A 56541-nucleotide genomic window follows, 5' to 3' on the forward strand; every position below is an offset into this window, starting at 1 on the left:
ATGGAGGAAACGAGCGGAAACAAACGCAAATTAACGTAATTCTAAGGTTACTGTTTCTTACACTGGTAACTCTCCGGAATTAGGGGGTCAAACCGCTCTCTCACGCAAAGGGATCTTTTTGGCAAAATAGCGCCCTGTAGTTCCCCTACAAACATAGAAATTCTGTCAAAAAAAAGAACCCGCGAAATCACGGGTTCAATTATTTGCTCCTGGCGATGATCGATTGGAAGTGGGGCTGCATATCCCCCATAGGAATGACATTGAAATGTTCAATGTCAAAAACGCTACACACCCGCTGCTGGATATGCTCATCCTCATAAAAAGCGAAAAAACGTTGAGGTCTGTACGAGTCATTCTCCCAAATGCCTTCGCTCTCGTACCCGCCATACAGTCCTAGATAAAAGAACCCATCAGGTTTAAGCACTCGCTTAATGTTCTTAAGCACTTGCTTAAGATTGCTTTTAGGCACATGCAGCAGCGTATTCATGGACCAAACAGCATCAAACGACGCTGGCTGCAGATCCAATGCAAAGAAATCCATGACAAAAGCTTCAAGTCCTTTTTCACGACAAATGGCGACCATCTCGTCCGATAGATCGATGCACACGACATCACAGCCTTGCGCTCTTAAATAGTCAGCCTGATGTCCCGGGCCGCTGCCGAGGTCCAACACCCGCTTACCGCTGCCGTTCTCCTGACTGCTCCTATTTAATCTAGCAAGGAACAGGTTGAGCTCGTCTATTTTCCACGACTGCATGGTCTCTCCGTTTCGCAATCTTGCCTGTTGATCGTAACTCGCCTTCAACACTTGTTTCACTTGGGAATCGTTCGGTGAATCCAAGCTCATCATCCCCCTTCGGAGTCTCCCGCCCAGCTCCCGACTATTTTTCTAGCGCCTGCAGTCCCGCATTTACAAGCAGATCGAACCACTCGTCTTCTTCCAAAAGCTCTTCCACCGCTTCGATCTCCTCTTCCTTCCCCGATTCACTCAAAAAGTTCAGTGCATAGCTCCAATCGTTCTTACCCCGCAAGCTTTGAAGCGTAATTTCGTAGGGATGCTCATGTCCTTCTACACGAAATTGAACATGGCCGAGATAGCCGTCCTCTTTGCTGTGTTCCATGTCTGCTTTTAAAATATTAATCATGTTCATCTTCCTTTTCTGTAATATGTCCCTCAAGTTTCACAAGTTCCACAAATTCCTCCAGCTGCGCCAACCACGTCCAAATCGTCTGAATCGTCGTTTGCAGGTTCGTTGCATCCTGCCAGATATAGGGTTTATGGTCTCTAAAATAATCGGCATGTCCGCCAATAATTGGCAATGTTTTCCGGTGAATCGGAGCATGCTTCATCCGATGCCAGCGAGAAACACCAAAGCGGGACTTTATCCAGCCCCCCCACGTGCCTAGCCGCGGAATCGGGTCCGTCTTTTGGTCCAGTTGATTGGTCCCATCCAAATATAAAACGCGGCTCCTCAATTCCGGAGGAATCGCGCATCTTGGAGATCCGATTTGGATCACTCCTAGGATGGGGACGCCTTCCTTCATTAAAGCACCTGCCGCCTGGATCGACGCTACTGCTCCTGCACTGTGACCGATTAAAAGCAATTTCTGACCAGAGCTCAAATCGTCTGTGATCAGCTTCGTCAAGTTTTTGCCGCCATAACGGGATGGCTTCTGGTGGGCATTGTTCCAAAGATCGCTTGTTATTTCGCGAAGCTGCTTTTGCCGCTGCCGACTCCAATCTCCATACGGAAAATGAATGACAACGCGAACACTTACCCCCGCCTGTTCAAAGCAGGCAGCAAGCGCCGCGCCAAACCGGTCCAGAAAATCAGGCGCCGTCGCAAAGCCCGCAGTTATATAGATGACGATATCCTCCGTTGCGGAGTGAACGGTCATGAATCACTCAGTTCCCTTCCCGGCACGACTCGTGCCAATAAGTCACACGCGCGGTTTGGCCCGATTGGTGGGGATGGCGGCCATCGGATTATCCGGCCAATAATGCTTGGGGTAGCGGCCTTTGAGATCTTTTTTGACTTCGAAGTAAGCCTCGCGCCAAAAGCTCGCCAAATCCTTCGTCACCTGAACCGGACGCTGTGCGGGTGATAACAAATGCAAAATAAGTGGAATTCGGCCTTTTGCAATTCGCGGCGTGTCCGCCAAACCGAACATTTCTTGCAGCCGAACTGATAAAGTCGGCGATTCCATCACGCTATAATCAATGGGAATACGCGAACCACTAGGTACCTGAATGTGAGTAGGTGCCCACTCCTCCAACCTGCGTCGCTGCTCCCATGTTAGCATTTCCTCTAATATATTTGTCAAGTTAAGCCGCCCAAGTGAGCCTTTACTCGTCATGCCGTACAGATGGGGCGCTAACCAATCCTCTAAGGTTGCAAGCAGCGCTTCATCCCGCATATCCGGCCACTCGCCGGCATAGCTGTGCAGAAAAATAACACGCTGCTGCAGCTGCCGCGCACTGCGGTTCCAAGGAAGCAGCTCTAGTGATTCGGATTGAATGCCAGTAATCAAGGCTTGCACAAGCAGATCAGGATTTGGTTCCTGCAAAGGTTTTTCTTTCATAATAATAGCGCCCAGCCGCAAGCGTTGTCTGGCTTTAACGGTGCCGGCCGCTGAATCCCAGAGCACTTCCTGCTCCTGCTGCAACCGGCCGTCAAAGGCTTCCAGGAGCTCATCTTCCAGCACGGGGGCCGCTAAGTATATGCGGCTTTCCACCCCGCTGTCATCGAGCTCCGCTGCAACCAGATAGCGCTCATTCGAGAGCGCCTGCAGCTCAGGCAGCACAGCGCCGCGCCCGCTGCTGAGCAGGAACCGGCCCGTCGATCGCCGCTGCGCGACGCGATCGGGGTAAGCGAAGGCGAGCAGCAAGCCGCTCGCCGAAGACCGCTGCGCGCTCGGTCCGATGCCGAGCGACTGCATCAGCGCTTTGGCTTCCGCCGTAATCCGGCGGCACAAGCCAAAGTCAACGTCTGCGCGCTGCTCGCCCTGTGCAGCGCGCCAAAGCACTTCGATGCGGGTGCGCACATCCGCATCACGGCCGCGAGCGCTCGACAAAATGTCGCGCTCGCTCAGCATCACAGCGAGCTCGCACGCAAGCGCGCCGAGCTCAAGAGACTTAGCTTGCAGCACCATGTGCGCAAGCCGGGGGTGCAGACCTAGCGCTGCCATGCGCTTGCCATGCGCGCTCAAGCCCCCATCCTCGTGCAATGCGCCTAACTGCACGAGGAGTTCCCGCGCCTGCTGGTATGCAGCAGCAGGCGGCGGGTCCAGCCAGACCAGCTCCGCTGGGTCTGTCACGCCCCAGGCGGCCAGCTCGAGCGCCAGCGGCGCCAGATCCGCTTCGCGGATCTCTGGCGTTGAGCTTGGCGCGAGCTGCCGCTGCTCGGTCTCGGTCCACAGGCGGTAGCACACGCCTGGACCGAGACGGCCGGCCCGGCCTCTGCGCTGATCGGCAGAGGCCGCGGACACTGGCACCGTCGTCAAGCGAGTCATGCCGGTGCGCGGCGAAAAACGCGGCACTCGCATGAGGCCGCTGTCGATCACAACCGTGATGCCTTCGACGGTTAGTGAAGTCTCGGCGATAGAGGTTGCGAGCACAACCTTCCGGTGCCCGGGCATACTGGGCATTAGCGCGCGGTCCTGCGCATCCTGGGCCAGATTCCCGTACAGAGGGGCAACTTCCACCTCTTTGCCCAGCTGCAGCGAGGCAAGACTGCCGGCAACACGGTGGATTTCGGCAGCGCCCGGAAGAAATACGAGCAGGCTGCCTTCGTCCGACGCAAGTGCTTGCCGAATACTTCTGACCACTGTGGTTTCAAGTCGTTCATCTTGTTTGGCACTCAAGTAATGCGTATTTATTGGATAAGTACGTCCTTCGCTTTGAATAATCGGAGCCTGATCCAGCATGTCCGCAACGGGTTCAGCTTCAATCGTTGCGGACATGACGAGAATTCGCAAATCCTCGCGCAGAAGTAATTGCGATTGCCGGCAGAGCGCAAGCCCTAGATCCGCATGCAAGCTTCGTTCGTGAAACTCATCAAAAATAACGATACCCACGCCTTCCAAAGCGGGATCTGTTTGGAGCATTCGGGTAAGGACTCCTTCGGTGATTACTTCAATCCGTGTGTTCGGTCCGATACACGTATCATTTTTCACCCGGTATCCGATGGTTTGGCCAACCGCTTCATTCCGAAGTCGCGCCATATAACGGGCTGCAGCCCGTGCTGCCAGTCTTCTGGGCTCCAGCATAAGTATCTTTTTGTTTTGCAGCCATGATTCTTGCAACAGCGCAAGCGGAACTTGCGTCGTTTTCCCTGCACCAGGCTGGGCGACCAGTACCGCACATGAACGTGTTGATAATACTTCTATCAATTGCGGGAGTACGAGTTCAATCGGTAATGTATGCATTTCCTTCACTCCGAGCTTTCAGTTAAGTCTTGAGATCGATTGGACATTTGTCGAATATTGTTCGGAATTCCTCTTCTAAAAACTGTTCCTGACCCACTCAATCGTGTATACTGAAGAAATATCTGGTCACGAAAAGGAGAACATGAAGATGAATGTACATGAAGCGATATCCAAACATTCGAATGCACAGCATATGCATCTCGTGCGATTTGCAGAACTGGATGCACAGCGCGAGAGCGCGATTGACGATGCTGTCGATCTGTGCAAAAGGGGGCTGCCGTTTACTGTTGATGCCATTAATGCGGTGACGGCTCGAATCATCGCCCATGCCAAAGAAGGTATTTCTCCTCTCCGTTCTTATGTAACCGAAGACATGGTACGTGAATACGTAAACAAAGGGTAGGGAGATAAGGATCCATGGGAATTCTCACTTTTATTGCAATGCTGCTTATAGGATCGGCCTTCAGTGCCGGATTCTTGCTTCTATTTAAGCGTAAAATCGTGCTTGGAATTGTGTGCTTCGGACTTTCCATCGCAGGTTATATCGCTTACGCCTACATAGCGAACAAATACTTCGTCTAACACATTGGGTCTTTGGAGAACCGGTCGGGTCGCCCGCACCGGTTCTTTGTCATGCGAACAGCGCATTCTTCTTTAACGTTTGAAAGACGAGGTCGAAATAAGCTGCAGGATGCGGCACCAAATCATCCAAAGTCACGTTATGACTCGCTTCTTCAAGTTGACCGTCTTGTCCCGTTTGATAGCCGCTGGCCTTCAGTTGTCCGATTTCTCCATGCACTAGACGCTCAAGCCCTGCCGCACTCACTTTAAATAAACCGGTAACCTCATCCGGCTGTAAAACATAATTCTCCAGAGGCTGATCGCAACGATAAATAAACACATGGCAAAACTCACGATCAATGAGGTCGTCCGACATCAGATCTTCTTCAGCGAACAACCCACAAGGGATTAACTCGGCGAAATCCACGTCCAATCCTAATTCTTCGTGCAGTTCGCGTGCGCCGTCTTCAACCGTTTCCCCGGCTGATAGATGACCGGCACATGAAATGTCCAGCAAATTCGGAAACAAATCTTTATCAGGGTGTCTCAGCTGAAGCAGCAGAGCAGGCTCTCCCGCTTCCAAACTTACGATCCAGCACTGAAATGTTCGATGCCATAAGCCTTTCGCATGTACTTCTGAGCGCGGCGCCGTCCCGAGCCAATTCATTTTCACATCATAAATATCGAACATTTCTTCTGACTTATTCATCGTGCTCATTTCCTCCCCAAACCAAACTGACGAAATCGCTATCTGCGCGATTTTTTTGATATTTTCATAGCATACAGGTCTTCTTCTAACACGCTCATTCTCTCCATCATCGTTTTGCTTGCATCTTCGATGGCATGATTATAAATAGGCGCTGTCAACTGTCCGATCATATAATCGATTAATTGTTCTGCCGCTAAGTTGCCCATTGTGACCCCGTGGTCTGACTCCATATGCTCCTGCAAATCAATAATCAATGCTTCCTTCTCTTCCTTCGGTAGTTTCAATGGTTTCATTTCAAAGCTCCTTACTCAAATATCGTTAAATCGATTTCTTGAAAACGGCAAACTTCTTTTACCCAGCGCTCTGCTACATAATGCGTATGTACGGGATGGACATTGTACCCGTCATAAGCCTCCTGATCGGCAAAAACCATCGAAAACCCAAAATCGTAATCCGTCTTGGCACTCACTTGACGAAATACTTCAAACTGCTCAACGCCAGGTATTGCCGCAAGCTCATTAGCGCTTCCTCTTAAGAATTGTTCTGCTTCCGGAGTATCCTTGCCAACATGCAAATTAAAAACAACCATATGTTTAATACGCTTTGAATTCATCGTCTCAGTTCTCCTTTTTTATCCAACTTCACTTATTATAGCGGATTTTGCCCAACCGAACTACACAGCCCTGTCGGAATAAAATAAGCAACAAGTGTACACGTTAAGCCTGAACGTAAAACTGACCTAGGAAGGATGACTAACGATGGAAAATAAAAAGCATACAGGCAATTACAAGGGTACAACGAATATGAATGCAAAGAATCAAGACCTGGAGTTCGTTAATGACACCTTAGAAAACGCACCAAGCCTAACTTCCGTCAATCTGGCAAAAGATGATATCAGCGAAGACAATGAAGGGCATCAGTTAAATCAGAAGTAAACCGGCAATCCTCTGGCGTAGGGCAGATAGCTATTCCGATACTTGATCGGAGCGCTTTCTGCTCTATTTTGCTTCCCTGAACTTGGCATCCCCTTTGGCTTGCGATACTATAAGAAGGAATAAGTTAAGAGGAGGTTGTCACACTTTGGAACAAGTTATCGTCATTGGAGCGGGGCCTTGCGGCTTGTCCGCCGCTATCGCTTTACAACGTGAGGGGCTGTCGCCTTTACTTATAGAAAAAAATTGTATCGTGAACGCTATTTATCAATATCCTACCTATTTACAGTTTTTCAGTACGCCGGAGCTGCTTGAAATTGGCGGCTATCCATTCTCCACCCCTCATGAAAAGCCATATCGCCAAGAAGCTTTGGTTTACTATAGAGAGGTAGCTCGAAGAGAAAAGCTGCGTATACATTCCTATGAGGAAGTTGTTTCTATTGAAAAAATAGAGTCGGGATTTATTGTCCATACAGAGAATCAATTCGGTCAAAAAACTACGTACACGACTAAACAAGTTATCGTTGCTACCGGCTATTTCGATCATCCTAACATGCTCGGGATACCTGGAGAAGAGCTGCCAAAAACGACGCACTACTATAAAGAAGCCCATCCCTATTCGGGAGCCAAAGTAGCCATTATCGGCGGAAACAATTCCGCTGTTGATGCAGCTATGGATTTGCTTAGAGTTGGCGCTGAAGTTACGGTTATTTATCGAGGAAAAGACTTCTCAGCCAATATTAAACCGTGGGTTCGTCCGACATTTGAAAGCATGGTGAACAAGGGCAGAATCCAGATGTGGTTTAACTCCCAAGTCGCAAGGATTGAAGAACAGGCGATCATGGTGCGAAAAGAACACGAAGAAGTCATGCTGGATAATGACTTTGTGCTTGCCCTTACAGGCTTCCGGCCGGATCGGGGGCTTCTGACATCGCTCGGCGTCGGTTTTCATGAAGAAACGAATGCCCCGCTCGTTAATCCTGATACGATGGAAACAAGCATCCCTGGCCTATACGTAGCAGGAGTAGTCGCCTCATCCAAATACGATGCGAATGAGATATTCATCGAAACAGGACGCATGCACGGTCTGGCGATTACCAAACATATCATATCTGTAAGGAACCTTCAATCTAGCTGATTGGAGGTTTTTTTCTATGAAAATTTTCCCTTTTTTTCAGAGATTCCTCTTCCAATACGAACGTTTGTTTGTTATAATAAAAACAAGAACAAATGTTCCATTTAGATGAGGAGGTAGTTACATGATGAACGCCAGTCACAATTTCCGGTTTATTGAGAGAGATTATTGGTACCACAAGGCATTGTGTGACACTGACCATCTTCTCCCTGGACAGATAGACGCCATGCTGGATGAGGCGCATTCCCACTACGCCGATTACACGTTTAAGTTTTATGACGACGGCTCAGTGATAATCATAGACAACGACACGAACAATCGTATTAAACCAAGAGAGTTAACTGGCGCCGTATACGACTTTTATGTGCGCAAGCGGATCTATTTAATTAAATATAACTTGATGGAGAAACAGCTCCAATATGCCTGAGAAGAAGCACACATAAGGCCATCTGCTAGGACGTTTGTCCTTAACAGATGGCCTTCTCTCTTTTAGTTCACGCTGTGATAACGAAAGCAATGCTGGTTATGATCGTTCACCATACCAACAGCTTGCATATACGCATAGCAAATCGTTGAACCCACGAATTTGAATCCGCGCTTCTTCAAGTCCTTGCTCATGGCATCGGAAATGTCCGAAGTAGCAGGTACTTGACTCATGTCCGCCCAGTGATTCTTGATCGGCTGACCGCCAACAAATCCCCAAATATAGTTGTCAAATGAACCGAATTCTTGCTGCACTTTCAGAAAAGCTTTCGCATTCTGAACAACCGATGCGATTTTCAAACGGTTACGCACGATCCCTGGGTGCTGCAGAAGCTCGGCCAACTTCTTGTCATCATACTGGATGATGATTTGCGGGTCAAATCCATCAAAGGCTTCGCGATAGCCTTCTCGTTTCTTTAATATGGTATACCAGCTTAATCCTGCTTGTGCGCCTTCCAGATTCAGCATCTCGAACAATTGGCGATCATCATGGACCGGAACACCCCATTCATGATCGTGGTAATGGACATATAACGGATCCTCATTGACCCAAGCACATCTGACCGTCATTTATATACTCACCTCATCTAGATATCGAACGTTTGTTCTGTTTTATTATAGATCCAATACGAACAGATGTCCAGCTTCTATTAACCAAAGGTAAGAACGTTGTAAAATTGTTTCGTATTTCGCAAAATTGTTTGCGCCACTTTATCTATCGGCATCTCGTGCAAAAGCGCAATCTGCTCCAATACAGCATGAATCATGCGCGGTTGCGTCTCCTGTCCTTCAAACTTCCCCTCAAATGGCCAGGGGCCATCCGTTTCGACCATGAGCAGCTCTAGCGGATAGTTTCGAACCAGTTCACGAATTTCCTCTTCATACTCGATATCCGGTGTGATGGATATATAATAACCAGCCTGAATCATACGTTGAACCGTCTGAGGTGATCCTTTAAACCAGTGAAAATGCGCTTTTTGAACACCATGCTTCTCAAGAAGATCGCATACGATGTCGGCATCTTCATATACCGCATGCAGAACGACGGGCTTTGCCAGGTGAGCTGCCAGCTCCAAGAAGCGTTCAAGCAATTGAACATAAGGGGAATAATCAAGCTGCTCTCCTTTCTCTTCTGCTTCAAGCCTCGTGTAGTAAGGCAAGCCGATCTCACCGACTGCGACCATCTCATTCGCGTGCTCATGAATCCACGCTAACAATTCTTGAAGTTGGGAGTCGCTAGGCAACTCTTGCTCCGGGTGATAACCAAAGGCGGCATAAACCTGTTCAGGCGCTTGCGCACGCAGCCTCTCCGTTGCCTGGCAGGATGCCAGGTGTCTGGATACTGCGATAAGTGCCTCAACTTGAAACTGTGCCATCTCCGATATGATCGTTTGAGCTCTAGTTTCTTCATACATATCTAGATGAATATGAGCATCGATAGCGTTAATCATAACATCATCTCCTGACGCAGCAGACCTTGAACATGCAGCCGCAGCTCGTGAAATTTCGGTTCCATCATCACGTTTTCTTGACGAGGCCGCTCAAAGGGAACTACAAGCTCTTCGATAACTTGAGCAGGCTTGTTGGAGAGGACGTAAATGCGATCCGACAGAAATAACGCCTCTTCAATACTGTGAGTCACGAACAGAATTGACCGTTTGTTCTGTTCCCATATGTTCAGCAGCCATGATTGCATGGCCTGCCGGGTTAATGCGTCCAAGGAACCGAATGGCTCGTCCAGACACATGACTTCCTGCGGGCTCAGCAGTGCCCGCAGGAACGAGACACGTTGCTGCATGCCGCCAGACAGCACATGCGGCAGCTCGTTCTCATAGCCGCCTAATCCAACCTTTGGCAGCCATTCTCTTGCTTTTTCCAGTGCTGCTGTGCGCGTTTCTCCAGCAACTTCTTGCGAGAGCGCTACATTCGCCTCAATAGAGCGCCAAGGAAACAAAGCAGGCTGTTGCGGCATATAACTGATAAGCCCTTTGGTTCCGGTTACATTGGAGCCATCCAGCCAAACTTCTCCGGAAGAAGGAGTAATGAGACCTCCAATAATGTGAAACAGCGTGCTCTTCCCGCTGCCGGATGGGCCAATAATGGAAACGAACTCGCCTTCATTAACATGCAGCGTAACATCGGTCAACACGGGGACTCGCTGTTTTTTTCCAGTGAACGTATGATGAATGCGTTTAAGCTCTAGTTTGCTCACGTCTGTTTCTCCCCTTCCCTAGGATGAACGTTTGGCGTTCCACCGGATGACGAACTTCTCAAGCCCTGCAATAAGCCAAAAAAACAACAAGCTAAGCACGACGATGATTAGAATAGCAACAAACTCGCGATCTGCGCGAAAGGCAGATTTTTGCAAAATCATATAATAACCAAGTCCGACACCGCCGCCCAACCATTCCGCAATGACGGCTCCCATGACGCTGTAAGTGGCCGATATTTTGAGTCCAGTAAAGAGAAATGGCAGAGCGTGCGGCAGCTCTAATTTATAAAATATTTGCCGTTTGCTTGCACCAATCATTTGCATGTAATTGTACATGCTCCGATCCGTTTGCATAAATCCATCCAAGGTCGACATCGTTACGGGAAAGAAGCAAACAAGTGCAATTAAGATAAGTTTAGGTAAAACGCCAAAACCAAATAAAATGATAAGCAGCGGCCCCAGTGCGATTACCGGGACATTTTGCGACAGAATGAGAAGCGGATAAAACCCGGCCTTTAAGAAGGCCACACGGTGTAAGAAGCTTGCGACAATAACGCCGCCAACTGTCCCAACAATAAACCCCATTAACATTAAACGTACCGTAGCAAATGTATGCATCCAAACCCGCGGCATGTCCGTTGTGCCGTCCTGCCATATTTTGAGCGGACTCGGAAGCAGCCAGCTGGCCGCCCCTCCCCAAGTCACGGCAAGCTGCCAAATAAGCAAGAGAAGGATGACCACAACAATCGGTGGCCACCCTGCTTTTAATCCGTTCTTCAGTTTCATTATCTGTATTTCTCCGTCAGCTTGTCCATCGAAGCGCCGGACGGGTTAAAGTAAATTTTCACTTGCGAGATCACGTTAGGGCTGCCCATCTCAATCATTGCAGCATTCATGTCCTGAATGATGAGCATAAGCTGATCAAGCTCCCCTTCCATCGTCGTTTCGAGTGGGGAGACGAAGTATTTCACGCCTGATTTGGCGATAACTTCAATCGCACGATCCACATAAGGGATGACATCTTCATTGTTCTTTGTTTTGGGAATAATTTGAATACTGACAAGTGCATTAGCCATTGTAACTGCCCCTTCCGACATATGAAGTTTATTTCGAGCTTGCTGGCAAGAAATTGTTCGTAAATGCAGCGTCTACATCGAGATTTTTCTCCAGAAGCTTATGGTCAAGCATCCAGTTCGCATAATTCTCCCATACTTGACGCTTTTGTTCGCCCCAACGTGGCGCATCATCCTGATAACGCGGGCTGAGCCATTTTTGACTGGCCATGACGAGCTTTTTATCCAGATCCGGAACGGCTTTGATCAAAATATTAGCGGCATCTTCAGGCTTGCTGATCGCGAATTGGTATCCCTTCGCTGCAGCAGCTGTGAACGCTTTAACGAGCTCAGGCTTTTCTTTGATCAACTTTTCGCTTGTTGCCAGAACCGGTGTATAATAATCCAACTTGTCCGAATATTTGTTCAAATAAATCATATTGAGCGGCTCGCCGCGAAGTTCGGCGTCCACACCTGTCCATGCATAGTAAATCCAAGCGAAATCGATATCTCTTTTGACTGCCGTGAAGTAATCCGCATCCCCGATATTCACAATCTTCACTTTGCTTGGATCTGCTTTCTCGGTTTGCATCAGAGAGTCGATCATCGCACTTTCAGCCGGCGCGCCCCATCCTCCATACGTTTTTCCTTGGAAATCTTTCGGAGATTTGATGTTTTTCGCCACCGGAGAAGCAAATCCCGATGTATTATGCTGAATGACAGCAGCGATGGAAACAAGAGGCACACCTTGAATGCGTCCTTGCGTAATGCTTTCTTGGTAAGAGACGCCGAATTCAGCTGCACCTGAAGCAATCATGGCATCCGCACCAGCTTCGCCAGGTGCAATGATTTGTACATTTAGCCCCTCTTGTTCAAAAAATCCTTGATCCTTCGCAACATATAGACCTGTATGGTTGGTGTTTGGCGTCCAGTCGAGAACAACCTTCACATCGGTAAGCGGCTTAGCGGTGTTAGCCGGACTAGCAGAGTTCGCCGGCCCAGCTTCTTGTTTCCCGCAGCCTGCCGCAAGTACAGTTAAGCTTACCAGCATAAGTGGCGCAATTTTCTTCCAGTTCATTTCTTGTTTCCCTCTCCCTTATTTCTATATAACCACAAGAAAAAGCCCCCGTTATCCGGGAGCGCCATAGGTAGAAAAATGATAAACCCATTCAAGACAGAAGGAATGGACGTGCATTTTGTGTGAATTCTCTACGCTGGCATTACCCAGATCAGATTAACGGTTAGTGACATCGCGGTCACAATCTCAGCCTGACTCCTCAAGCTCCCGTGGGTTCTTATTGGTTTGATACTACCATACCGTATGTTCGCTATGAATGCAAACAAAAACCAGCATTCCTACGGACAGAAATCGTGGTCATGTCACATTCGTTTACTTTTTAGCCAAATTTAATTGCCAGGACACACCGAATCGGTCTCCAACCCAACCGAATTTCTCACTGAAGGGATAGGAACCGAGCGGCATGTACACCTTGCCGTCTTGCGACAATGCAGCGAAGACACGATCAATCTCCTCTTCCGAATCACAGTTAACGAAGAGTGAAATGGCGGGAGTAAATGTAAAGTCATGCTTTACAGCACTATCGGTACACATGAAGACTTGACCGTGCAGCGAGAACGTTGCACGCGCCACGCTTCCTTCGGCACCGCCTTCACCTGCGCCGTATCGCTTGATCGTCACGATTTCGGACTGATCAAATACAGACGTGTAAAGATTCATTGCTTCTTCTGCCTGACCGGCAAACAACAGGAAAGTCGTAATCTTTGGACTCATCGCACTCACGTGAAAAACTCCTTATCCATAGGTTAATTAAACAACCACTGTTTCATTTGTGCTCCCATTCGCTTCGCATCCTCATAGCCAAGCTCATGTAACGCTTCCAGCTTTTTAGGATTTTTCTCCATTCGTCCCACTACCACTTTAGATGAAGGACGAATCACTATTGCGCTTCCATCCGCTTCCATTTGCCTAACGAGCTCAATGGTACCGTTATAGATTTCGCTGCGATTGACTAACACATTCACAAGGCCGTCATACTGAGGGTAGAAACTCTTCGCTAACCATCCCTGCTTAAAAGGAGTCTTCCGATATCCCATCTCTTTGGTCAGTACGATAACGTGCTTCCGGTTCCCATCAGCAATCGATTTCTTCACAGGAATAGGATCTACCAATCCGCCGTCAAACAACGTTCGTCCATCGTAATGAATGGGTTGCGCGACAAATGGCAAGGAACTTGATGCTTGAACGATCGGCATTGTTTGCTCATCAAGTTGATGCTTCGTGTAATATATCGGTTCGCCCGTATGTGCATCCGTAGTCCCAATGGCAAACTGCTGAGGCGAGCGATAAAAAGCATCATAATCAAATGGAACCAACTTATTGGGCAGCTCATTAAATATAAAATCCATGCCAAAAATGCTTTTATGGCGCAATAAATTGCGATAGCTTAAATAGCGATGATCGCTAATATAACCAATAGTTACTTTCTTATTACGTCCAGGTTGTTTCGAGATATATGACACTGCGTTGCAGGCCCCTGCCGATACACCTACGACATAGGGAAAATACCAATCTTGCTCCATAAAGTATTCCAAGACTCCCGCGGTGTATACGCCTCTCATACCTCCGCCTTCCAGTACGAGTCCAATACCCTCCATGGTGACACCTTCTTTCTTTCTGACAGTTATAGCCCCTATTAGCATACAGGAAATGTCAATTAAAAGAAATGCTTCTCCATCTCCGATAAAGAGACAAAGAAGCAGATTCAAGGCATTTATTTATGCGGATTCGGGAATAACACCAAATCATCCGCGTTTTTGACGAATTGAACATCCTTAATGCCATTAACGTTGTTCCTTGTAAAGTTCCTTGATCACCAGAAATTCGTCTAAGTGCTCCAGAAAAAGATCTACAACCACAGGATCAAAATGACGGCCGCGTTCTGTTTTCAATAAATCCAGCACTCTATCCAATTCCCAAGCCTTCTTGTAAACACGATCGCTGCAGAGTGCGTCAAACACATCCGCAACCGCCGTTATACGTCCATAGACATGAATTTCCTCGCCGCTAAGACCTTGCGGATATCCAGTACCATCGAATCGCTCGTGATGCTGCTGAGCAATGATGGCCGCGGCATTCAAAACTTGCTTATTCGAATGCTTCAGCATTTCATACCCCAGATTTGAATGAGTTTTCATGATCTCGAATTCTTCTTTGGTCAGTGCGCCGGGCTTATTCAGAATCGCGTCTGGAATTCCGACTTTCCCTACATCATGCATCGGAGAAGCCAAACGAACGACTTCCGCTTCCTGCTCGGACATTCCGTATTTCAGTGCCAGCAAGCGCGAATATTCGGCTACTCTCTTCACATGGTGTCCCGTTTCCTGGGATCTTGTTTCTGTGATTTCACCCATGGTATAAATGATTTCTTGCTGTGTGCTTTCCAATTCTTCATTCAAATATATATTCTCGAAAGCGACGGAAACGTTCGTACAGTAAATATCAATCAAATAACGCTCCCACTCGCTGAGTGCTTTAAAGCCATTCATATAAATGACGTTTTCCATCCCCATCTTGCTTTGGAAGTAAATCACAAAGCGGTCTGAAGCGAAAGAGCTTTTTTTGGTTTGAAAAGCCTGTTCGATCTCTTCAAGCACTTGGACTGGAACGACATCACGCGCTCTTTCATCCTGATTGGACGCATAATCGCCGCTCGCCGCCAAAATATAAATATCCTCGACTCCCTTTGTAACAGCGAAGCTGCAGTGAAGGGCATTTTTATGCAAATTAACAATAGAAGTCATTTGCGTCAAAACGCCTGAAGCAAACTTCTTCATCGATTGCAGCTCGAACAACGTTGCTGAGGACTTAATGATTTCCTCCAAGCCTGTTCTGCTTTTCTCAATCGTTTTCAGATCCCGATAAGAACGCAGTGCGGTAACGACCGTTGTAAACAGCTTTTGCGTGGTCAATTCGGTTTTCTCTTTATAATCATTAATGTCATAATCCATAATGACGGTACGTTCAGGAGCTTGTCCCGGCTGTCCCGTACGCAGAATAATACGAATCGCCGTATTTTTTAATTCTTCGCGTATATATTTTACAATTCGAAGCCCTGCATCTTCCTGTTCCATAACTACATCAAGCAATATTAATGCGGCATTAGGCTGCTCCTGTAAGACTTGCTTGGCTTCTGCAGCCGAGTAAGCGCTGTGAAACTCTAACTTCCTGCCATCAAATTCGAAATCCTGCAAAACCATCTTCGTCACTTGATGAATTTGTTTTTCATCATCGACAATTAAGACAATCCACGGATCCTGTTCCAACACCACGTCATTCGAGGAAACGGTTTCTTCATCTGCAAATAGAAGCTCATCTAGGTCCATTAACCCGTCCTGTCTTGTCATAGCCCGGATTCCTCCTCTTTTGGAATCGTAATGATAAATAAACTTCCCTGCCCTAATGTACTAAAGCATTGAATCGTGCCATTGAGCGACTGCGTAACGAGATTATAAACGATATTCATTCCCAAACCGGTTCCGCCTTTGCCGCGGCTTGTCGTAAAGAAGGGTTCAAATATTTGATCGAGCACCGCTTGCGTCATCCCTTTGCCGTCATCGGAATAAGCCAGCAATATTTGATCCTCTTGATCCGTGACACGCAGGCACAAACTGCCTTCTTCCTCCAGCGAATAGGCATGGTTTAATGAATTCATCACTAAATTCGTAATGATTTGGGATAAAGCTCCCGGATATGTATAAAGATTTAGCTGCTCATCACAAAAGACATCTACGCGAAGTCTCGTTTTCTTGAGCGAAGGCTTCAAGCTGGCGATGATTCCCTCTAAATATTCCTTTAATTGAAAGGAGCGCTTCACTTCAACACTTTGGTCCACTGAAATTTGTTTAAAGCTGCGCACTAAGGAAGAGGCGCGTTCCAAATTCGACTGCACCATCGCATTCGTTTCCCCAATGACGGAAAGGAATTGCTCCAAATCCGACTTCTTCATCTTACCCGTCTCATACAAGCTCCGGAAATCCTTCGTCTTCTGATCCAGATAAGTGATCGCTGTAACGCCAATCCCAATCGGTGTATTAATTTCATGGGAGACACCAGCTACAAGGTTCCCTAGGGCACCCATTTTCTCCGATTGAACCAATTGATCCTGCGTAATTTGCAGCGTGTTCAGCGCTTGCTGCAGCTCCTGATAGCGTTCTTCCAAATTTTTGACCATATCATTAAAAGCCTCGGATACCTCCATAATTTCGGGGGAAGTCTGGAACTGAAGCTTCGGCAGCTCTCCTCCCTGCTTGACGATGACAGCAGCCTCACGAAGCTTGCTTAAAGGACGAATGACGATTTTGCGTAAAATGAGCCAAATCAAGACAGATAGTATGATAGCGATGCTGATGCCGACAACCAAAATGAGTTTCGTGCGTTCCTTAAACAGTGCTGCCTCTTCTGATGAGTCGAAAATGACCTCCACGGCCCCGACAACGGCCCCATCCTCCTGCAGCGGAGCAATTAAGCGGACAACCGGTTTATCGCTGTGTGCCATCGTCGGCAAATGGTCAATGATCGTTTTGTCCTGTTTCGGGATGATGACGCTTACGGGATCAAGTCGTTTCCCAACCTCTGCGCGATCGGAAGCTGCTAAAACAACCCCTTCTATGCTGTACAACTTCAGCTCAAGAACACGGCTGTTTTTGTATTGAATATAATCAAAAATTTGCTGTACATCCGTAACCGAGCGGGATTCCTCATACCGTCCATTAATCGCGATAGTCATGCCGCTTATTTGGCTCACGTAAGCTTCTTTGATGGATTGATTTAAACTTATGGTGTCAAAAACCATCATTGTCGAAATCATCACGACCGTCACCGAAGTAATTAGAAATACGATTCGTTTCTGTAAACTGAGTTTCTTCCTCAACCATGGCATAGGTAAGACGCTCCTATTTCACTTCAAACGTTACAGTTTTGCTAACGTCGTAGGGCGTATGATCGTTGTTATGTAGGGACACCTTGACTTCATGCGGTCCTTTGCTTAAATGGTCCAGCACTTTTTGCTTCTCCGTTACGACAATCTTCTCGCCTTTATCTAGGGAAACATGGACATGCCCTTCTCCTTCAACACGTTGTTGATCGTAGTGCTCTTTGGAAATCTTCAGATCCGTGGTAAATTGCAGAGTAGCTGTGTCTCCATTGACCGTTGCGCTGACATCTAATGTTGGCGTATAGGTATTTGCCGGCTTCGTGCTCGTTTTCGCTGCCCCGCATCCTGAAATCAAGAAGGTCAGCGCAGCAACCAGACACATACTTTTACAAATTCTCATCTTTTTCATCCCCTATTTGACCGCTAATTGTCTATTCATGTCAAAAAAAGCCATCCTCTTTAGCTTATGAATATTCATACGGTTTGTCCACTTCTATTTTGAAAACAAAACCCTTTGCCACTGCAATTATTCTTGTATTCATAATTTTCTGACTTCTATTGTCGAATAATCATGAGAACGCTCACATTTTGCGCTTCCCCAGGAAATAATTTCATTTCCCAAAACAAGAATGATTTCCCCAGGTTTGGAGCAATGTAGTAAAGTCGCTGTTCACTTTAAAATAACTCGATCCTTAGGAGGCTCTTCCCTTATGTCCGACACTCGTGAGTTTTCGATGCAGGTACAACACGCTATTGACGCAGCAGATCAAGCGATACGCCTAGCTACAGACGCTGAGTATAAACTGCAAAGAGCCATTGTTCAGGCTCACCCTCAAGATATCCAATCCGCACAAGCCGCTCTCACGCAGGCCAAGCACAAAGTCAGAGATGCACAGGAACAGCTGCAAACCTATAATAATGAGCAGTACGGGCAGCAAATCAAACAAACGATGGAGCAGTTGACTCAAGCTTCTCAAGACGTCGAAGCCAATCAAGTGAAATTTCACACCCCTAAGCAAATTCGATAATGGTCGGTTCTATGAAAAGGTGATCGAAATTCGATCGCTTTTTCTTTTTATATAAACAATATGTTAAACTACTGAGGAAGGTTTTCAAGTTATTTGGGGAGGCACTACATTTCATGCTCGTTATCGGAATTGCCGGTGGTACCGGTTCAGGGAAGACTACAGTAGCCAGATCGATTATCAACAAGCTGGGATCTACGAACGTTACATTAATTTCACAAGATAATTACTATCTTCATCATAGTGGACTGACGTATGAAGAACGAGAGCGCATTAACTACGATCATCCGCGTGCATTTGAGAACGGACTGCTTCTTAAGCACCTGAATGAGCTCAAAGACGGAAAAGCCGTCGATATACCGGTCTATGATTTCTCGCAGCATGCCCGCTCACAAGACACGATTCGAATTGACGTTAAGCCCATTGTGCTGCTTGAAGGCATTCATGTGTTAACCGATGAGGAGCTGCGCGGCGCTTTGAACATCAAGGTATTCGTCGATACAGACCCCGATGTCCGCATTTTGCGCCGGCTTTCCCGCGACATCAACGAAAGGGGCCGCACGCTGCAGTCGGTCTTCGATCAGTACTTGACGACAGTGAAACCGATGCATGACGCTTTTATTGAACCTTCCAAGAAGTACGCGGACATTATTATTCCTGAAGGCGGAGAAAACCAAATCGGAATTTCTATGCTGACGATTTTGACAGAGCGCTACATGACGGATCAGGCGGCCAGCTATGAGATTGGATAAATGAAAGAAAGACACTCTTCCCTGGATAAAGGTGGAGTGTCTTTCTTTTTACACCGAATTTTCACGACGAAACATAAGGCCTGAAAGTGCGAATATCACATAAATGAGACTGAGCATATAAAAAATACTTGCCACATTCGAGTAGCGAATGGCCATCCCCCCGATTAGAGGGCCGGCGATGCTCCCTAGGCTATATTGAATAGAGGCCAGTACATTGGCTGTAGGCAATAAATGTTTAGGTAAAATATCCGCCGCGTAGGCTAGTCCAAGTGAGAAAAAAGAACCGACCATCCCTCCGGCGATGCCAAATAACAGGCCGATCAACCATAAATTCGCCCCTGCGAACGGAATACAGAAAAAGGCCATTGCACCGATGAGTCCAGATGTGATAAGAATCTTCTTCCGGCCAATCCGGTCACTCCAAATACCAAGCGGCAGCTGCATAATTAAACTGCCGACTCCGATTACGGGCAGCAGAACTCCGATATTAGGCTCGGAGAGGCCGATTCGCAAGCCGTAGAGCGGAAAGTTACTATTCATCGAGGCTTCCATATAGCCGTAAAGAAGCGAAGTAATCAATGGAAACCAAGCCATGGCAGCCACTTTGGATGCACGCTTATGCACAGCTTCCATGCGTTCACCCCGTTCAGGACGTTCATTCGGCAGTTTCGTCAACAGCAGCAGAATGATCAGAAAAAAGCTGCTTGTAGTCAGAAACGGAACCCAAATGCCTGCTTTTAACAGCGTAATCCCAATGGGCCCTAAACTAAAACCAATCCCGTATGCCATGCCATACAGCGAGATATTACGTCCTCTATGCTCTTTAGGGCTGGACGTTACAATCCATAATTGGGTGGCATAATGCAAGGCGCTGTCCCCTACTCCTACTAACAAACGCAGTGCAAACCAGAATCCAGCCTGCTGCCAAGCCGGGAACAAGCAGGTCGCTGTGATGATCAGCCCCATCCCAACCATAATGACCGGCTTATAGCCGTAGCGCCGTACCGGCTTTTCAATGAAGAACATCGTCGAGAAAATGCCAATATAAAGCGCAGCTGCATTCAAGCCATTTGCATCCGCAGATACCCCCGATCGATCCAGCAAAATCGTTAGCAGCGGCAAGAGCATGCCTTGACTCATACCCGCAACGATGATAACCATAATTAATATGGTTAATTTATTAGAAACAAGCTTATCTCTAAGAGCCATTTCCAAAACGAACGGTTTCCCATCTTTGTGCATATTCTGTCAGCTTGCCATGGAGTGGGACGTGGAATTGCTCGTTAATATAAAGCCTCAGATTTTTAATCCATTCCTTAAAGGACGGATAAGTGACGAAAAGATTAGCATATCGGTCACTCAGGCATAAAAAATAAGGTCCAGGCGATTTGTCCGTTAAAAAATGAAGGGAAGTATCCATTGGGGTATATTTCTTGCGCTTCCCCTCCCACGTGTCCAAATCCAATTGAACCGTGCTGTTCGACTGTTTGAGCAGGCTTTCCAAATGCTTCACTCGCGCATGATATGGCGTTTTACTCGCAATGTCCATTCTGCGCAGCGTTTCTTCATGCTGCGGATAAAAGATGGCGCGGACAAACTTCTTTTCCTCCGCCCATGCTGTAAAAGCTTGCATGTCGGCTTCCGTCCAATCTTCAAAAGTTTCGAACACAAAGATGGTTCCTTTGCGTGTTTGTGCCGGCGGTTCATACCCAAAGGGCACTTTAATCTGTTCTCTTGCCATTGTGTCCTCCTCTAAGTTGTCATCGTTAATTCACTTACTCCCATTTGCCTAGTCCTCTATTGTAGCATACCCTTAAAGTTCCGCGAAATCAGAGTCCAATTAGCTTTAGCGCTCTTATTGCGATATAATTTCTAAGTACTAATATTCAATTAAGGGAGACCTAAGAATGAGAGATCCACGACTTCAAACTTTTGCCCGCAACATTATCCGTTATTCGGTGAGTCTTCAACCCGGAGAGAAGATTTTGATCGAGATGATTGGTGTCAAAGATCCAGAACTCGCCAAATGCTTTATCGAAGAAGTATATGCTGTAGGCGGCAAGCCATTCATCGAGCTGCGCGATCCAATGATCACAAGAAGCTTGCAAATGAAAGGCACACAAGAGCAATTTAGCGAATGGTCCGAGTTTGAGCTCGTCCGCATGAAGCAGATGGATGCCTATGTAGCCGTTCGCAGCGGGGATAACATCACAGAATCGTCCGATGTTCCGGATGAACAAATGCGTCTTTACTTGAAGCACTTCCAACGCCCGCTCTTCGACGAGCGCATTAACAATACCAAATGGTGCGTCATGCGCTATCCGAACCCTTCCATGGCTCAACTGGCCGGCAAGAGCACAGAGGAATTCGAAAATTTCTACTTTAACGTTTGCAATCTCGATTACAGCAAAATGGCTACAGCGATGGAATCACTTGTTGCTCTCATGAACCGTACGGACAAAGTTCGTCTTGTTGCCAAAGGCACGGACATCTCTTTCTCCATTAAAAACATTGGTGCAGTCCCATGCTCAGGATTAAGAAATATTCCGGATGGCGAAGTTTACACAGCGCCTGTGAAAGACTCCGTGAATGGCGTAATCAGCTACAATACACCGACGAATTATTCAGGCACTTCCTTCGAGAACATTGTTCTTCGTTTCGAAAATGGCCGTATTGTTGAAGCAACCAGCAATGACACCAAGAAATTGAATGATATTCTGGATACGGATGACGGAGCGCGTTATATCGGCGAATTCGCGATTGGCGTGAACCCTTACATCAAACATCCAATGAAAGACATTCTGTTCGATGAGAAAATTGACGGCAGCATCCATTTCACGCCTGGCCAAGCCTATGAGACCGCGGATAACACGAACCGGTCCTCGGTTCACTGGGATATGGTGCTGATCCAACGTCCTGAATATGGCGGTGGAGAGATCTACTTTGACGATGTGCTCATTCGCAAAGACGGACGCTTCGTCATTCCGGAACTTGAAAAACTCAACCCGGAAAACTTAATGTAATAAAATAAGCAGTTGAAGCTCCGAAAATGATGTCGGATCGCTTCAGCTGCTTTTCATTTTAAGTAACGGCATTAAGTTTCGCCGATCTATCCAAGCCAATGGAATACGACGCCTTCAGGAGATTCGTCAAGCGCAGGCCGGGCGGAAGGAATGAGCCGATCAGCGTCCTTCACTTGCTCTTGGTTGTTCGCGGCTTGAGCCGTGGCTTGAATCTGCACCTCTGCACCCTTGGGTACAAAGGGAAATAACTGCTGTACATCTCCATTGGTCAGCCTGACGCAACCGAGCGATTTGTCCGAGCCGATTGAGCTCTCATCGTAAGTGCCGTGCAGCGCAATTCCGCCAAGTCCCAAGCCTGCTTCCCCGTAACTCTGAGCATGGCTTCCTTGTGGGTTTTGTACGCGGTCTATTACCTGGAAATGCCCTTGCGGCGTGCGATCGTTCGCTCCCAGACCGATTTCTTTATCCCATAAAATATATTGTCCGCTTACAAGCTTAAGTTGATGCTCGTCCTTATTAATTTCAATATGCACCGGTTCGTAAGTCATATTCGCCACAGCTTCTGAATTCGCATAGAACATCTGCGCGAGGTCCGCTGCCCCTGGCGTATATACCCATCCTCCTTTACCGGTGAAAGCCGCTGAAACGCCATTAGAGCCCGTTGCAGCCTCCAATGGGATGAAGCTAAGGTAGTTGTTTGGATAATCCTGCAGAAGCGCTTCTAGACGGTCAGGCGGGCTCCCGTTGTCTTTTATGTAGGCTTCCAATGCGGTTCTAACTAAATTAGCACCAAACGCACTAAGCGGTTGGTGCTTTTCAAATTCAGCATTTAAGAAACGGATTCTTACCCTGTCATCTGTCTCAGGATGATACTGCGCAACGACGATGGCACTCTTCGTCAGTTCTTCATCCCTAAGCAGCATGGTTTTCCCAATACTACCGTTGTCCTGTGACAGGACTCCGTAAATTAGGATGTTCGTTTTCGGCATTTCCTTTGCCAGCTCCAACGCCTGCTTATGCAAAGCCAATTCAATGGCTTCGCTGCTCGTCTCAGGCGCTATGTACATAATAAAAGGGGCGTCTACCGTTTCATAGGTAACATCGCTTCCAACGCCCCAAACTTTCATGGAAGAAATTGTTTTGTAGAGCGGCTGATTCCCTGCAAACAAAACAACTAAGAGAAGATTAAGCACAAGCAGAACAATGAGCAGCGTTTTCATAAATTGCGGCAGCATCCTCTTCGTTTCCTCCGGGAATGCATTTTGCATGTTCAGCGCATGTGCCGCCTGCTCCTCTTCAATGTGTCGAATGGCTCGGTTAGCAGCGGAGTAAAATGGCGACGGGTAAGTCCGAAGAACTTCCTTGTAATGAAAAATAGCCCGCTTATAATTCCCTTTCCTTTGAAATTTTTGCCCGATCTTATAATGAGCTTCCGGTGAAGTGGCATCTAAATACCGGATGACTTTCTCATAATACAAAGGATCGGCTGGGGAAATAAACAAGTTCTTGCGCAAATGAATGAGATTGTCATCGAGATGGTTACGAAATCGCTGGGTTCGGCGTATCATTCGGCTCCTCTCCGTTCACTAAATTAGCTTGTCTACACTCGATGCTCGATACATTTAGTATCTCTGATACATAATGTATCATGTTTGGCATCATACTGACAACCCTTTTATTCCTTCCTGAAAGCACCAGCATGAACCTTTCCTATTTAGCAAAAGCTGAATTTCGGAGGTGATAATCATGAGTGGGAGAAACAGCAAACCGAAAAATAATGGACCAGCAGGCAGCCCTTCACGTCTAGATCAATTTGGTGACAAAGCCGTCCAACAAGATAAACGCGAAATGAAAGAACGCAATAAAAAGTCTACTTGTTAGCTGAAAATACGAAAAAGACGCCCCTTCCCGCGTATTCCGCGGGCAAGAGCGTCTTTTCCTTTTTAACCTATTTAACCTATATGTTAATGTGCTACTGTGTTGTAAGTCATAATCCAGATGGAACCGCCAACGATCGTCACGAGAATAATGAGGCCAAAAATCAGCGTCATAATATTCCATCGCGCGTTCTCGCCTTCCTTCACATGCATGAAGAAAAACAATTGTACACCAAACTGCAGAACGGCCATGAGAAGGATCAAAACCAATGTTCCGGTTTTGTTCAACATATGGTTCATAACGACAACCAGCGGGATGATGGTCAAAATGATCGAGAGCGCGAAGCCGATGACATAAGATTTTAACGATCCATGCGCATGGTTATCATGAGTACCCGTATGGTGTTGACTCATCTTACATCACCCCCATCAAATAAACGATTGTAAAGACAAAGATCCAAACGACATCAAGGAAATGCCAGTAAAGCGAAATAACTTCTACTTTCCTTTTGGTTACCGCAGTAATGCCTCTGCGTCTAAGCTGAAAGATAAGTCCTATCATCCAGATCAGACCTACTGAAACGTGCAGTCCGTGCGTCCCTACTAACGTGAAAAAGGCGGATAAGAAGGCACTTGTACTGATGGTAGCTCCTTCATGGTTAACCATGCTAACGAATTCCGATAGCTCTAAACCAACGAATGAAGCCCCCAGAAGCACAGTAACGGCTAGCCAGCCGATCAGCTGCTTCATGTTCCCTTTGTTCATGCCTAACACGGCTAAACCGCTCGTGAAAGAGCTGGTAAGCAGGATGAATGTCTCGGCGATGATACCCGGCATTTTGAAAAGTTCATCCGGTGTCGGTCCTCCATTCGTATTCTGATGGAGAACCATATAGGTGGCGAATAAAGATCCGAACAAAATAACATCCGTGATTAGAAAGATCCAGAATCCGAACGTCTTGAGCGATTCGTGCTCATGTTCATGGTCGTGTGCGTGGGCGTGCTGCCCACCGTTCGCGGCTGCATGTGCCATTAGACTTTCGCTCCTTTCAATGCGGCTTCTGTGCGTTTAATTTCATCAACCGGAATATAGTAATCCGTGTCGTAAGAGAATGAGCGAGCTATCATACAAATTCCGACACCGATGAGCGCTGGAATCGTAAGCCACATCCAATCCCAGACGAAACCGAATCCTGCAAAAAACCAAAACGCAGACTTCAGGAATGGAATAGCCGAATTTCTTGGCATATGAATCGGTTCATAGACCGGCGCTGCAGGCTTAGCCGCTTTACCTTGTTTCTGCTTCTGCTTCTCTTCCCACCATGCATCCACTTCATTGACTTGTGGAAGAACCGCAAAGTTGTAAATCGGAGCCGGCGAAGGAATCGACCATTCCAGTGTACGGCCATCCCATGGATCTCCCGTCACATCCGGTTCTCTGAACTTAATGGAGTGCGCAATTTGCCATACTTGGAACAGGAACCCGATCCCCATCAAGAAACCGCCGATGGTGGATACGAGGTTGAGCGGTCCCCACCCCATATCGAAATCGTACGTATACGTACGGCGAGTCATACCGTCTAAGCCTAAGAAATATTGCGGCATGAAACAAACATAGAAGCCGATGTTCCACAGCCAGAAAGCCCATTTTCCTAAGTGCTCGTTGAGCTTGAAGCCGAACATTTTCGGCCACCAGTAATACAAACCTGCGAAGTATCCGAAAGCTACACCGCCAATTAAAACTTGATGGAAATGCGCGATAAGGAAGTAGCTGTTATGGAACTGGAAGTCGGCAGGCGCAACGGATAGCAAGACCCCTGTCATCCCCCCCACGACGAAACATGGTATGAACGCAATTGTCCACATCATTGGCGTGGAGAAGCGGATTTTCCCCCGGAACATCGTAAATAACCAGTTAAATACTTTGACCCCCGTAGGAATCGCAATCAGCATCGTAGTGAGTGCGAAGAAAGCATTCACATCCGCGCCGGAACCCATTGTGAAGAAGTGATGAGCCCAAGTGAAGAAGGACAGCAAGCTAATAATGAACATGGCGAAAACCATGGATTTGTAACCGAACAATTTCTTCTTGGAGAACGTTGCAACGATCTCTGAGAAAATCCCGAAGGCCGGAAGCACGACAATATAAACCTCCGGATGACCCCACATCCAAATCAAGTTGATGTACATCATCGGATTTCCGCCGCCATCTAAGGTGAAGAAATGCGCACCTAAGAAGCGATCGAGGAATAGCAAAGCTAAAGTAACCGTTAGAATCGGGAAAGCAAAAATAATCGTGACACAGCTGGAAAATACAGACCAAGTGAACATAGGCATTTTCATCAAGGTCATGCCTGGCGCACGCATTTTAAGAATCGTTACGATAAAGTTAATCCCTGTCGCTAAACTACCGATCCCTGAGATTTGAATGCCCCAAATATAGAAGTTCTGACCGACGCCAGGGCTATGGGAAAGCTCTGAAAGCGGCGGATAACTCAGCCATCCTGCATCCGGCGATCCGCCGATGACGAACGACACGTTGAACAGCATCGCTCCCCAGAAGAACAACCAGAAGCTGAGTGAATTCAAGAAAGGATACGCGACGTCCCTCGCACCAATTTGCAAAGGAACGACGATATTAAATAAACCGAACATGAGCGGCATCGCCATGAACAAAATCATAATAACGCCGTGGGTAGTGAAAATTGCATTATAGTGGTCGGCTTGCAGAAACTGCATATTTGGCATTGCAAGCTGTACGCGCATCAGTAGCGCGTCAACACCGCCGCGGAAAAGCATTAGGATGGAACAAATGATGTACATGATCCCGATCCGCTTATGGTCAACGCTTGTTAACCACTCCCGCCAGAGCCAGCCCCATTTCCTGAAATAACTCAGTACGAAAACCATAGCAACCATCGAGAGTCCGATACTTACCTGAGCGCCCAAAATAAGCGGGTCGCCCGTTACGAAAAACTCTGATGCGAACTCTTTAATACGATCCAACATGAGCATGACTTCCTTTCGTGAAAACTTCGTTCTATCATTTTGACATATTCATTTGACTATGATCCATTTGCTTATGATCATTTGATGCATTTTTATTTGTCGATGAAGATTTCATCGCATCATGATTCGTTTCAGAAGCTCCATGACCGCTGTGGATCGATTGACCATTCGTATATTTCGTTACAACCTTTTGGAAAAGTCCATCTGGAATGGCGGAGAAATACTGGACGCCTTTTAATTGACCAGGCTTCGCCAGCTCTTCATAACTTTCCATAGTTAGTTTGGTTGGCGATTGTTTTGTTTTTGCTACAAAGGCATCGAAATCCGCTTGGGAAGTTGCATTCACATCGAAAGTCATATCTGCGAAATGGGATCCGCTGAAATTAGCACCCGTTCCGAAATAGTGACCAATCTCATCGGCTTGCAAATACAGAGTCATGGCCATTCCAGACATCGTATAAATCTGTCCACCTAACTGCGGAACCCAGAATGAATTCATCGGAGCGTCGGAGGTAAGTTCAAACTTGATCGGTGTATCCTCAGGAATTTGCACATAATTCAGTGTTCCAATGCCTAACTCCGGATAAGTGAACAGCCATTTCCAATCAAGCGAGGTCACTTGGATCGTGATGGGGGCTTTCTCCGACTTAATCGGTTTTGACGGCTCCAAGGCATACGTATATTTAACTGTTATTACAGCAAGCGCCGCAATCATGATAATCGGTATTGACCACCAAACAGCTTCTAGTGTTGTGTTGTGTGCCCAGTTCGGTTTATAAGAAGCTTTACTTCCTTCTCGATCCCGATACCGCCATACAATCCATGCCGTTAGTGCCAAAACCGGAACAAGAATTACCAAACACATTACCGTGGAAATGTACATCAAATCTTTTTGCGTTTCAGCAATAGGCCCTTTCGGATCTAATACCATTGCTTGATCGCTGCAGCCTGCCAATAACACGACGATGGCAATCATCATCAAGGGCAGCAGTGCTTGTACGAGTTTTCTCTTCTTCATCCAACTAACCTCCTAATCCACAATCTGCAAAGTGCTGTTTGTCAGTATTTATTAACATGCGCTTTTTTATCTAATACTAAGATAACAAATTGCATTTAAAAGTACACGGGCACTAGCAGGACTTAACAAATACGTCAAAGGATCGACGTTTTACTGTAAAACAAATGTCACACAACGTTTGTTGACTATTATGTAAAAGTATGAAAATCCATGAAAATCAAAAAGCCCTTCAAGTTATTCACCTGAAAGGCTAAATTTATTCATGATTTTGGTTCTCATTCCGTCTTCGATATAGCACGGGAGTGGACCAGATGAATCGCAGTACGAATCACATAAACGAAAACACTGCCTACCATGAAGCCGATTCCAATCATTAATGTAGCATTGCGATCACTGAAATGATCTAAACTCAACAAGCTTAATACTAATCCTATGCCAAGCAAAGCCCATGCCGCGATAGTCATTAACTTCACCAATGGCATCACATCACGTTCACTGCGTTCATTACTTACGGTTACTGTTTTAACAGCCATCATCATCACTCCAAACTCAGAAGTAAAAGTCTTATATACTTATTATAGCACAAAAAATAAAAAAATGTTCATATTTTATTCACACGTTGATCAAATTTTGGACAAAAATAAAAATCAGAATTTCACAGAATAAACTATTGACATTATATCATATATGTGATATGATTAAATATTTAATTGACTTATTTACCCCTCGTTAGTTATGATAACACTGTTCTTTTATTATCACTCTGGAGGGAAATAAAGATGCAAATCGCAAACGGAATTCATATGCTAGAGTTGGAAGTCACCATCATGGGACGTCCTAACGTTATCTATCCTACACTTTTGTGCGATGAGAAGAGCGCCGTATTAATCGACACCGGATATCCCGGTAACTTCCCCCTCATTTGCAAAGCAATTGAAGAGCATCACGTGTCTCTAGATAAATTAAACACCATTATCATTTCTCATCAAGATATTGATCATATCGGGAGCCTTCCGACGTTCTTAAACGAAATGCCGAACAAACTTACCGTGCTTGCAAGTGAACTTGAGAAGCCTTATATCGAAGGCGAGAAGATGTTAATCAAAGTCACCCCGGAAGCTATCGATCGTGCCGTAGCTAGTTTACCAGCAGATGTTTCGCCTGAATGGCGGAAAGCCTTTCGAACGAATTTAGAAAATCCCCCTAAAGGTCAGGTTCACCGCATTTTAGAAGCTGGAGAACAGCTTCCTATCGCTGGAGGTCTGATCACAATACTGACTCCTGGTCACACACCGGGTCATCTAAGCTTTTACCATGTACCAAGTAAAACTTTGATTGCCGCGGATGCCATGATTGTGTCGGATGGACAGCTGCTCGGCCCCATTCCGGCATACTGTGCAGATTATGAACTAGCGAGGCAGTCGCTTAAAAAATTCACGGAATATGACATTGAAACGGTCATTTGTTATCATGGCGGATTGTTCAATGAAAATGCGAACGCGAGGATCTCTGAACTGGTGTCAACGATTTGAACTAAAAAAAAGCAGGCTGCCCTAACCAGGCATCCTGCTTTCCATTATGTACGTTAACCTACTTTAACAACGTGTATGCCCCAATTACCGGCAGGGGCTTAACTTGACCTTGAGCAGCCGCAACAATGCCAAGAATGGCAAAGATGAAGAGTGCCAGGTTCGCCAATGGCAGAAGAATCCATCCAATAATCGGAATGATCCCCAATACCACATTCAGGATGACGCAGCAGAGGAACAACGTAAGCCCCTGGTTCGCGTGATACATAGCAAACTTGGAATCTTTAGCAGCAATCAGCGGGACGAAGAACAAAATATACGCGATAATAGCCATTCCTTTATTACTTTGAATATCCGTGGAATCATACATGGACAGCACCTCTTTTCTCAAAGTATACTATTCCATTATATTCGGAGTTTTCCATCTATTCTATTGATTTTCACACAATTCAAAAAATATTTTTCGACCAAATCCGCAAGAGTTCTGCCTAACTGACAGTTAAAAGCTGCTTTGCTTTCTTCACTTTATCGATATCAACCGGCTCATTCACACGTTGATTCATCCTGACACCCGTTCCCAAATGAACAATGGGCACATGCGTCTCACCTACAAACTCCTTCAAGCTTTCCAAGGTGAGGCCACCTCCAGCCATGATGTTCAGCTTATGACCTGCAGTAAGACTAACCAGCTTCCTCAGCCTCTCCGTGGCTTGAAGCGCGCTTACAGCTCCTCCGGAAGTAAGCACAGAACGGATTTGCCCGTAGTCCAGCAAAACACTTAAAGCTTCTTCCTGGTTCTTAATTTCGTCAAAAGCACGGTGAAAAGTTACGGGTAGGGGCACAGCTGTCAAAAGCGACTCTAGCGCATTACGCTCGATTGTTCCTTCCTCTGTCAGAACTCCCCAGACAAGTGCCGCTGCACCCGCCTGATATGCCGCTTCACTAGCATACAGCATCGTTTGAATATCATTATCCTGCATGTGAAAAGATCGGCTGTGCGGCCGAATCATAACGTGTACAGGGATGGAGACAGCTGCCGTAATCTCACGCACCAATGCCATGTCAGGCGTTAAACCGCCCTCATGCAAGTCCGCAACCAACTCAATGCGGTCTGCCCCGCCCGCTTCCGCATGCAAAGCATCTTCCAAAGATGTAGCAATTACTTCTAATAAGATCATAGTTATTATTCCTGCCTTTCCTTGTGTGCAATGCGGTGTCCGAGGAGCCAGTGCAGCTGCTTTATTTGGACTGAATCGGGAACTAGGCTTAACAAACGATTACGCACCATGATGCTAACTGGATTAGTCAATTGTACAATTCGGGCCATGTTTCTAGACTGCCGCACAACTTGATTAGCCCGAGGGATTCGAATCTTCTCATATGACTCGAAGGCATCTGATATTTTACTAAGCTTAGTATCCGCGGCTTTCTCTAGACAACTTGCCAACACATAAGCATCCTCCATCGCTTGCGCTCCGCCTTGTCCCAGATTCGGCAGCATGGGATGGGCAGAGTCGCCAAGCAGCACCACTCTTCCCTTGCTCCATGAGTCGAGCGGCTTTCTATCATAGATGTCATGCTTGAGTATCGACTGCCCCTCTGTTAACTGCACCACCCGTTCAATGGGCGGATGCCAGTTTTTCAATTGTTGAAGAACATGCTCCTTCCTATTCTGCATGTCTGTTCCTGGAGGGGCATTGATCGCTGCGAACCAATAAACTTGCCCTTCTCCAAGTTGAGAAAACCCAAACCTTCGTCCGCTGCCCCATGCCTCAAAACCGCCGCCAACCTCTAGCGAGTACCCTGGATCCATGAACGAAGTAATGCCGCGAAAAGCCGTAAAACCCGAGTACCGCAGCTGAAGCGGTCCGAATAAATGGTTGGCCACATCTGAATGTAACCCATCCGAACCGATCACAATATCGCCGGAATCCTCAGTGCCATCCTCAAATCGAACCGTAACTTCATGTTCATTTTGTGCCAATGACACCATTCTCTTTTGAACATGCAAAGTTGTTTTTTCGTCCAAATGCTCGATTAAAATCGCCTGAAGCTTTGCCCGATGAACTAAATAGGAGTATGTTCCATAAAGACTGGCTTGTTTCGACACCGGAATCGACGTGATTGCTTTGCCGTCCCATGAGCGAATGTCCGCTTGGCCAACTTTAGCACCAGCCTGCTTCACCATCTGTGCTAGTCCTAGTTCATCTAAAACATGCATGGCATTCGCAGCCATAACGATTCCTGCACCAAATACAGAGCTTGTATTCTTCTTTTCATAAAGAACCACTTTCCAACCGATTCTTTGTAAAAATAAGGCTGTGGCAAGTCCGCCAATGCCGGCTCCGATGATAAGAGCTTTCTTCCTAGGTGCAGACTTCATGGCACCCTCCCAATTTCAGCCATTTTCATCTACTTTAACACACTCAAGGAAAGACAAAAACTCCTTAATCCAAAGAATAAGGAGCCTTACGTATACACAATTATAAATGTCTTATTTCATCAGTTGGCTACTTTTTTTTGCTGCACTTCAATAAGTTCCAAGTTCGAGAAAAAAAGGCTTAGCTTTTGCATCTTCTCTGAAGCGGCTAATTTCGGCAATGGAGGGCACATGGGTTTTCCGCGGTAACATACGATAAATAACAAATTCATCACCTATCCTTCATTATTTTTCACACGGCTTACTTTTATTATTATTTTCCGACAAATAAAGCGGGACACCGTCAATATTCGATATGTATATGATACTCTGCTAGGCAATATGCTAACTTTTTTTAATCATTTAGCCCTTTATATAATTCGAAAGACCCCCTCTAGAAAGAGGGGGTCTTCTGTATTAAACAATTGCTAATTCTGAAAGTTTAGCTCGTACTTGATCTACTAATACTCTGGCACCTTCCGGACGATTCACAACATCCACAAGATCCATATCCACAATCAACACTTCAGAAGCGTGATAATGATTCATGACCCAATCATCATAACCAGACCACAGCTGACGATAATAATCAACCAAGGATTGATCCTGCTCGAAGCTGCGTCCTCTTAGGCCAATGCGATGCATAACCGTTTCGAACGATGCCTTGAGATATACCATGAGGTCAGGCGCTTTCTTGGGAAGCTCAGCGAGCTCCGACATCATATTGTCGGCAAGACCTTCATACACATCGAATTCCAGTTGAGAGATACGGCCTAGCTCCCGATTGACTTTAGCAAAGTACCAATCCTCATAAATACTTCTATCGAGTACATTTCGATTATGTACCAATGCTTGTTTAATCGCTTTAAATCTTGTATTCAGGAAGTGCAGCTGAAGCAGAAACGGATAACGTTTCTTTTCAATTTCTTCCGGAGATGCCGTGTAAAACAGCGGTAATATCGGATTATCATCTACACTTTCATAGAAAACACTTGAATTTAGTTCTTTTCCAAGCAAAGTGGATACAGATGTTTTACCGAGACCGATCATTCCCCCAACCACAATCACAGCCATTGACCCCTTTCTCCTTCTACCCAATCTTTAATTTACCTAATGTCAATTCTCGCAAAGCTTACCTATTATACAAGGAATTCATAGTCCTGCAAACCCTATTTTTTTACCTTTATCTGAACTTTTCGGCCGTAATCAAACACAAATTTGATTGTACTTCGTCTAAATCGGAAACGCTACAAAAAATGTTCAAATGTTTTCGTGATTGTTTATTTACTCATACTGTCACTAATAATAAGTGCAAGTTCATAAAAAAATAAGACAGAGGTGTGTCGATGATTTACGGAACTAAACTACTGGATACAGATATAGAGATTTTTATTGCAGCCCTGACCAAAACACCTGTCTATGTTTGGTCGTTAGATCCATTAGGTGTTTATTATCAGGTCAACTCTGGAATAATTGTCAAATATACGCCTGATGAGGTACGAATTCATAACGAGCAAGACGCCTCCATTGCACAATGGTATTCCCGAGAATCCAATGAATTTAGCATTAGTTTCTAATCCATGAAAAAAACCGCCCTTCTCCATGAGGAAAGACGGTTTTTTTCATACACTTTTAAGGCAATTCCTTGATGCTCTGTCCACTTGGCTGCGTTGGTAAAAAGACATCAATAGCCGTTCCTTCTCCTAAATGGCTTTGAATGGTCATCGTCCCATTATGAGCCTCAACAATTTTAAAACACATCATCAACCCGAGTCCTGTCCCCTTTTCCTTCGTCGTATAGAAAGGTTCCCCTAATTGCTTCAGCCGGTCTTCAGGAATACCGCAGCCATTATCTTCCGTCCGAACCCTAATCAAATTGTCTCCTTGCATCGATACGGTTAGTTTAATTTGCCCTTCCTTCGGAATGGCCTCAATCGCATTTTTAACCAAATTAATAAATAATTGCTTTAAATGCATTTCAGAGCAAACCAACTGCGGGATTTCAGTTTCAAATTCTAACAGAAGCCCCACATTGCATAAAACAGCTTGCGTATCGAGCAGTGCCGTAACGGATTGAAGAATATCTTTCAAATCGCTCTGTTTGTAATGAATCGCCTCCGGCTTGGCAATCACAAGAAATTCACTGACAATGAAATTAATACGATCCAATTCGGAGAGCATGATATCAAAATAATGCTGCTTCCCCTTCACATCATTCTGCAGCAGCTGCAAGAAGCCGCGTAGCGAAGTAAGGGGATTTCTTATTTCATGAGCAAGCCCTGCGGCAAGCTGTCCCGCAACGGAAAGCTTATCCGATTTACGTAACAATTCCTCCGTTCGATTCCGTTCTGTTATATCCCGCGTGATCCCGGCAAAACCGATAATTTCGCCTTTCTCGTTTTTGATTGGCGTTTTCGTCACACTCACGTGTACAAGCTGTCCATCCTTACGAAGCCGTACAGTCTCAAGCCCTGAAATCTGCTTGCCTGCTTTAAGCATATCGTAGATTTCTTTGCGCTGTTCCTCCATAAAATCGGGATAAATCGGTAAAGGCTTGCTCAATAGTTCACTTTGATGCCAGCCGAAGATTTGCTCGTATGCACCATTGACGGACATCACTCTGGCTTGCAAATCGAGCACACATATGGCATCTGTCGTATTGCTGATAAAAGACTCGAGGAGATCTTTTGTCTCCCGAAGCTCTGTTTCCATTTGCTTACGTTCCGTAATATCTACGCATGATCCGATCACTTCGACCACGCGGCCATTTTCAACGATAGGGCGTAAGGAAGTCAAGTAAGTAATCCCACGGAAAGTGGCTTCATACATGACATTTTCTTCGCCGTTCCAAGCTTTGCGGTAATAGGTTTCAATATTGGCAGCGAGCGGGTAGGGCCAAATTTCATAGAGATGATTGCCAAGGATATTCGAAGGTTTAAACCCTAGCCGGTACAGGAGCTCTCCATCGCATAATGTGTGAATGAAAGTTCCTTGCATCTTCCTGAATTTCATAGTCATGCCTTGCTGCCTGCGCACTGTATCGTGAAGATCCTGTTGAGCCACTCGTAGGGACTCACGGTCTTTATTATGCTGTGTAATGTCTCTGGCGATCACATAAATGCCTTCATTCCTGCCATCGACGATAATGGGGACATTCTTCAAGCCTAGTTCAATCTTCTCACCGTTTTTATGTTTAACTCGAAGCATGTAATTATCGGTATTAGAAACGATGCTGTCGACGGTGTCATACGCTTGATTCTCCTGTTTCCAGAAGTCGTTAATGGTTTTACCGACCATCTCCCCTTCCTCAAAGCCCAAAATCCGCTCCATAGCAGGATTCAGACTTCTAATCATCCCTTTCAAATCACAGGTGAGGATCCCCGCAGGATTATGTTCAATTAACGATTTGTAACGCTGCTCGCTTTCCGCCAACTTCCGTTCCATTTCGGTTTTTTGTGAAAGATAACTGATCTGAGACAGATAATATAACGGTACACGATGCAAATCTCTAATTAACGAGATCCTGAATTCTACCCAGGCGGTTGTACGGTCCTTCTGAATGACCTTTTTTTCAAGCTGAACAGTATCTATTTCTCCCGACAACAAATGGGCGAAGCATTGTTCTAGATTTTCAGCTTCCTCAGGCGGGAAAAACGCATGTATTTCCTTGAAAACCAACTCTTCCTCCATGTAACCGGTTAACGCGCACAAGGGGTTATTCACTCTTAACCATAACCCACTAAGCGAAATAATTGCTATACCCATCGTGGTGAATTCGAAGACTGCGGCAAATGACGGTTCCGTTCCCGAAAGCAAACCCTGAATATTGTCAGGATCTGCACGGTTTGAATGATCCAGCGGATTATTGACCCTATTCATACTTTATCTCCTATCCTAGATATGCATTGGATGGCTTTCATTTCATTCCCGTTTGTTTGTTGAATTCGACGACTTGCAGATTATTCCTGCTATAGAAACTGTTGGGACTTAAATTGTTCGCGGAATGTGCCCTTGAATTACACGGTTATGTTAGAATGGAATGGTTCTCACACGAACTCAAAGAATAGTAAGAAGGAGGTCTTACCGCTTGCCAAACATCTGGACTCATCTCATCTTCGGTCAAGAATTGATGGCGCAACTCGGTCATGCCCAAATGCTGAATGACAAACAATTGCGACAAGTCTACTCCCTTGGCTGTCAAGGACCGGATTTCTTGTTCTATCATCATTTCCTGCCATGGAAAAAGGACAAAACACTAAATCAATTAGGAAGTCTTATGCATTCGAACATGTGCGGACCTTTTCTCGAGGATTTACTTCGCCAAGTACAAGGCCGAGGCCTCTATAATCCGGCAGTTGTTTATGTTCTTGGTTTCCTGACGCATCATATTTTGGATCGGAACATGCATCCTTATGTTTTTCATAAATCAGGCTTCAAAAAATGGGATCATCAACGCTTTGAAATCATTATGGATACACTCATCGTTAAACGCAAACGCGGACTTCAGACATGGAAAACACCAGTTTGGAAAGAAATTTATGTGGGCGAGACGCTGCCGCTTGGCGTTGCACCAGCTCTAGCCAAAGCAGCGGCAAACAACTACCCGGACATAACTGTAAATATAACGGAGAAAGATTGGAACGACGCTTACTTCGATATGATTAAGGCGCAGCGTCTTTTTCACGATCCTAAAGGGATCAAGCGGGTTTTAACTTTCGGTAAAATAGCGCCGTTTGTCTATACCAAACGTGTGGCTCCGCTTGATTATTTAAACGAAGCCAACACGGTTTGGAACTGTCCGACAGCGCTTGAAGAAACGTACACGTACAGCATTTGGGACTTATGGGAAATTGCCATGGCAGATGGTGAAACCGTCCTTCAAGCGGCAATCCAAGTTTTACAAAGAGGTACAGCTGCCGATTCTCAAGCTTTTCATAACGTTCTAGGTAATCGCTCTTACGAGACGGGCAAAGATTGTGACAGCGGGCTGCAAATTATACATGTGAATCCTATGATTTAAAGGGCCTTATCATCAACTTGATTCAACCAATTCTCGATATGGCCGATCACGGAAGCTACACAGCCATCATGAAACGGCGAGATTAAATTCGCAACTTGAACGAGTTCCGTGAAGCTTTGGCTGCCCCCTTGCTGGCAAAGTCTCAAATAATCCTGCCAAGCCAGCTCCGGGTTTTCATTAGCCCGTTTCCAGAACTGAAACGCACATACTTGCGCAAGCGTGTAGTCGATGTAGTAGAACGGGCTTTTGTAAATGTGCGGCTGCTGCTGCCAAAAGCCCCCTCTTTCCAAATAATCGTTATCCTCATACACACGATGCGGTAAATATTTGCGCTCGATCTCACGCCAAACCCGTTTACGCTCTGCAGGCGACAGCTCCGGCTGCTCATAGATTCGATGCTGGAATTCATCAACCGCCACGCCATAAGGGATGAACAACAGAGACTCGCTCAGATGTTTAAATTTGTATTTATCCGTTTCATCCTCGAAAAATAACGACATCCAAGGCCAAGCTAGAAACTCCATGCTCATGGAATGAATTTCACAGGCTTCCAAGGTAGGGAATACATATTCAGGCACTTGGAATTCTCTGGAGCAATAGCCTTGAAAAGCATGACCGACTTCATGCGTTAGCACATCAATATCTCCCGCGGTTCCGTTAAAATTAGAGAAGATGAATGGTGCTTTGTATGAACTAATATAAGAGCAGTAGCCTCCTACACGCTTCCCTTTCTTAGCCACCAAATCCATCAAGCCATTGTCGATCATGAACGTAAAAAACTCGTCCGTTTCCGGCGACAGCTCGGCGTACATCTTGCGTGCCTGCTCCACAATCCAATCGGCATCGCCTTTCGGCGTTGCATTTCCTGACGGGAACCCAAACTTATCATCATAATAGTGTAGTGCGTCTACGCCTATTCTTGCCTTTTGACGTTCCTTCAGCTTTGCTGCTGCCGGGACTATATGCTCCAATACTTGATTGCGGAAAGCTTCCACATCATTGGCATTGTAATCCGAACGGCTCATACGTGCATAGGCCAGTTCCACAAAATTATTGTAGCCCAGCTTTTTCGCAATTTCCGTACGAATCTTAACCAATTGATCATACAGTTCGTCCAATTTGGCTTCATTTTCGATAAAAAAGCTATATTTTACATCATTCGATTCTTTCCGAATATTTCGGTCTGTGGACAGTTGAAATGGCACAAGTTGCGATAAATTCCGCTCTTCTCCCGCATACACCAGCTTCGCCGAAGCTAGCAGCTTCGAGTATTCGCTGGCCAGCTTGTTTTCCTGAACAAGATCTTCAACAATGGCCGGTGAAAATGTTTGGAGTGCCAAAGCCGCGATTCTGAACAGTTGCTTGCCCCATTTGACTTCCAGCTCAGCCCTGTACGCGGAGTCAATGAGCGCTTTATAGAACTCTGTGATTAGGCCTTGATATAACGGCTCAATTTCATCGAAATACTCTTGCTCCGCTTTATAAAATTCATCCGTCGTATCCACTGTGTGCCGTATTCGTGCAATAGATTCCATGGACTCCTGCTCACCGCGAAGTTTTACAATAGCTTCCATCGCTTGGTCTTGCTCATCAAAGGAAGCCGCTTGTTTAAACTGTTCTAATAGAGCTTTAAACCCTGTTTCAAAATTGCTAAAATCGGGTCTCTCATACGTAAAATCTTGAAATTTCATTGATTTCTCTCCCTTGCGTTTTCTTCAGACATAATGCTTAACGATCGCAGGATCTTGTTCTATAAGGCGGACAGCCTCATCTTCATTATCCACCCTATGGATAGCAATGCCAATTGTTTTTTCATCCAAGTAAATTTGGAATTTGCCAATCAATTTCCTTACTTCCGAGACGCTTAAGAATCTCGTTTACCTGCGAAAATGGCTTGCTGCCAAAAAATCCGCGATAAGAAGAAAGCGGACTCGGATGAACGGACTTCAATATGTAGTGACGATTGGCATCAATGAGCCTCTGTTTGGATTGCGCGTGACTACCCCAAAGCACGAAAATTACGGGCTGCTCCCGTTCAGACAGTGTCTCAATCACTTTGTCTGTAAAACGTTCCCAACCTTTCCCTTTATGAGAATTAGGGGTATCTTGGCGTACCGTAAGCACGGTGTTTAGGAGCAGTACGCCTTGAGCCGCCCATTTCACCAAATGGCCGTTATCCGGGATATCACACCCAAGGTCAAACTGCAGTTCTTTGTACATGTTCTGTAATGATGGCGGAGGTGCGATGCCCGGTTTGACGGAAAAACTGAGTCCATGGGCTTGTCCGTTTCCGTGATAGGGATCTTGTCCCAATATGACGACTTTGGTATCTGCATAAGACGTTAAATGCAAAGCGTTCAGAACCTCACTTTGCTCCGGATAAATCGAACGTGCTTGATATTCATCAATGAGAAAATTACATAAAGATTGAAAATAGGGCTCTTCAAACTCAGAGCCCACTACTTTTTCCCAGTCATTCGTTAAATAAAACACTTTCGGTCCTCCATTATTCCGTTTCCGTACCAAGCTCTCCGGTATCTATGTTTTTCAATACGATACGTCCGTCTGCTGGTGTCCCATCGGGGAGCACGAGCTTCAGCTTAGCCGTTTTCCCTTTGTTGACAAGTGCTTGCACCTGCGCATCGGTCAGATTTCGTCCAAAGCTTTCCTTCCAAATGACAAATTTGCAGCCTTCTTTGTAATGCGAACAACCATATCCTTTGCGTCCCATAAAAAGCGATCCGCCGCATCCCGGTCTTGGGCAAGTCGCCAGAAATGTGCTTGCACCGTCCGATGCCTTGGCATCAGCTGATTTCTTGGAAGCTGTTTTGGCTTTGGCGCTTCCCGAAGCCGCTTGCGCGCTTGATCGCGCAGACCCGCGTTTGCTCCCTCCTGCAACAGGTGTCTCGCCTTCAAAGGATGTTTTGGCAGCTCTGGCCTGTACACGGACTTTATCAACGATGAGCGTCGCAAACCTTTTGACATTATGCATAAACTGCTCGTCCGACGCGGTTCCGCGGGAGATTTCGTTCAGCCTGCGCTCCCATTGTCCCGTCATCTCCGGAGAGGTAAGCAGCTCGATACCGGCGCCGCGAATCAATTCGACGGCCATTCTGCCTTTTTGAGTAAGGACAATCTTCTTGCCTTGCATATCGATATAGCCTACCTTCTTCAGACGTTCAATGGTCGCAGCGCGCGTTGCCGGCGTACCGAGGCCCGAATCTTTCATCGCATCGCGTAGCTCCTCATCCTCAATCTGCTTGCCTGCGCTTTCCATCGCTTTGAGCAGCGTTCCTTCGTTAAAATGCTTTGGCGGCTGTGTATCTTTCTCTTTGACGACAGCGTCACTGCAAACAACTTGACCTTGAGGATCGATTGAAAAGGGCTCACTGACTTCCACCTCTTCGTCTTCTTCCTCATCCTTGTCCTTGCCTTTTGAGCTTTTTGGCTTCTCTTTTTTCTGATCGGCGTAAATGACCTTCCAGCCCAAGTGGAGCAGCTCTTTGACGGTCGTCTTGAACATTTCTTGTTCAACCTCGGTCATCACCGTATGAACTTTATATTCAGCCGGCGGATAAAATTGCGATAAAAATCGCCTTACAATCAAATCGTACAGTTTTTGCTCATCCGGACTAAGCCCGGCAGCTTTGCGATTCGTCGGCAGGATCGCGTGGTGATCTTCCACTTTTGACGGATTGCAAATATTTTTATTGTTTTTGTGTACGAGATTACGGTTAGCGCCCTGCACAAGGTCATGATAAGCGGTTCCTTGCAAAGCTGACAATGATTTATGCATTTCCGGAATATTTTGTTCCGTGACGTAGTTGGAATTCGTTCTTGGATAGGAAATGACTTTATGCTTCTCGTATAGCGCCTGTGCGGTGTCGAGCGTCTTCTTCGCAGAGAAAGCATACTTCCCATTCGCCTCACGCTGCAGCAGAGTCAAATCATACAATTTGAACGGGTACTCCTTCGTTTCCTTAACTTCATAGGAAATAATTCGCGCCTGCTTCCCTTTCACCTTGGCCGCTAATGCTTCCACTTTCGGCTGGTCCGTCAAGCGATCGCCCTGCCACATGCCTCGGTAAGTGGTATCCCCTTGTGTAAAGTGCCCCTCCAACTCGTAAAATTTAAGCGAGGAGAAATCTTCGATCTGCTTCTGGCGGTCGTAAATGAGAGCTAGTACCGGCGTCTGCACACGTCCAACAGATAGAAGGACATTGTGCTTCGTCGTAAAAGCCCGCGAGCCGTTCATGCCGATCAGCCAATCCGCTTCACTCCGCGAGCGCGCCGCGCGTGTTAAATTTTCATATTCGGATCCGTCTTTCAGTGTGGCAAATCCATTGCGAATCGTTTCTGAAGTCAAGTCGGAAATCCATAAACGCTTCACCGGTTGTTTCAAACCAAGATGCCGCTGAATCAGCGAAAAAATATGCTGCCCCTCACGCCCGGCATCGCAGGCATTAACGAGCTGATCACATTTTTTCGCAAGTTCTGCAATCACTTTCAGCTGGTCATATGTGCGCGGATTGGGAATGAGCTTAAATTCATCCGGTATAATCGGCAGATGGCTTATGTTCCATTTTTTATATTTCTCATCATATTGATCAGGTTCAGCCAGCTCGATTAAGTGTCCGATCGCCCAAGTGATAATGTACTGTTCACCCTCTAAATAGGACCTGAGATTTTTGGCTTTAGGTTCTATTGCGGCGGCTATATTTCGCCCCATGTCCGGTTTTTCCGCAATAATAAGTGTCTTCAAAAGAGAATCGCTCCTTACTCATACTTTCTAAATGGATCTCATCTATCGACTCAGTGTATCCCACTTTATTATCGGCTGCAATATGGCAAAGGTCGAATTTTTGAAATCTATGGCATCAGAACGCGCACAGAAAGCGCGAAAAACCTTCTCGGCTCAAGAAGGTGATTTCGCGCTGTATTTACTTTAATAGAAATTTTGCATATTTCAGCGGAGTCTCATAAGTTCGATAAAAAGTTGAACGCATATGCGCCTTTTTTAAGGAGTATCGTTGGTCTCTTCCATTCACTTCAATAAACTTGATGCGGCCGCTTTGATCAACGCCTACATCAAGACCAAGATCGGCCAAGTGGGGCAAAACGCTTCCTAAATGCTTAGCAATGGCCAGGGAAGCTTGATGCAACTCCTGTGTTACTTGTGAGACCTCAAAGCCACTTGACTTAAAAAGCTCCTCACATCGTTTCACTGAGCCCCCTTTCGCCACATTCGTCACATGACGGCCTCTTGCGGCGACTTTGCCGACAACGCCAGTGATCTGCCATTGTCCCTGCTCACCTCGCTGGACAGAAACCCGCAAATCGTAGGGTCTGCCTTTGTAAGTCGCTAATGGGATAGCTTCTTGAATCATGTAGGATTGTTTGCGTACCGTTTTCTCTATTAAAATAACCGCCCGCTTCCGGGAAACAAGTTGAGGCTTTCTGAAAACACCATGCAGTATCCAAGCGCCGCTTGTTTGCTTTGAAACTTTAATGATTCCGTCCCCTACGCTGCTATTGGTTGGTTTAATAAAGAGTGACCCGTACTTGGACATAGCCGCTTCAAGCTGCTTGCGTGAGTATTTCGATGACTCCGGCAAATACTTACGAAGTGAGGAATTTCCTTGGATAAGATGGTGAATGCGATGTTTATCATATCGATTTTGCCGGTTAAACACATGGCTCGATTGTGAAAGCTGTTTTAATTTCCTTCTCAAATAAGGCGTCAAGGTTATAGCGCGGTTATGTGTTACGCAAGGAACTGTCCGGCGGAGAAGCTTATACTTGTTATTGGAATAGGAATATCCTAAAGCCGACTTCCCGTCCACATGCTGTAAGCACATATAAAATGGCTTTAATCCATGTATTTTACCCGCTTTATTGTAAAGCGCAATGCGTTCATTCCCTGTTTTTCCCTTTGGGATCCCCTTATACGTTTCTAAATCAAGTAAAACGCCTACGGTCGTACGCACAGAATCACCACCATCCGCATATTGGAACAATGACAGTGTATGTCCCTCTACTAACGGATAACACGGTAAATACCTAATATTCAATGAAAATGGGGCAGGAATTATTTGACATCCGTCGAATGTAGGCTAGGAGTAAGCGATAAGGAGGAAATCTATGGCTAAGCGCGTTAAATTGCTAGTAGGTACCAATAAAGGTGTTTTTATTTATTCCTCAACGGCCGAAAGACGAAATTGGTCCTTGCGAGGGCCATTCCTACCAGGGTGGGAAGTCTATAGTGTTCTTGGAGATACACGTAAAGGGAATAGGCTGTATGCCGGCACTTCGCATGCCGCCTATGGCGCCACGCTTCGTTTGTCTGACAATGGCGGTGAAACGTGGGAACAAATCGCGGACAGCCCGGCTTACCATACTGAAAGCGGATTCAAATTAAACCGCATTTGGCAGCTCATACAAGGCCATGTCTCTGAACCAGAAACCCTCTTCGCCGGTGTCGAAGAAGCCGGCATATTCATTAGTCGCGACAACGGCCAATCCTGGAAAGAGTTGGATGCTTTAACGAAGCACCCTACTCGACCCGAGTGGTTCCCAGGCGCAGGCGGCATGTGTTTACATACGATACTCGTCGACCCCCGGAATGCCAAACGGATGTGGGTCGGTATTTCCTCGGTTGGTGTCTTCCGCACATTGAATGGCGGTTTAAGCTGGCACACTTGCAATAACGGTTTGAACCGCGTTCCGACAGGACAGCCGGATGAGCAAGTCGGCTACTGTGTGCACAAAATGGTGCTCGACCCGGATAACTCCGATATTCTCTACATGCAGGAGCATAGCGGCGTATTTAAGTCGAGAGACGGCGGTGACAGCTGGCATCCGATCGAAGAAGGATTGACACTGCGTGAAGGCGACATGCCCTTCGGCTTCCCGATTGCCGTTTCACCTACAGGCGATTTGTTTCTCATCCCGCTGGAGAGCAGCGAGCAGCGCTCGATGCGAGACGGTAAACTGCTCGTCTACCGTATGGCAGCCGGCGAACAAATCTGGAAGCCGATCGGGGATGTGCTGCCGGAAGAAGAACGCCATGTGAGTGTTCTGCGCGACGCTATGACAGTTGACGACTTGGAACCCTACGGTCTTTATTTTGGGACGACTTCCGGTGAAGTGTTCTTTTCTTTAGATCGTGGAGAGAACTGGGAGCGTCTTCCCGGCCAATTTTCGCGCATCCTAACTGTAAAACCGCTTATTGGGGAGGAGTAGTATGCCGATCACCGTCACCATCCCTTCTTTACTGCGCGATTGCACGGGCGGCCGCGTCAGGTTTGAATTGGAGGCGCTTACGCTGCAAGCGGCACTGAATCAACTCCTGCTCAGCTATCCTCTCCTGCGTGTGCACCTTTGGACGGAAACAGGACAAGTCCGGAAGCATGTCCTGCTTTATTATAATGATACGAATATCGCGTGGCTGGATAATTTGGAGATTCCCTTGCAGGCCGGCGATCGGCTCACCGTATTCCAAGCTGTCTCCGGCGGGTAGGGCGGCTCATTAAATATCACAGCTATATCTTACTGTCATAATAATAATGCTCGGACTGAATGCTATCCCCCAATTCAATAATGCCGTACGAGTATTGAGGCTGCCTTCTTTTATCCGTTGGCGAGCCGGGGTTAAACATAAGCATTCCTTGTATAGTTTGTTTAAAAGGAATATGAGAATGCCCGAAAATGACGATATCCGGCTGCTCGTCCCGGAACGCTTCACGGGCTCTTTCCTCTGTCGTCTTCCGGAAGCCGTCTCCATGAATAAGGCCGATACGGAACTTGCCGACATTCACTATTTTTTTCAAGCCAAACCGCTCGATGATCGCATGACCATCATTATTCCCGGCTACTGCTTCGCACGGAGCAATTTGCTCAACGAGCTCGACCACGTGCTCGCTCACCCAATCTCCCGCATGAAGGATCAGATCGACACCTTGTAAGCCTGCAACTAACGCATCAGGCAGCTTTTGTACACTTGCAGATAGATGCGTATCTGAAATAACACCAATTCGCATGAGAATCACGCCTTTCTGTTTCATCAAGTAATAAAGTTCTTATGACCATTATCCTCCCATTTTCTCACTCGCAAGTCAGATCTGCAAATGGTGATCAGAAGCTTAAAAGGGAAGCGTTTTCGGAATCCATAACCTGATTTCCCGTAAATTCGATGTTTGCAGCACAGTTTGATACAATAAAGCTGAAATTTACGCCAAGGGGGACAACCATGATGAAAGATCCCATCGTCATACAGAACAAATTAAGAGAAGCTATGGGGCATCTCGAAAAAAGGTTCATGGAGCGGGAAGAGCTGATTCGAGTCTTGCTCCTTGCCATTATGAGCGGCGAACATGTCCTTTTGGTCGGACCTCCCGGTTCAGCGAAATCGCAGCTGGCACGCGCTGCAGCGGATCTATTCGGAAACGAGCCCTACTATGATTATTTATTGACTCGCTTCACCACACCGGACGAGTTGTTTGGGCCTGTCTCCTTGCAAAAGTTAAAACAAGATGAGTACAGCCGGCTCACAGAGGGCTATTTGCCAAGTGCCCGTTTCGCCTTTCTGGATGAAATATTCAAAGCGAACAGCGCCATTCTTAACTCACTTTTATCGATATTAAATGAACGTGTTTTCTTCAATGGCCGTCTGAAGCAGCCTTCTCCACTCTTGTTTTTGATGGCCGCATCGAATGAGCTGCCAGAGGATAACGAACAGCTTGCTGCACTTTACGACCGCTTTCTGTTTCGGTTCGAAGTCGAGTATGTCAAGCAAATTTCCAGCTTTGAGCTGATGTTTCAGGCGCCCAACACGCCTCTTCCCACTCTGCTTTCAACGGAATTCATCAAGCAATTGCGATCCCAAGCGATGGATGTACAATTGCCGGATGCTTTAATTTACATGCTCTTCCAGTTGAAAACGGCCCTTCAGGAGAAGGAATATGTTCTCTCCGACCGGCGTTGGAACAAAATCGGACATACTTGGAAAATATCAGCTGCTATTCATGGGCGCCGTTCAGTCAACGTATGGGACACGGTGTTGACTCCCCACATGCTTTGGGACTTCCCCGAAGATTTGACGGAAGTGAAAGCCATTTTCGATACGTTATTTCAGGATATGTTGAAACGCGAGATGGAACAGGAGCTTCCTTTACAGCAATACAACTTAACGGTTAAAAAATGGCTGGATAAGGAAGATGAGCTCCACGCCTTCCAATTTAAAAAAGAAATCGGCGGTTCTTTAACCAAAGATGCCGCTGAGCGTCTCAAAGGGAACTTGGAAGATTGCCGTACGGAGCTTGAGGAAACCGCGCGCAGTTTACGAGGTAGACTCGTTGCCTGGCAGGAAAAAGAAAAGAAATTACCGGAATGGATTTCCTCACAGTCCATTTTCCTGCAGCATCCTGAGCAGTATGCCGTTAAGTTTACTCATCTCCGTATTCAAGGGGAGCGCATACTACAATCCATACAAGGCTTATATCGCACATTGTTTGACCGTGAAATTCCGGGAATCGTGTACGACTATACTCTCTAAGAGGTTATCCAATGATCATACGCTGCACACGGGTTGACCGGTATGTATTTGAAGGCTATGTCCATTCTTCGCGGGTCGCTCAAGAGTGGATGCGCGAAGCGGTGCGGCAAGCCCCCTGGTTTTCGCTAGAATTGTTTGCCGATTTCTTTATGTGCTTTTATTTGACGAAGCCTGAGATGGATGCTGCTTCCGAGGAATCTCCATTTCATCGGTGGATGGTGCTGACTTTGACCAAGCAATACTTCTATGTGTCCATTCATCCGCGCACGATTGGGCAAGTGAACGCTTCCTTCAAAACAGCGCTCAAAGCGCTCATGTGGCTGACGGAGTCGTATGAGAAAGAAGTGAAGAAGCGGCAAAAGGAACAGCAGCAACTTGGCGTCGGCCTGGAGAAAAAGCAGCAAATGAGCGGTCAAGAAGACAAAAGCGTCAGCGAACGTCTCACCGATAAGCAAATCGAGAAGCTGCGGCTCGTTGGCTACACCCTCCAGCAAGGGAAGCGCGCTGTCGAGGATAAGCAGGAGGCCACCGATACGCGGCCGCTGGTCACGGAAGAGATACGCGCGTTGAAGGAGCGTATCACAGAACTGCAGAGCGAAATGCGTACGGAGTTCATGAAACGCGACAAGCTGAAAGCAAAGCTGCGCAAGGCGGAAGAGGAACTCGAGCGCCGGAAGCGGCAGCTGGACCGCATGAGCGCGCGCGCCCTCGCCGCCATGCAAGAAATTGAGACCGAGCTGGGCGACTGGCTCGGGCGTTCTTTGAAGGAGACGCTGTCCCTCGAAGAGACGGACAGCTTTAATGTACACGAGCTCGTGCAGGCGAGTCAGCGGCTCGCGAACCGACGCTGGGGCAGCGAGCTGGGGAAGCTGCGGAGGCAAACGTTCGAGCACTACATGCAGTGGATAGAAAAGCTGAAGCGCAGCAAGGATTTGGTGGCTTTCCTGCAGGAGGTGGGCCGCAACATCCACCATCTTCGCGTCCAGCGGAAAAAGCAGCGCTCCCCTTATGTACCGGAAGCCTACGATGATTTGCGCCAATCCGGCGACATCGCGCATCTGCTTCCCAGCGAAGCCAGTCTGCTCGCGGATGAAGATTTTGAGCCTTATTTTCTGGTAAAATGGATGGAAAACAAGCTCATGACTTACAACTACACCGGATCCTCACCGGAGCCGCAAAAAGGTCCCGTGATCTGCATGCTTGACACGTCCCACTCTATGCGCGGCAGCAAGCTGCGGCTTGCCCAGCTGTTTACCGCAACATTCGCTTCCTTCGCCCTTCTCGAGCGGCGGGATTTCGTCCTGCTCCTGTTCGGAGCAAAGGGCGAGCTAGTCGAGCACATCTTGTCGTATAAGCGTCCCGACTGGGATCGCTTCTATGGCCTCGCGCAGCTCGCCTTCGGCGGCGGTACGAACTTCGACGCGCCGCTGGGCAGAGGCATGGACATCGTTCAGCATGAGCCGCGGTTTCACGATGCGGACTTCGTAATGGTTACCGATGGCGTCGGCCAAATCTCCAAAGCGACCCTGCAGATGCTTGCGACCCTTGGCCAAAAGAAGCAGCTGCGGCTGCATTCCTTGATCATCGGCTCCGCCCGCCAGCATCTCGTACAAAAATACGAAATTGTCGGCGTCTCGCATCAGGTGCGCTTTGCGACTGCTTGGGATATGCAGGATCCCGTCAAGGATGAGCTTTTACTTGATGTTTTTGCGAAGCGGTAGCCATCTGTTGTGCTCCGAGATCAGCATATGCCAAACAATCCCCTGCTCGCCGCCCGGCTTGCAGGGGATTGTTTTAAGTTAAGTAGCGTCGCCGGCCTTATACCTCATAAAAATAAGGACCCCTTTCGGAGTCCTCATCGACGGTGAATAGATTTATGGTACTTTGCTTTGAACCTTGACTGAGCTCGGTTTTTACCTCATCACACTATTGCAGTACTAGACCACATTAATGACTCTGCGGCACATCTCCTCGCTTCTTTGCGGATTCAACAACAACTTCCCTTGGTGTAAATTGTCTTTGACACGACACCTCTCTGCTTTCACCGTCCCTATTATCATGTCCGTTCCTGTTTGATGTTATTCATTTCAAAAATAAATAGCCATCGTATTCATCTATGCGCAGTCTCCGGGTGTCAAGCCCGCATCAAATCCTTAATCGTTTTAAGCGACACACCGGTCTGATGATACACCTCAATTATCGTTGCATGAGGATGGTTTCGAACGAAGTCCTTCACTTTGTGCGACTCGGCCAAGAAATGCTGAGAACACGATTTGCACCGTTTCTCATAGTTTGAAATGAATACTAATCCGCATGTTTCACAGTTGCAAAGCGACATTTCTACACACCTTCCGTAACCGAACCTTTGCAGGCTATTTCTATATTATTATTTAGAATAGCATTCGAAAGTGTGCGTTTACTTATGGGGGTAGCCGGAGCCATTCATTGATTAATGATGGATCTCCATGAAATCCCCTGGTTTTAGTTCACCGGGACGTTCAATGTAGGCAACAATGCCTCTGCTCTTTTGCGCTTGTTTGATAAAAAGCTGGGTTAAGGTTCTGTCTCCGTAATGGTTGGCGATGACTTTACCAGGCCCTGCGCAAGGCTCATTCTCACCCTCGCAGATCAATCCTCCGCCGCTTGAAAGCATCATGCGGATACCCATTGGAAGCCTAGTTAAGTGAGGTACGCCGCTCACAAGAATATTCGCGCCTAACCACTCAGGTCGAATGATTTCAACGCCCAGCCTTTCTGCAATCCTTTGCAGTTCCTCAACAGATACAATACTAAGCTGGCGCCTGTTCATAATCTCTGTTCCCCTCTTATACATGGGCTGCCTGGAGTCAGCTTTGGCGAATAAGCCAAAGTGCCGATCTCCTTCCATGCCTCCAAAACACAGCTCAACACCATCAATTTCTCTAGTTACAAAGGTTGCGGGATCATCTGCGATTAGCACAGCTTCAACTTTTGCAATTATGGTCATCCTGCAATCCTCCAACTTTATTACATTTTCTTCACACTATTCTCAATTTGCACGATCTAGGCTTTATCGAAAAAAGCAATATCATCTATCATTTTTCTGTCATCTCAGGCCACATAACGCCATCTTCCCAACCCAGCACAAAAGCTTCCCACCTGCGCGCCTCAGGAAATACGGTAAGATCGCCAAAATTTTTGGCAATTGTCACATGTTGCGTAGCATGAGCTTGTAAAGCAGCTGCTTTGACGGGCCAGCCGGGTTCGGTATCAACTACGATTGAAGGTTGATGTCCTTGATCTCGCAATGATCCTGACGCCGCATAATAAAGCCTGCGGACGCTTGGACATTTTCCGCTTAATACCGCCGCCGTCGTCGCTTTTGAAATCGTAATATGATCGGGATGTCCATTCCCGCCATCTTCCGCGAAACTGAACACGTTCTCCAGTTCATAGCGTTGAATAAATGAGACAACACCTGCAACAAGGGAATCAAAATCAATAACAGCCAGTTGGCCGTCCGGGTAGCCTAAATGCTCAACATGCGAAATGCCCAGAACTTCGGCCGCCGCCTTCATTTCTTCCTCACGCAGCCTGGCAAGCTCCGACTTATCAGTCGCTCTTTCTAAGCCTTGCCGGCCGGCTTCGCCACGCGTTGCAAGCAGAAGAACAGGGCTATTGCCGCCATCTGCAAATTGACGAATTAAACATGCGCTGAGAAAGGTCTCATCATCCGGATGCGCATAAATAAATCCATAACGAGTTCCCATTTATCGTTTCACTCCGTTTTCTTTTATGTAAAATCTGCAGGCGGATATATTTTCTCGATGACATAAATCGCCTGATCCATAGGCATTATCCGCTCTTGCATCTCTAGCATGTCCATTAAGCTCACTTGATCTACAGCGATCTCATTCTCATGGATCCCAATGACAAACCGTATTCCAAGTTCAGCCGCCATCTGTAACCCAAACTTCGGGTTCACGCTTTCCGTTCTTACTCCAATACCGACTTGATTCAATTCACTGCTCATTTTAACAGCTTTTCTAGATGTTATAGGCGCTAACAGGATCACTCTGGCTTGTTCAAGGTGATTCACATACCGTTCATCTGAACTCACATACCATTGATTCGCGTTTTCCATACTTTCACCTTTCCCTTCTCCCGAGATAAAAAAACGCGCCGGACCTATGGTCCTGCGCGAATTGCTATCCCGCAGGGAGGCCAACGCGAAATGCGTTAGCCCACCCTGATAAGTTCAGGTATGTGCTAACGCCTCTGAAAATAATGAAATTGTACGAACCAAGCTGTATTCTTCATATTGATTCGACTCCTTCACCGTCATGATTATTTTTGATTATAGCGGGGGCCTGTCAGCAATGCAACTATTTTTTACATCTCAATTAAGCTAAAATGGCTTCAATATCTGCTGCTATGTCGGAAGGCTCCGTTCTTGCACTATACTGCTTAACAACATTTCCGCTTGCGTCCACTAGAAATTTAACGAAATTCCATTCAATATCGCCTGTGCGATAAGGTTCTGGTGTATGAGTTAGCAAATACGTAAATAATGGATGAGCGTCTTCGCCTTTCACATCCACTTTGGCAAACATCGGAAAGGTCACGTTGTAGTTAAGCTCGCAGAAGCTCTGAATTTCTTCATTAGTTCCAGGTTCTTGTCCTGCAAATTGATTGCAAGGGAATCCTAGCACAACCAAGCCCTTGTCCTGATACTGCTCATACAAGCTCTGTAAACCTTTGTAATGCGGTGTTAGTCCGCATGCGCTTGCCGTATTTACAATAAGCAGCGCTTTGCCTTTGTATTCAGACAGTGACTTCGTTTCTCCCTTAATCGTTTGAACCTCGATATCGTAAATGGACATGGCGTTCGGCTCCTTCACAGGTAAAATAAGTACTTTTCCATTATAGCATTGTTTCCCAGCGACCCCAAATATCCCGAGTTTACGGTTTAGCTTCCCATATCCTGACAGGTGTGTTATATTGTTTACCTGTTTATTCACAAAATAGACCGACATCTGATCTTAGGAGGTAACTGATCTTGGACACAAAGACTCAAAGTGCCTATCAAGAAGAACTTCAACGACTCGAAGAAACGAATATCGAGATCGACAAACAGCTCGCAAGGCTGAGAGCAACACCTGTATATTACGGTCCTGATCTAACCGAACAGGCCCTCGAGGTTGCCCGTGAGAATGGCAGACACAATTTGGCCAAAGCCGTAGATGAACCGTATTTTGGCCGTCTCGATTTCCAAGAAACAGGCACTGCATCCTCCATGCCCCTCTATATCGGTAAATCAGGCGTAGAAGACGAACGTACGGGACAATTGCTTGTCATTGATTGGCGCGCACCGGTAGCCAGCCTTTTCTACTCATTCACCGGCGGACTCGACGCAGCCTCCTACGATTCACCTGACGGTCTCATTGAAGGTCTCGTCTACTTAAAGCGAAATCTCGTGATCCGTAAACAAATCCTCCAACGCGTCGTAGATACTTATGATCGCACGGAAGACTCCCTGGCCGTTGGCGACGAATTCTTACTCTATCGCTTAGGCGAGAATAAAGACAATAAGCTGCGTGATATCGTCTCCACCATCCAGGCGGAGCAAGACCGAATTATCCGCGCAGCCAAAAATACGGCACTCATCATCCAAGGGGTCGCTGGTAGTGGTAAAACAACCGTTGCCCTGCATCGCCTCGCTTTTTTGCTTTATCAATACCGTGAACAAGTTCGTGCAGAACGGATGATTATTTTTGCACCGAACTCGATGTTCCTCGATTACATATCCGGCGTACTTCCAGAACTGGGCGTAGGCAATATTCAGCAAAGCACCTTTACGGACTGGGCACTGGAAGTGCTCGATCAAGAGGTTAAGCTGGCCGATCTGGCAGTAACGCTGCAAACCTGGTTTTCTCTAGGCAGCAAAAGACCTCCGGTCGACGATAACGCGCCTGGTAGATTTAAGGGTTCTGTCACCTATATGACCTATTTGGATGACTGCTTGACGAAGTTCGAAACCTCGTACGTCCCCTCGGCGGATTTCATCCCATGGGAGGGTGTCAAACTGCCGCTTGCGACCATTCGCGAGTGGTTCTTCGTAGAGAACAAGCATTATCCGCTTGTCAAACGCCGTGAACGCGTCGTAGCCCGCATCAAGCGTTGGATGGAAATGCAGCTCGACAAAATCTGGGAGCAAACCCGGAAAAAAGAGCTGAAAAAGAAATCCTCGCAGCGGCTGCGGACCTATTTGACCGGCTGGCCGGAGCATACGGCTTTCAGCTTCTACAAAATGTTGTACACCCAGAACGGGCGCCCAGACAGTTTGCCTTTGGATTTGTTGAACCAGCTCCCGGAGCCAATGATCAGCGCTTCGCTTAAGCTTTTTAAGAAAAAAGAAGTGCAGCTGGAAGATCTCGCCCCACTCCTATATATTCATAAGCGTCTATATGGTATTTCTTCCGACCAATTGTTCGACCATGTCGTCATTGACGAAGCGCAAGACTTTTCACCTTTCCAGGTGGCCGTTCTCGATAGCTATACGCGCAACAGTTCGTTTACGATTCTTGGTGATTTGTCGCAAGGGATACATGCCTATCAAGGTATTAAAGAATGGCAGGAATTCTCCAGTTTATTCCAAGAAGACCAAAGAGGCTACTTTGAGCTGGAGCGAAGCTACCGGTCGACGATGGAGATCATTCAGTTTGCCAATTTGGTGCTGAAACGAGGGGTTGAGAACCCGCTCCTAGCCGTCCCCGTGTTCCGAAGCGGCAACAAAGTCCGGGTCCTGCAAACGGATCTCAAAGGAAGAATGCCGCTGCTGCAGCGAGCCATCGCAACCTTACAACAAGGGACGTCCAGCACCATTGCCGTTGTCGCTCGCACGGAGAAACAGGCCGAAGAGCTGCATGACGCTCTGACTGCAGCCGGCATCGAAACGAATCTCATCACATCTAAACAGCGTGTGTACCGCGGCGGTATTTCAGTCGTCCCGGTCTATCTGACCAAAGGACTGGAGTTTGACGCCGTCCTGCTGATGGACGTTACCTCCGGTCATTACGAAGCTACGCTTATGGATGCCAAACTGCTCTATGTTGGCTGTACGCGCGCACTTCATGAATTGTGGTTGATGGCCTCTGGTGAGTTATCGCCGCTAGTCTCAACGGATGAGCCAGAAATCGTAACAACCGCTTATCCCGAATAAAATAAAACAAGACACCTGATCCTTCCTAGGCCGAAGCCTTGGAAATGTATCAGGTGTCTTTCTTTTAATAAGCGATCAGTACGCCGCCTTCTCCGGCATAAGTCCCAATAACCGTTCCCATGTTGGCGAATAGCACATTGCGGAACGGATGTTTCTCGAGCAGTTGGCTCAACACCTTGCGTGCTCTTTCCTCGCAATTGCTGTGCGCGACCGCGATCACATCTTTCTCATAATCATGGACCGCCTCACCCACTTTGGCAATCATCCGTTTCAATGCTTGCTGGGAGCCGCGGATTTTTTCCATCACTTCAATTGAGCCTTCTTCGCTTGCTTTCATGACCAGCTTAATATTCAGAATGGAAGCAACAGCTCCGCGTACCCGGTCAAGCCGGCCGCCTTTGATCACATTTTCTAACGTATCCAAGAAAAATAGCGTCCCCGAAGATGCAACCGAATGTCGTACCGCCTCTACTAATTGCTCGAAAGGTACATTCTCCTCAGCCATCTTGGCTGCTTTATACACAAGAACACCCAGGCCTAATGAAGCCGTTTTCGAGTCAATGACCTCGATTCGGCCACTATAGCCTTCTTCCAGCATCATTTCTTTGGCCATCAGTGCGTGATGATACGTGCTGCTGAGTGCAGAAGACAGACAAATCACTAGAATATCCTGATTTACCTCAGCCTTTTTCTGATAATCGGCGAGAAAATGCAGCGGTGAAGGACTAGACGTCTTAGGGAGCACGCTCTCCGTTTTCATTCTCGCATAAAAATCACAAAGCTCCATGTGAGGGGACATGCACTCCTCTCCAAAATGTACGGACAAAGGCACAATGGTAACACCCAGTTCCTCTACAATCAATTTGGGGAGGTCGCAGCTGCTGTCAGTGATAATCTTGATTGTTGTCATGTTGTGTACACTCATTTCCTATTTTTTGGCGAAAACGATTCCAACCGTTCGCGGTCCGCAGTGACTGGAAACTACGCAGCCGGTTTCGGTTATATAGACTTGCTTTACATTGGTTTGTTGTTCGATCTGCCTTTTCACATAAGCAGCTTCCTCCGCTGCCAAGGCGTGCGTGACAAACAAGAACTCCGTATCCATGTCATCTTTTTGCGCGAGTGTATTATCCAAGAGCTGCTGAAGCGCTTTTTCCCGCTTCCCTCTTACTTTGTCCTTCAATGTCATGGCCCCGTTAATCACTTTCACAACAGGTCTGATTTTCAATAGGCTCCCAATGAAGTGCTGAACACTTGAGCATCGTCCACCTTTATGCAAATACTCCAAGGTGTCGATGATAAACTCTACTTCTATGCGGGAACGAAGCGATTCAATCATCGATTTGATTTCCGCGACGCTTTTGCCGTCATGAGCGGCATGCGCCGCTTTCAGCACAAGCACGCCAATTCCGGTTGATAGACTCATAGAATCTATGACGGTAATTCTATCATCCGGAAAATTCGCTGCCGCTATGGAAGCATTTTGAATCGTCGATGATAATTCAGACGAAAGTCCGATATAAACGACATCATCTCCTGACTGAATGGCACCTTCAAACGCACGCTCAAAATCTAGAGGAGAAGGCGCAGCCGTTTTGGGCAGTTTTCCGGTTTGATCTACAAGTTCAAAAAGCCGACTAGGCTTAATAGAAACGCCGTCTTTTAAAGATTGCTCCTCAAACACAACGTAAAGCGGCACGATTTCAATTTGATATTGTTGAATGAGATCCTCACTTAAATCACATGTGCTGTCTGTAAAAATTCGCACCCGGGACATTACAGTCTACCACCTTATCATAGCTTTCTTCCATCATCCTATATAAATGAAAACCACATTAAATCTATGGATTGTTGTGTGTTCAGTATAAAGGATAACAGGTGAAAGCTCAATCATACAAAATGAAGCAAACACAATTAGAACCCATAAATGGTCATGCCGCCGTCCACGAACAACGTCTGACCCGTCACATAATTCGCAGCATCGGAAGCGAAGAAAACAGCCGGCCCTACCAACTCTTCAAGCTCCCCCACCCGTTGCAGTGGCGTACGGGCAATAATATCAGACAAATAGTCCGGATCAGCCAATATTTTCTCAGTAAGCGGCGTTTTAAAATACCAAGGACCGCTGCTATTCACATTGATCCCATATTTCCCCCATTCCAGCGCCAGCACCTTCGTCATTTGAATCATGGCGGCTTTGGTGGCTGCGTATACAACGCCAGTGCGAAGGGCAACCTGTCCGGCAACAGAAGCAATATTAATAATGCGGCCATACTCCTGCTGCTTCATATGATGGCCCACAATTTGGGAGCACAAAAAAGCCGATTTGAGATTTGTCTGCATGATGGTGTCCCATTCTTCATCGGTCACCGCCAATGCTTGGCTTCGAATATTCATCCCGGCATTATTGATCAGAATATCCAATCGGCCAGCCTTTTCAATGATTCGCTCTACCGCCTCTTCAATCTGCACTCTGTTCGTGACATCCACTTGATAAGGATACGCATTTCTTCCCAACGCTCGGATTTCACCGGCTACGTCTTCTAAATCAATCGCTGTCCTTGCGAATATGGCAACATCTGCCCCTGCCTCAGCAAGACCGATCGCCAGCGCTCTGCCGATGCCTCGTCCGGCTCCTGTCACTAATGC

The 56541-nt window shown here is 46.7% G+C and carries 60 protein-coding genes (1 of these 60 only partly in view); 17 read left to right on the forward strand and 43 right to left on the reverse strand.

From position 1 onward, the window contains the following. Positions 1 to 199: 199 nt before the first annotated feature. The 4 genes from J2Z65_RS04125 to hrpB are packed head-to-tail and all read right to left on the reverse strand — an operon-like array spanning position 200 to position 4428. Entirely contained in the window at positions 200 to 841 is a 642-nt protein-coding gene (locus J2Z65_RS04125) for a class I SAM-dependent methyltransferase (RefSeq protein WP_240159532.1), read from the reverse strand. A 40-nt stretch (positions 842 to 881) separates the two neighbouring features. Beyond that, the gene (locus J2Z65_RS04130; RefSeq protein ID WP_338111582.1) at positions 882 to 1145 is read right to left on the reverse strand and encodes a hypothetical protein; all 264 of its coding nucleotides are present in this window, start codon (positions 1143 to 1145) and stop codon (positions 882 to 884) included. Next, positions 1138 to 1899 (reverse strand): hypothetical protein, encoded by a 762-nt coding sequence (locus J2Z65_RS04135; protein WP_167054341.1) that lies wholly within the window; start codon positions 1897 to 1899, stop codon positions 1138 to 1140. Before J2Z65_RS04135 ends, J2Z65_RS04130 begins: the two co-directional genes overlap by 8 nt. Positions 1900 to 1941: 42 nt before the next feature. Beyond that, positions 1942 to 4428 (reverse strand): ATP-dependent helicase HrpB, encoded by a 2487-nt coding sequence (gene hrpB, locus J2Z65_RS04140; protein ID WP_167054339.1) that lies wholly within the window; start codon positions 4426 to 4428, stop codon positions 1942 to 1944. A gap of 148 nt (positions 4429 to 4576) precedes the next feature. On the opposite strand from hrpB, the gene J2Z65_RS04145 reads away from it, so the two are divergent. Further along, on the forward strand, positions 4577 to 4831 hold the full coding sequence (locus J2Z65_RS04145; RefSeq protein WP_167054337.1) for a YpbS family protein: 255 nt from the start codon (positions 4577 to 4579) through the stop codon (positions 4829 to 4831). Between the two features lie 14 nt (positions 4832 to 4845). After that, the gene (locus tag J2Z65_RS04150) at positions 4846 to 5010 is read left to right on the forward strand and encodes a hypothetical protein (protein WP_167054335.1); all 165 of its coding nucleotides are present in this window, start codon (positions 4846 to 4848) and stop codon (positions 5008 to 5010) included. Between the two features lie 49 nt (positions 5011 to 5059). Here J2Z65_RS04150 and J2Z65_RS04155 read toward each other — a convergent pair whose 3' ends face one another. The 3 genes from J2Z65_RS04155 to J2Z65_RS04165 are packed head-to-tail and all read right to left on the reverse strand — an operon-like array spanning position 5060 to position 6311. Next, positions 5060 to 5698, reverse strand: coding sequence for an NUDIX hydrolase (locus tag J2Z65_RS04155; protein ID WP_167054333.1), 639 nt, complete (start codon positions 5696 to 5698; stop codon positions 5060 to 5062). Positions 5699 to 5736: 38 nt separating this feature from the next. Beyond that, positions 5737 to 5991, reverse strand: a complete 255-nt coding sequence (locus J2Z65_RS04160; RefSeq protein ID WP_167054331.1) for a DUF2164 domain-containing protein — start codon at positions 5989 to 5991, stop codon at positions 5737 to 5739. Between the two features lie 11 nt (positions 5992 to 6002). Beyond that, positions 6003 to 6311 (reverse strand): Dabb family protein, encoded by a 309-nt coding sequence (locus J2Z65_RS04165; RefSeq protein ID WP_167054329.1) that lies wholly within the window; start codon positions 6309 to 6311, stop codon positions 6003 to 6005. 145 nt (positions 6312 to 6456) lie between these two features. On the opposite strand from J2Z65_RS04165, the gene J2Z65_RS04170 reads away from it, so the two are divergent. The 3 genes from J2Z65_RS04170 (at position 6457) to J2Z65_RS04180 (ending at position 8192) form a co-directional block, all read left to right on the forward strand. Next, positions 6457 to 6633: a hypothetical protein gene (locus J2Z65_RS04170; RefSeq protein WP_167054326.1), complete on the forward strand. Its 177-nt coding sequence runs from the start codon at positions 6457 to 6459 to the stop codon at positions 6631 to 6633. A gap of 145 nt (positions 6634 to 6778) precedes the next feature. Then, on the forward strand, positions 6779 to 7768 hold the full coding sequence (locus tag J2Z65_RS04175) for a YpdA family putative bacillithiol disulfide reductase (protein WP_167054324.1): 990 nt from the start codon (positions 6779 to 6781) through the stop codon (positions 7766 to 7768). 121 nt (positions 7769 to 7889) lie between these two features. After that, positions 7890 to 8192 (forward strand): hypothetical protein, encoded by a 303-nt coding sequence (locus J2Z65_RS04180; protein WP_240159531.1) that lies wholly within the window; start codon positions 7890 to 7892, stop codon positions 8190 to 8192. Between the two features lie 62 nt (positions 8193 to 8254). Here J2Z65_RS04180 and J2Z65_RS04185 read toward each other — a convergent pair whose 3' ends face one another. The 11 genes from J2Z65_RS04185 to J2Z65_RS04235 form a co-directional block, all read right to left on the reverse strand. Next, positions 8255 to 8818, reverse strand: coding sequence for a DNA-3-methyladenine glycosylase I (locus tag J2Z65_RS04185; protein ID WP_167054322.1), 564 nt, complete (start codon positions 8816 to 8818; stop codon positions 8255 to 8257). An 80-nt stretch (positions 8819 to 8898) separates the two neighbouring features. After that, entirely contained in the window at positions 8899 to 9699 is an 801-nt protein-coding gene (locus J2Z65_RS04190; protein ID WP_167054320.1) for a TatD family hydrolase, read from the reverse strand. Continuing rightward, positions 9696 to 10460 (reverse strand): ATP-binding cassette domain-containing protein, encoded by a 765-nt coding sequence (locus J2Z65_RS04195; protein WP_167054318.1) that lies wholly within the window; start codon positions 10458 to 10460, stop codon positions 9696 to 9698. Before J2Z65_RS04195 ends, J2Z65_RS04190 begins: the two co-directional genes overlap by 4 nt. 18 nt (positions 10461 to 10478) lie before the next feature. Then, on the reverse strand, positions 10479 to 11246 hold the full coding sequence (locus J2Z65_RS04200; RefSeq protein ID WP_209855760.1) for an ABC transporter permease: 768 nt from the start codon (positions 11244 to 11246) through the stop codon (positions 10479 to 10481). Further along, positions 11246 to 11536, reverse strand: a complete 291-nt coding sequence (locus J2Z65_RS04205; RefSeq protein ID WP_167054316.1) for a thiamine-binding protein — start codon at positions 11534 to 11536, stop codon at positions 11246 to 11248. The genes J2Z65_RS04200 and J2Z65_RS04205 overlap by 1 nt, the downstream gene beginning before the upstream one ends. Positions 11537 to 11564: 28 nt before the next feature. After that, entirely contained in the window at positions 11565 to 12590 is a 1026-nt protein-coding gene (locus J2Z65_RS04210) for an ABC transporter substrate-binding protein (RefSeq protein ID WP_167054314.1), read from the reverse strand. A gap of 312 nt (positions 12591 to 12902) precedes the next feature. Then, entirely contained in the window at positions 12903 to 13304 is a 402-nt protein-coding gene (locus J2Z65_RS04215; RefSeq protein ID WP_193580818.1) for a VOC family protein, read from the reverse strand. Positions 13305 to 13336: 32 nt separating this feature from the next. Continuing rightward, entirely contained in the window at positions 13337 to 14188 is an 852-nt protein-coding gene (locus J2Z65_RS04220) for a patatin-like phospholipase family protein (protein ID WP_167054311.1), read from the reverse strand. Between the two features lie 186 nt (positions 14189 to 14374). Further along, entirely contained in the window at positions 14375 to 15937 is a 1563-nt protein-coding gene (locus J2Z65_RS04225; protein WP_205300913.1) for a DUF3369 domain-containing protein, read from the reverse strand. Then, a complete protein-coding gene (locus tag J2Z65_RS04230) occupies positions 15934 to 17472 on the reverse strand; it encodes a sensor histidine kinase (RefSeq protein WP_167054309.1) in 1539 nt (512 codons plus the stop codon). The genes J2Z65_RS04225 and J2Z65_RS04230 overlap by 4 nt, the downstream gene beginning before the upstream one ends. 13 nt (positions 17473 to 17485) lie before the next feature. After that, positions 17486 to 17866: a hypothetical protein gene (locus tag J2Z65_RS04235; RefSeq protein ID WP_167054307.1), complete on the reverse strand. Its 381-nt coding sequence runs from the start codon at positions 17864 to 17866 to the stop codon at positions 17486 to 17488. Positions 17867 to 18176: 310 nt separating this feature from the next. On the opposite strand from J2Z65_RS04235, the gene J2Z65_RS04240 reads away from it, so the two are divergent. Next, positions 18177 to 18494 (forward strand): hypothetical protein, encoded by a 318-nt coding sequence (locus tag J2Z65_RS04240; protein WP_167054305.1) that lies wholly within the window; start codon positions 18177 to 18179, stop codon positions 18492 to 18494. Positions 18495 to 18607: 113 nt separating this feature from the next. Beyond that, the gene (gene udk, locus J2Z65_RS04245) at positions 18608 to 19243 is read left to right on the forward strand and encodes a uridine kinase (protein WP_167054303.1); all 636 of its coding nucleotides are present in this window, start codon (positions 18608 to 18610) and stop codon (positions 19241 to 19243) included. A 48-nt stretch (positions 19244 to 19291) separates the two neighbouring features. On the opposite strand, the gene J2Z65_RS04250 is transcribed toward udk, so the two are convergent. Both J2Z65_RS04250 and J2Z65_RS04255 read right to left on the reverse strand, forming a co-directional pair. Further along, the gene (locus tag J2Z65_RS04250; protein ID WP_167054467.1) at positions 19292 to 20452 is read right to left on the reverse strand and encodes an MFS transporter; all 1161 of its coding nucleotides are present in this window, start codon (positions 20450 to 20452) and stop codon (positions 19292 to 19294) included. After that, positions 20442 to 20984, reverse strand: a complete 543-nt coding sequence (locus J2Z65_RS04255) for a hypothetical protein (RefSeq protein ID WP_167054301.1) — start codon at positions 20982 to 20984, stop codon at positions 20442 to 20444. Before J2Z65_RS04255 ends, J2Z65_RS04250 begins: the two co-directional genes overlap by 11 nt. A 166-nt stretch (positions 20985 to 21150) precedes the next feature. Here J2Z65_RS04255 and J2Z65_RS04260 point away from each other — a divergent pair, with 166 nt between their 5' ends. Then, positions 21151 to 22266, forward strand: a complete 1116-nt coding sequence (locus J2Z65_RS04260) for an aminopeptidase (protein WP_167054299.1) — start codon at positions 21151 to 21153, stop codon at positions 22264 to 22266. A gap of 86 nt (positions 22267 to 22352) precedes the next feature. Here J2Z65_RS04260 and J2Z65_RS04265 read toward each other — a convergent pair whose 3' ends face one another. Then, positions 22353 to 23834: a L,D-transpeptidase family protein gene (locus J2Z65_RS04265; protein WP_167054297.1), complete on the reverse strand. Its 1482-nt coding sequence runs from the start codon at positions 23832 to 23834 to the stop codon at positions 22353 to 22355. A 178-nt stretch (positions 23835 to 24012) separates the two neighbouring features. On the opposite strand from J2Z65_RS04265, the gene J2Z65_RS35650 reads away from it, so the two are divergent. Next, a complete protein-coding gene (locus J2Z65_RS35650) occupies positions 24013 to 24147 on the forward strand; it encodes a hypothetical protein (protein WP_275691003.1) in 135 nt (44 codons plus the stop codon). An 83-nt stretch (positions 24148 to 24230) separates the two neighbouring features. Here the strand turns inward: J2Z65_RS35650 and cyoD are convergent, their stop codons facing one another. From cyoD to J2Z65_RS04290, 5 genes are all read right to left on the reverse strand, one after another. Further along, positions 24231 to 24557, reverse strand: a complete 327-nt coding sequence (gene cyoD / locus J2Z65_RS04270) for a cytochrome o ubiquinol oxidase subunit IV (protein WP_167054295.1) — start codon at positions 24555 to 24557, stop codon at positions 24231 to 24233. A 1-nt stretch (position 24558) separates the two neighbouring features. Beyond that, positions 24559 to 25176: a cytochrome o ubiquinol oxidase subunit III gene (cyoC, locus tag J2Z65_RS04275; protein ID WP_167054293.1), complete on the reverse strand. Its 618-nt coding sequence runs from the start codon at positions 25174 to 25176 to the stop codon at positions 24559 to 24561. Then, on the reverse strand, positions 25176 to 27152 hold the full coding sequence (locus J2Z65_RS04280) for a cbb3-type cytochrome c oxidase subunit I (RefSeq protein WP_167054291.1): 1977 nt from the start codon (positions 27150 to 27152) through the stop codon (positions 25176 to 25178). The genes cyoC and J2Z65_RS04280 overlap by 1 nt, the downstream gene beginning before the upstream one ends. Positions 27153 to 27186: 34 nt before the next feature. Further along, a complete protein-coding gene (cyoA, locus tag J2Z65_RS04285; RefSeq protein WP_167054289.1) occupies positions 27187 to 28170 on the reverse strand; it encodes a ubiquinol oxidase subunit II in 984 nt (327 codons plus the stop codon). A 275-nt stretch (positions 28171 to 28445) separates the two neighbouring features. After that, the gene (locus J2Z65_RS04290) at positions 28446 to 28703 is read right to left on the reverse strand and encodes a hypothetical protein (RefSeq protein WP_167054287.1); all 258 of its coding nucleotides are present in this window, start codon (positions 28701 to 28703) and stop codon (positions 28446 to 28448) included. Positions 28704 to 28949: 246 nt separating this feature from the next. Here J2Z65_RS04290 and J2Z65_RS04295 point away from each other — a divergent pair, with 246 nt between their 5' ends. Beyond that, positions 28950 to 29702, forward strand: coding sequence for an MBL fold metallo-hydrolase (locus J2Z65_RS04295; protein ID WP_167054285.1), 753 nt, complete (start codon positions 28950 to 28952; stop codon positions 29700 to 29702). A 58-nt stretch (positions 29703 to 29760) separates the two neighbouring features. Here the strand turns inward: J2Z65_RS04295 and J2Z65_RS04300 are convergent, their stop codons facing one another. From J2Z65_RS04300 to J2Z65_RS04315, 4 genes are all read right to left on the reverse strand, one after another. Further along, positions 29761 to 30069, reverse strand: a complete 309-nt coding sequence (locus J2Z65_RS04300; protein WP_127456473.1) for a DUF4870 domain-containing protein — start codon at positions 30067 to 30069, stop codon at positions 29761 to 29763. Between the two features lie 118 nt (positions 30070 to 30187). Then, positions 30188 to 30877: a copper homeostasis protein CutC gene (locus J2Z65_RS04305; protein ID WP_193580789.1), complete on the reverse strand. Its 690-nt coding sequence runs from the start codon at positions 30875 to 30877 to the stop codon at positions 30188 to 30190. A 5-nt stretch (positions 30878 to 30882) separates the two neighbouring features. Next, positions 30883 to 32082, reverse strand: coding sequence for an FAD-dependent oxidoreductase (locus J2Z65_RS04310; RefSeq protein WP_167054283.1), 1200 nt, complete (start codon positions 32080 to 32082; stop codon positions 30883 to 30885). A 453-nt stretch (positions 32083 to 32535) separates the two neighbouring features. After that, positions 32536 to 33192 carry a deoxynucleoside kinase gene (locus tag J2Z65_RS04315; RefSeq protein WP_167054281.1) on the reverse strand — a complete coding sequence of 219 codons (657 nt, stop codon included), beginning with the start codon at positions 33190 to 33192 and terminating at the stop codon, positions 32536 to 32538. 272 nt (positions 33193 to 33464) lie between these two features. Here J2Z65_RS04315 and J2Z65_RS04320 point away from each other — a divergent pair, with 272 nt between their 5' ends. Continuing rightward, complete coding sequence (locus tag J2Z65_RS04320; protein ID WP_167054279.1) at positions 33465 to 33695, forward strand: hypothetical protein; 231 nt, start codon at positions 33465 to 33467, stop codon at positions 33693 to 33695. 55 nt (positions 33696 to 33750) lie between these two features. On the opposite strand, the gene J2Z65_RS04325 is transcribed toward J2Z65_RS04320, so the two are convergent. Continuing rightward, positions 33751 to 35997: a PAS domain S-box protein gene (locus tag J2Z65_RS04325; RefSeq protein WP_167054277.1), complete on the reverse strand. Its 2247-nt coding sequence runs from the start codon at positions 35995 to 35997 to the stop codon at positions 33751 to 33753. Between the two features lie 208 nt (positions 35998 to 36205). On the opposite strand from J2Z65_RS04325, the gene J2Z65_RS04330 reads away from it, so the two are divergent. Next, on the forward strand, positions 36206 to 37138 hold the full coding sequence (locus tag J2Z65_RS04330; RefSeq protein WP_167054276.1) for a zinc dependent phospholipase C family protein: 933 nt from the start codon (positions 36206 to 36208) through the stop codon (positions 37136 to 37138). Here the strand turns inward: J2Z65_RS04330 and J2Z65_RS04335 are convergent. The 4 genes from J2Z65_RS04335 to J2Z65_RS04350 form a co-directional block, all read right to left on the reverse strand. Then, the gene (locus tag J2Z65_RS04335) at positions 37135 to 38829 is read right to left on the reverse strand and encodes a M3 family oligoendopeptidase (protein WP_167054274.1); all 1695 of its coding nucleotides are present in this window, start codon (positions 38827 to 38829) and stop codon (positions 37135 to 37137) included. The genes J2Z65_RS04330 and J2Z65_RS04335 overlap by 4 nt on opposite strands. Before the next feature lie 121 nt (positions 38830 to 38950). After that, a complete protein-coding gene (locus tag J2Z65_RS04340; protein ID WP_167054272.1) occupies positions 38951 to 39631 on the reverse strand; it encodes a uracil-DNA glycosylase in 681 nt (226 codons plus the stop codon). A gap of 13 nt (positions 39632 to 39644) precedes the next feature. Continuing rightward, positions 39645 to 41900 (reverse strand): type IA DNA topoisomerase, encoded by a 2256-nt coding sequence (locus tag J2Z65_RS04345; RefSeq protein WP_167054270.1) that lies wholly within the window; start codon positions 41898 to 41900, stop codon positions 39645 to 39647. Positions 41901 to 42078: 178 nt separating this feature from the next. Next, complete coding sequence (locus tag J2Z65_RS04350; protein ID WP_167054268.1) at positions 42079 to 43125, reverse strand: YheC/YheD family protein; 1047 nt, start codon at positions 43123 to 43125, stop codon at positions 42079 to 42081. A 154-nt stretch (positions 43126 to 43279) separates the two neighbouring features. Here J2Z65_RS04350 and J2Z65_RS04355 point away from each other — a divergent pair, with 154 nt between their 5' ends. Beyond that, positions 43280 to 44380, forward strand: coding sequence for a WD40/YVTN/BNR-like repeat-containing protein (locus J2Z65_RS04355; RefSeq protein ID WP_167054266.1), 1101 nt, complete (start codon positions 43280 to 43282; stop codon positions 44378 to 44380). Between the two features lies 1 nt (position 44381). Further along, positions 44382 to 44657 carry a MoaD/ThiS family protein gene (locus J2Z65_RS04360; protein WP_167054264.1) on the forward strand — a complete coding sequence of 92 codons (276 nt, stop codon included), beginning with the start codon at positions 44382 to 44384 and terminating at the stop codon, positions 44655 to 44657. A 22-nt stretch (positions 44658 to 44679) separates the two neighbouring features. Here J2Z65_RS04360 and J2Z65_RS04365 read toward each other — a convergent pair whose 3' ends face one another. Beyond that, a complete protein-coding gene (locus J2Z65_RS04365; RefSeq protein ID WP_167054463.1) occupies positions 44680 to 45177 on the reverse strand; it encodes a metallophosphoesterase family protein in 498 nt (165 codons plus the stop codon). 212 nt (positions 45178 to 45389) lie between these two features. Between J2Z65_RS04365 and J2Z65_RS04370 the strand changes: the two genes are divergently transcribed. Both J2Z65_RS04370 and J2Z65_RS04375 read left to right on the forward strand, forming a co-directional pair. Beyond that, positions 45390 to 46691, forward strand: a complete 1302-nt coding sequence (locus tag J2Z65_RS04370) for an AAA family ATPase (RefSeq protein WP_167054461.1) — start codon at positions 45390 to 45392, stop codon at positions 46689 to 46691. An 11-nt stretch (positions 46692 to 46702) separates the two neighbouring features. Further along, positions 46703 to 48412 carry a vWA domain-containing protein gene (locus tag J2Z65_RS04375; RefSeq protein WP_167054262.1) on the forward strand — a complete coding sequence of 570 codons (1710 nt, stop codon included), beginning with the start codon at positions 46703 to 46705 and terminating at the stop codon, positions 48410 to 48412. 728 nt (positions 48413 to 49140) lie between these two features. Here J2Z65_RS04375 and J2Z65_RS04380 read toward each other — a convergent pair. The 4 genes from J2Z65_RS04380 to J2Z65_RS04395 all read right to left on the reverse strand — a co-directional run bounded on the left by J2Z65_RS04380 (position 49141) and on the right by J2Z65_RS04395 (position 51553). Continuing rightward, positions 49141 to 49677, reverse strand: a complete 537-nt coding sequence (locus J2Z65_RS04380; protein WP_167054260.1) for an MOSC domain-containing protein — start codon at positions 49675 to 49677, stop codon at positions 49141 to 49143. Between the two features lie 88 nt (positions 49678 to 49765). Beyond that, positions 49766 to 50440, reverse strand: a complete 675-nt coding sequence (locus tag J2Z65_RS04385) for a PIG-L deacetylase family protein (RefSeq protein ID WP_167054258.1) — start codon at positions 50438 to 50440, stop codon at positions 49766 to 49768. Between the two features lie 23 nt (positions 50441 to 50463). After that, positions 50464 to 50814 (reverse strand): His/Gly/Thr/Pro-type tRNA ligase C-terminal domain-containing protein, encoded by a 351-nt coding sequence (locus J2Z65_RS04390; RefSeq protein ID WP_167054256.1) that lies wholly within the window; start codon positions 50812 to 50814, stop codon positions 50464 to 50466. Positions 50815 to 51073: 259 nt separating this feature from the next. Then, complete coding sequence (locus J2Z65_RS04395) at positions 51074 to 51553, reverse strand: glutathione peroxidase (protein ID WP_167054254.1); 480 nt, start codon at positions 51551 to 51553, stop codon at positions 51074 to 51076. 176 nt (positions 51554 to 51729) lie between these two features. Here J2Z65_RS04395 and J2Z65_RS04400 point away from each other — a divergent pair, with 176 nt between their 5' ends. Beyond that, complete coding sequence (locus J2Z65_RS04400) at positions 51730 to 53892, forward strand: HelD family protein (protein WP_167054252.1); 2163 nt, start codon at positions 51730 to 51732, stop codon at positions 53890 to 53892. 64 nt (positions 53893 to 53956) lie between these two features. Here the strand turns inward: J2Z65_RS04400 and J2Z65_RS04405 are convergent, their stop codons facing one another. From J2Z65_RS04405 to J2Z65_RS04415, 3 genes are all read right to left on the reverse strand, one after another. Further along, the gene (locus tag J2Z65_RS04405; protein ID WP_167054248.1) at positions 53957 to 54802 is read right to left on the reverse strand and encodes a DegV family protein; all 846 of its coding nucleotides are present in this window, start codon (positions 54800 to 54802) and stop codon (positions 53957 to 53959) included. Between the two features lie 18 nt (positions 54803 to 54820). Next, positions 54821 to 55669, reverse strand: coding sequence for a DegV family protein (locus tag J2Z65_RS04410; protein WP_167054246.1), 849 nt, complete (start codon positions 55667 to 55669; stop codon positions 54821 to 54823). 137 nt (positions 55670 to 55806) lie between these two features. Continuing rightward, positions 55807 to 56541: the 3' portion of an SDR family NAD(P)-dependent oxidoreductase gene (locus tag J2Z65_RS04415; protein WP_167054244.1), read on the reverse strand. The gene runs 36 nt beyond the window's last position; only the last 735 of its 771 coding nucleotides appear in the window; its start codon lies off the right edge, out of view — the gene reads right to left on this strand; it ends in the stop codon at positions 55807 to 55809.

The sequence above is a fragment of the Paenibacillus aceris genome (assembly GCF_017874035.1).
Classification (GTDB): Bacteria; Bacillota; Bacilli; order Paenibacillales; family NBRC-103111; genus Paenibacillus_E; species Paenibacillus_E aceris.

Bases quoted from the DNA above. Each gene is read 5' to 3' on its own strand.
- J2Z65_RS04190 (WP_167054320.1), bottom strand. From the start codon at position 9,699: ATGATTAACGCTATCGATGCTCATATTCATCTAGATATGTATGAAGAA.
- J2Z65_RS04390 (WP_167054256.1), bottom strand. From the start codon at position 50,814: ATGGAAAACGCGAATCAATGGTATGTGAGTTCAGATGAACGGTATGTG.
- J2Z65_RS04310 (WP_167054283.1), bottom strand. From the start codon at position 32,082: ATGAAGTCTGCACCTAGGAAGAAAGCTCTTATCATCGGAGCCGGCATT.
- J2Z65_RS35650 (WP_275691003.1), top strand. From the start codon at position 24,013: ATGAGTGGGAGAAACAGCAAACCGAAAAATAATGGACCAGCAGGCAGC.
- cyoD (WP_167054295.1), bottom strand. From the start codon at position 24,557: ATGAGTCAACACCATACGGGTACTCATGATAACCATGCGCATGGATCG.
- J2Z65_RS04405 (WP_167054248.1), bottom strand. From the start codon at position 54,802: ATGACAACAATCAAGATTATCACTGACAGCAGCTGCGACCTCCCCAAA.
- J2Z65_RS04360 (WP_167054264.1), top strand. From the start codon at position 44,382: ATGCCGATCACCGTCACCATCCCTTCTTTACTGCGCGATTGCACGGGC.
- J2Z65_RS04410 (WP_167054246.1), bottom strand. From the start codon at position 55,669: ATGTCCCGGGTGCGAATTTTTACAGACAGCACATGTGATTTAAGTGAG.
- cyoA (WP_167054289.1), bottom strand. From the start codon at position 28,170: ATGAAGAAGAGAAAACTCGTACAAGCACTGCTGCCCTTGATGATGATT.
- J2Z65_RS04335 (WP_167054274.1), bottom strand. From the start codon at position 38,829: ATGAAATTTCAAGATTTTACGTATGAGAGACCCGATTTTAGCAATTTT.
- J2Z65_RS04155 (WP_167054333.1), bottom strand. From the start codon at position 5,698: ATGAATAAGTCAGAAGAAATGTTCGATATTTATGATGTGAAAATGAAT.
- J2Z65_RS04205 (WP_167054316.1), bottom strand. From the start codon at position 11,536: ATGGCTAATGCACTTGTCAGTATTCAAATTATTCCCAAAACAAAGAAC.
- J2Z65_RS04395 (WP_167054254.1), bottom strand. From the start codon at position 51,553: ATGTCCATTTACGATATCGAGGTTCAAACGATTAAGGGAGAAACGAAG.
- J2Z65_RS04130 (WP_338111582.1), bottom strand. From the start codon at position 1,145: ATGATTAATATTTTAAAAGCAGACATGGAACACAGCAAAGAGGACGGC.
- J2Z65_RS04325 (WP_167054277.1), bottom strand. From the start codon at position 35,997: ATGAATAGGGTCAATAATCCGCTGGATCATTCAAACCGTGCAGATCCT.
- J2Z65_RS04165 (WP_167054329.1), bottom strand. From the start codon at position 6,311: ATGAATTCAAAGCGTATTAAACATATGGTTGTTTTTAATTTGCATGTT.
- J2Z65_RS04160 (WP_167054331.1), bottom strand. From the start codon at position 5,991: ATGAAACCATTGAAACTACCGAAGGAAGAGAAGGAAGCATTGATTATT.
- J2Z65_RS04150 (WP_167054335.1), top strand. From the start codon at position 4,846: ATGGGAATTCTCACTTTTATTGCAATGCTGCTTATAGGATCGGCCTTC.
- hrpB (WP_167054339.1), bottom strand. From the start codon at position 4,428: ATGCATACATTACCGATTGAACTCGTACTCCCGCAATTGATAGAAGTA.
- udk (WP_167054303.1), top strand. From the start codon at position 18,608: ATGCTCGTTATCGGAATTGCCGGTGGTACCGGTTCAGGGAAGACTACA.
- J2Z65_RS04210 (WP_167054314.1), bottom strand. From the start codon at position 12,590: ATGAACTGGAAGAAAATTGCGCCACTTATGCTGGTAAGCTTAACTGTA.
- J2Z65_RS04145 (WP_167054337.1), top strand. From the start codon at position 4,577: ATGAATGTACATGAAGCGATATCCAAACATTCGAATGCACAGCATATG.
- J2Z65_RS04265 (WP_167054297.1), bottom strand. From the start codon at position 23,834: ATGATACGCCGAACCCAGCGATTTCGTAACCATCTCGATGACAATCTC.
- J2Z65_RS04225 (WP_205300913.1), bottom strand. From the start codon at position 15,937: ATGACAAGACAGGACGGGTTAATGGACCTAGATGAGCTTCTATTTGCA.
- J2Z65_RS04375 (WP_167054262.1), top strand. From the start codon at position 46,703: ATGATCATACGCTGCACACGGGTTGACCGGTATGTATTTGAAGGCTAT.
- J2Z65_RS04230 (WP_167054309.1), bottom strand. From the start codon at position 17,472: ATGCCATGGTTGAGGAAGAAACTCAGTTTACAGAAACGAATCGTATTT.
- J2Z65_RS04200 (WP_209855760.1), bottom strand. From the start codon at position 11,246: ATGAAACTGAAGAACGGATTAAAAGCAGGGTGGCCACCGATTGTTGTG.
- J2Z65_RS04305 (WP_193580789.1), bottom strand. From the start codon at position 30,877: ATGATCTTATTAGAAGTAATTGCTACATCTTTGGAAGATGCTTTGCAT.
- J2Z65_RS04320 (WP_167054279.1), top strand. From the start codon at position 33,465: ATGATTTACGGAACTAAACTACTGGATACAGATATAGAGATTTTTATT.
- cyoC (WP_167054293.1), bottom strand. From the start codon at position 25,176: ATGGCACATGCAGCCGCGAACGGTGGGCAGCACGCCCACGCACACGAC.
- J2Z65_RS04250 (WP_167054467.1), bottom strand. From the start codon at position 20,452: ATGGCTCTTAGAGATAAGCTTGTTTCTAATAAATTAACCATATTAATT.
- J2Z65_RS04290 (WP_167054287.1), bottom strand. From the start codon at position 28,703: ATGGCTGTTAAAACAGTAACCGTAAGTAATGAACGCAGTGAACGTGAT.
- J2Z65_RS04355 (WP_167054266.1), top strand. From the start codon at position 43,280: ATGGCTAAGCGCGTTAAATTGCTAGTAGGTACCAATAAAGGTGTTTTT.
- J2Z65_RS04185 (WP_167054322.1), bottom strand. From the start codon at position 8,818: ATGACGGTCAGATGTGCTTGGGTCAATGAGGATCCGTTATATGTCCAT.
- J2Z65_RS04370 (WP_167054461.1), top strand. From the start codon at position 45,390: ATGAAAGATCCCATCGTCATACAGAACAAATTAAGAGAAGCTATGGGG.
- J2Z65_RS04280 (WP_167054291.1), bottom strand. From the start codon at position 27,152: ATGTTGGATCGTATTAAAGAGTTCGCATCAGAGTTTTTCGTAACGGGC.
- J2Z65_RS04295 (WP_167054285.1), top strand. From the start codon at position 28,950: ATGCAAATCGCAAACGGAATTCATATGCTAGAGTTGGAAGTCACCATC.
- J2Z65_RS04240 (WP_167054305.1), top strand. From the start codon at position 18,177: ATGTCCGACACTCGTGAGTTTTCGATGCAGGTACAACACGCTATTGAC.
- J2Z65_RS04235 (WP_167054307.1), bottom strand. From the start codon at position 17,866: ATGAGAATTTGTAAAAGTATGTGTCTGGTTGCTGCGCTGACCTTCTTG.
- J2Z65_RS04380 (WP_167054260.1), bottom strand. From the start codon at position 49,677: ATGACCATAATTGCAAAAGTTGAAGCTGTGCTAATCGCAGATGATCCC.
- J2Z65_RS04135 (WP_167054341.1), bottom strand. From the start codon at position 1,899: ATGACCGTTCACTCCGCAACGGAGGATATCGTCATCTATATAACTGCG.
- J2Z65_RS04365 (WP_167054463.1), bottom strand. From the start codon at position 45,177: ATGCGAATTGGTGTTATTTCAGATACGCATCTATCTGCAAGTGTACAA.
- J2Z65_RS04260 (WP_167054299.1), top strand. From the start codon at position 21,151: ATGAGAGATCCACGACTTCAAACTTTTGCCCGCAACATTATCCGTTAT.
- J2Z65_RS04385 (WP_167054258.1), bottom strand. From the start codon at position 50,440: ATGGGAACTCGTTATGGATTTATTTATGCGCATCCGGATGATGAGACC.
- J2Z65_RS04255 (WP_167054301.1), bottom strand. From the start codon at position 20,984: ATGGCAAGAGAACAGATTAAAGTGCCCTTTGGGTATGAACCGCCGGCA.
- J2Z65_RS04220 (WP_167054311.1), bottom strand. From the start codon at position 14,188: ATGGAGGGTATTGGACTCGTACTGGAAGGCGGAGGTATGAGAGGCGTA.
- J2Z65_RS04300 (WP_127456473.1), bottom strand. From the start codon at position 30,069: ATGTATGATTCCACGGATATTCAAAGTAATAAAGGAATGGCTATTATC.
- J2Z65_RS04170 (WP_167054326.1), top strand. From the start codon at position 6,457: ATGGAAAATAAAAAGCATACAGGCAATTACAAGGGTACAACGAATATG.
- J2Z65_RS04215 (WP_193580818.1), bottom strand. From the start codon at position 13,304: ATGAGTCCAAAGATTACGACTTTCCTGTTGTTTGCCGGTCAGGCAGAA.
- J2Z65_RS04315 (WP_167054281.1), bottom strand. From the start codon at position 33,192: ATGGCTGTGATTGTGGTTGGGGGAATGATCGGTCTCGGTAAAACATCT.
- J2Z65_RS04180 (WP_240159531.1), top strand. From the start codon at position 7,890: ATGATGAACGCCAGTCACAATTTCCGGTTTATTGAGAGAGATTATTGG.